49 protein-coding genes (2 of these 49 running past the window's edge) are annotated in these 56,745 nt (G+C 71.3%); 25 read left to right on the top strand and 24 right to left on the bottom strand.

Annotation, left to right across the window (positions count from 1 at the left end; genetic code table 11):
* The 5 genes from PPSIR1_RS09420 to PPSIR1_RS09440 all read left to right on the top strand — a co-directional run.
* Positions 1–2,215, top strand: the 3' portion of a protein-coding gene (locus tag PPSIR1_RS09420) for a cation:proton antiporter (RefSeq protein ID WP_157595368.1). It extends 2,129 nt beyond the left edge of the window; only the last 2,215 of its 4,344 coding nucleotides appear in the window; its start codon lies beyond the left edge, outside the window; the stop codon is at positions 2,213–2,215.
* A gap of 15 nt (positions 2,216–2,230) precedes the next feature.
* Positions 2,231–3,103 (top strand): mechanosensitive ion channel domain-containing protein, encoded by an 873-nt coding sequence (locus PPSIR1_RS09425; protein WP_006970801.1) that lies wholly within the window; start codon positions 2,231–2,233, stop codon positions 3,101–3,103.
* Positions 3,100–4,860: a hypothetical protein gene (locus tag PPSIR1_RS09430; protein ID WP_006970802.1), complete on the top strand. Its 1,761-nt coding sequence runs from the start codon at positions 3,100–3,102 to the stop codon at positions 4,858–4,860. The genes PPSIR1_RS09425 and PPSIR1_RS09430 overlap by 4 nt, the downstream gene beginning before the upstream one ends.
* A 66-nt stretch (positions 4,861–4,926) precedes the next feature.
* Positions 4,927–5,778, top strand: a complete 852-nt coding sequence (locus PPSIR1_RS09435; protein ID WP_006970803.1) for a hypothetical protein — start codon at positions 4,927–4,929, stop codon at positions 5,776–5,778.
* A 74-nt stretch (positions 5,779–5,852) separates the two neighbouring features.
* Positions 5,853–6,419 carry a hypothetical protein gene (locus PPSIR1_RS09440; RefSeq protein WP_006970804.1) on the top strand — a complete coding sequence of 189 codons (567 nt, stop codon included), beginning with the start codon at positions 5,853–5,855 and terminating at the stop codon, positions 6,417–6,419.
* Between the two features lie 168 nt (positions 6,420–6,587).
* Here the strand turns inward: PPSIR1_RS09440 and PPSIR1_RS09445 are convergent, their stop codons facing one another.
* The 4 genes from PPSIR1_RS09445 to PPSIR1_RS09460 form a co-directional block, all read right to left on the bottom strand.
* Entirely contained in the window at positions 6,588–7,727 is a 1,140-nt protein-coding gene (locus PPSIR1_RS09445) for an NADP-dependent oxidoreductase (protein ID WP_006970805.1), read from the bottom strand.
* A 48-nt stretch (positions 7,728–7,775) separates the two neighbouring features.
* The gene (locus PPSIR1_RS09450; protein ID WP_006970806.1) at positions 7,776–8,024 is read right to left on the bottom strand and encodes a hypothetical protein; all 249 of its coding nucleotides are present in this window, start codon (positions 8,022–8,024) and stop codon (positions 7,776–7,778) included.
* Positions 8,021–8,827: a GAF domain-containing protein gene (locus tag PPSIR1_RS42285; protein WP_006970807.1), complete on the bottom strand. Its 807-nt coding sequence runs from the start codon at positions 8,825–8,827 to the stop codon at positions 8,021–8,023. Before PPSIR1_RS42285 ends, PPSIR1_RS09450 begins: the two co-directional genes overlap by 4 nt.
* A gap of 286 nt (positions 8,828–9,113) precedes the next feature.
* On the bottom strand, positions 9,114–10,781 hold the full coding sequence (locus tag PPSIR1_RS09460) for a hypothetical protein (RefSeq protein ID WP_006970808.1): 1,668 nt from the start codon (positions 10,779–10,781) through the stop codon (positions 9,114–9,116).
* Between the two features lie 95 nt (positions 10,782–10,876).
* On the opposite strand from PPSIR1_RS09460, the gene PPSIR1_RS09465 reads away from it, so the two are divergent.
* A complete protein-coding gene (locus PPSIR1_RS09465) occupies positions 10,877–11,515 on the top strand; it encodes a prolyl hydroxylase family protein (protein ID WP_006970809.1) in 639 nt (212 codons plus the stop codon).
* A 62-nt stretch (positions 11,516–11,577) separates the two neighbouring features.
* Here PPSIR1_RS09465 and atpC read toward each other — a convergent pair whose 3' ends face one another.
* The 8 genes from atpC to PPSIR1_RS09505 all read right to left on the bottom strand — a co-directional run bounded on the left by atpC (position 11,578) and on the right by PPSIR1_RS09505 (position 18,611).
* Positions 11,578–12,033 carry an ATP synthase F1 subunit epsilon gene (gene atpC / locus PPSIR1_RS42290; RefSeq protein ID WP_006970810.1) on the bottom strand — a complete coding sequence of 152 codons (456 nt, stop codon included), beginning with the start codon at positions 12,031–12,033 and terminating at the stop codon, positions 11,578–11,580.
* Between the two features lie 41 nt (positions 12,034–12,074).
* Positions 12,075–13,697 carry a F0F1 ATP synthase subunit beta gene (gene atpD, locus PPSIR1_RS09475; protein ID WP_006970811.1) on the bottom strand — a complete coding sequence of 541 codons (1,623 nt, stop codon included), beginning with the start codon at positions 13,695–13,697 and terminating at the stop codon, positions 12,075–12,077.
* Between the two features lie 30 nt (positions 13,698–13,727).
* Positions 13,728–14,696, bottom strand: coding sequence for an ATP synthase F1 subunit gamma (atpG, locus tag PPSIR1_RS09480; protein WP_006970812.1), 969 nt, complete (start codon positions 14,694–14,696; stop codon positions 13,728–13,730).
* A gap of 35 nt (positions 14,697–14,731) precedes the next feature.
* Entirely contained in the window at positions 14,732–16,264 is a 1,533-nt protein-coding gene (atpA, locus tag PPSIR1_RS09485) for a F0F1 ATP synthase subunit alpha (RefSeq protein WP_006970813.1), read from the bottom strand.
* A 42-nt stretch (positions 16,265–16,306) separates the two neighbouring features.
* Positions 16,307–16,870: an ATP synthase F1 subunit delta gene (gene atpH / locus PPSIR1_RS09490; protein ID WP_006970814.1), complete on the bottom strand. Its 564-nt coding sequence runs from the start codon at positions 16,868–16,870 to the stop codon at positions 16,307–16,309.
* Positions 16,870–17,535 (bottom strand): F0F1 ATP synthase subunit B family protein, encoded by a 666-nt coding sequence (locus PPSIR1_RS42295; RefSeq protein WP_157595369.1) that lies wholly within the window; start codon positions 17,533–17,535, stop codon positions 16,870–16,872. Before PPSIR1_RS42295 ends, atpH begins: the two co-directional genes overlap by 1 nt.
* 5 nt (positions 17,536–17,540) lie before the next feature.
* Entirely contained in the window at positions 17,541–18,023 is a 483-nt protein-coding gene (locus tag PPSIR1_RS09500) for an ATP synthase F0 subunit B (protein WP_053335337.1), read from the bottom strand.
* Between the two features lie 237 nt (positions 18,024–18,260).
* The gene (locus PPSIR1_RS09505; RefSeq protein WP_006970817.1) at positions 18,261–18,611 is read right to left on the bottom strand and encodes a bactofilin family protein; all 351 of its coding nucleotides are present in this window, start codon (positions 18,609–18,611) and stop codon (positions 18,261–18,263) included.
* A 378-nt stretch (positions 18,612–18,989) separates the two neighbouring features.
* Between PPSIR1_RS09505 and PPSIR1_RS09510 the strand changes: the two genes are divergently transcribed.
* The 5 genes from PPSIR1_RS09510 to PPSIR1_RS09530 all read left to right on the top strand — a co-directional run bounded on the left by PPSIR1_RS09510 (position 18,990) and on the right by PPSIR1_RS09530 (position 25,058).
* A complete protein-coding gene (locus PPSIR1_RS09510; protein ID WP_157595370.1) occupies positions 18,990–19,946 on the top strand; it encodes an FHA domain-containing protein in 957 nt (318 codons plus the stop codon).
* A 229-nt stretch (positions 19,947–20,175) separates the two neighbouring features.
* Complete coding sequence (locus tag PPSIR1_RS09515) at positions 20,176–20,895, top strand: succinate dehydrogenase cytochrome b subunit (RefSeq protein ID WP_006970819.1); 720 nt, start codon at positions 20,176–20,178, stop codon at positions 20,893–20,895.
* A complete protein-coding gene (locus PPSIR1_RS09520) occupies positions 20,895–22,826 on the top strand; it encodes a fumarate reductase/succinate dehydrogenase flavoprotein subunit (protein ID WP_006970820.1) in 1,932 nt (643 codons plus the stop codon). The genes PPSIR1_RS09515 and PPSIR1_RS09520 overlap by 1 nt, the downstream gene beginning before the upstream one ends.
* Entirely contained in the window at positions 22,826–23,584 is a 759-nt protein-coding gene (locus tag PPSIR1_RS09525; protein ID WP_006970821.1) for a succinate dehydrogenase/fumarate reductase iron-sulfur subunit, read from the top strand. Before PPSIR1_RS09520 ends, PPSIR1_RS09525 begins: the two co-directional genes overlap by 1 nt.
* A 451-nt stretch (positions 23,585–24,035) precedes the next feature.
* Positions 24,036–25,058 (top strand): serine/threonine protein kinase, encoded by a 1,023-nt coding sequence (locus tag PPSIR1_RS09530; protein ID WP_006970822.1) that lies wholly within the window; start codon positions 24,036–24,038, stop codon positions 25,056–25,058.
* A 41-nt stretch (positions 25,059–25,099) separates the two neighbouring features.
* Here PPSIR1_RS09530 and PPSIR1_RS09535 read toward each other — a convergent pair whose 3' ends face one another.
* Positions 25,100–25,291 (bottom strand): hypothetical protein, encoded by a 192-nt coding sequence (locus tag PPSIR1_RS09535; RefSeq protein WP_045115718.1) that lies wholly within the window; start codon positions 25,289–25,291, stop codon positions 25,100–25,102.
* 162 nt (positions 25,292–25,453) lie between these two features.
* On the opposite strand from PPSIR1_RS09535, the gene PPSIR1_RS42300 reads away from it, so the two are divergent.
* The 5 genes from PPSIR1_RS42300 (at position 25,454) to PPSIR1_RS09560 (ending at position 31,927) form a co-directional block, all read left to right on the top strand.
* Complete coding sequence (locus tag PPSIR1_RS42300; RefSeq protein WP_006970824.1) at positions 25,454–26,482, top strand: 50S ribosomal protein L11 methyltransferase; 1,029 nt, start codon at positions 25,454–25,456, stop codon at positions 26,480–26,482.
* Positions 26,479–27,204 carry an RsmE family RNA methyltransferase gene (locus PPSIR1_RS09545; protein ID WP_006970825.1) on the top strand — a complete coding sequence of 242 codons (726 nt, stop codon included), beginning with the start codon at positions 26,479–26,481 and terminating at the stop codon, positions 27,202–27,204. The genes PPSIR1_RS42300 and PPSIR1_RS09545 overlap by 4 nt, the downstream gene beginning before the upstream one ends.
* Positions 27,205–27,427: 223 nt before the next feature.
* Positions 27,428–27,979 (top strand): RDD family protein, encoded by a 552-nt coding sequence (locus PPSIR1_RS09550; RefSeq protein WP_006970826.1) that lies wholly within the window; start codon positions 27,428–27,430, stop codon positions 27,977–27,979.
* A complete protein-coding gene (locus PPSIR1_RS09555) occupies positions 27,976–30,786 on the top strand; it encodes a hypothetical protein (RefSeq protein ID WP_157595371.1) in 2,811 nt (936 codons plus the stop codon). The genes PPSIR1_RS09550 and PPSIR1_RS09555 overlap by 4 nt, the downstream gene beginning before the upstream one ends.
* Before the next feature lie 121 nt (positions 30,787–30,907).
* Positions 30,908–31,927: a hypothetical protein gene (locus PPSIR1_RS09560; protein ID WP_006970828.1), complete on the top strand. Its 1,020-nt coding sequence runs from the start codon at positions 30,908–30,910 to the stop codon at positions 31,925–31,927.
* Positions 31,928–31,942: 15 nt separating this feature from the next.
* Here the strand turns inward: PPSIR1_RS09560 and PPSIR1_RS09565 are convergent, their stop codons facing one another.
* The 5 genes from PPSIR1_RS09565 to PPSIR1_RS09585 are packed head-to-tail and all read right to left on the bottom strand — an operon-like array spanning position 31,943 to position 36,489.
* Positions 31,943–32,740: a M90 family metallopeptidase gene (locus PPSIR1_RS09565; RefSeq protein ID WP_006970829.1), complete on the bottom strand. Its 798-nt coding sequence runs from the start codon at positions 32,738–32,740 to the stop codon at positions 31,943–31,945.
* A gap of 15 nt (positions 32,741–32,755) precedes the next feature.
* Entirely contained in the window at positions 32,756–33,874 is a 1,119-nt protein-coding gene (gene pheA, locus PPSIR1_RS09570; protein ID WP_006970830.1) for a prephenate dehydratase, read from the bottom strand.
* 15 nt (positions 33,875–33,889) lie between these two features.
* The gene (locus tag PPSIR1_RS09575; protein ID WP_006970831.1) at positions 33,890–34,321 is read right to left on the bottom strand and encodes a hypothetical protein; all 432 of its coding nucleotides are present in this window, start codon (positions 34,319–34,321) and stop codon (positions 33,890–33,892) included.
* Complete coding sequence (locus PPSIR1_RS09580; RefSeq protein ID WP_157595372.1) at positions 34,318–35,487, bottom strand: hypothetical protein; 1,170 nt, start codon at positions 35,485–35,487, stop codon at positions 34,318–34,320. The genes PPSIR1_RS09575 and PPSIR1_RS09580 overlap by 4 nt, the downstream gene beginning before the upstream one ends.
* 51 nt (positions 35,488–35,538) lie before the next feature.
* Positions 35,539–36,489, bottom strand: a complete 951-nt coding sequence (locus PPSIR1_RS09585) for a DMT family transporter (RefSeq protein ID WP_006970833.1) — start codon at positions 36,487–36,489, stop codon at positions 35,539–35,541.
* Positions 36,490–36,604: 115 nt separating this feature from the next.
* On the opposite strand from PPSIR1_RS09585, the gene PPSIR1_RS42305 reads away from it, so the two are divergent.
* The gene (locus tag PPSIR1_RS42305) at positions 36,605–37,624 is read left to right on the top strand and encodes a hypothetical protein (RefSeq protein WP_053335338.1); all 1,020 of its coding nucleotides are present in this window, start codon (positions 36,605–36,607) and stop codon (positions 37,622–37,624) included.
* 78 nt (positions 37,625–37,702) lie between these two features.
* Here PPSIR1_RS42305 and PPSIR1_RS09595 read toward each other — a convergent pair whose 3' ends face one another.
* Positions 37,703–38,335 carry a peroxiredoxin gene (locus PPSIR1_RS09595; RefSeq protein WP_006970835.1) on the bottom strand — a complete coding sequence of 211 codons (633 nt, stop codon included), beginning with the start codon at positions 38,333–38,335 and terminating at the stop codon, positions 37,703–37,705.
* Between the two features lie 201 nt (positions 38,336–38,536).
* On the opposite strand from PPSIR1_RS09595, the gene PPSIR1_RS09600 reads away from it, so the two are divergent.
* Positions 38,537–39,448 carry a hypothetical protein gene (locus tag PPSIR1_RS09600; protein ID WP_006970836.1) on the top strand — a complete coding sequence of 304 codons (912 nt, stop codon included), beginning with the start codon at positions 38,537–38,539 and terminating at the stop codon, positions 39,446–39,448.
* A 435-nt stretch (positions 39,449–39,883) separates the two neighbouring features.
* On the opposite strand, the gene PPSIR1_RS09605 is transcribed toward PPSIR1_RS09600, so the two are convergent.
* Together PPSIR1_RS09605 and PPSIR1_RS09610 are read right to left on the bottom strand one after the other, a co-directional pair.
* Positions 39,884–41,050: a hypothetical protein gene (locus tag PPSIR1_RS09605; protein ID WP_157595373.1), complete on the bottom strand. Its 1,167-nt coding sequence runs from the start codon at positions 41,048–41,050 to the stop codon at positions 39,884–39,886.
* Between the two features lie 105 nt (positions 41,051–41,155).
* Entirely contained in the window at positions 41,156–41,827 is a 672-nt protein-coding gene (locus tag PPSIR1_RS09610) for a hypothetical protein (protein ID WP_157595374.1), read from the bottom strand.
* Between the two features lie 175 nt (positions 41,828–42,002).
* On the opposite strand from PPSIR1_RS09610, the gene PPSIR1_RS09615 reads away from it, so the two are divergent.
* Complete coding sequence (locus PPSIR1_RS09615) at positions 42,003–42,827, top strand: hypothetical protein (RefSeq protein WP_157595375.1); 825 nt, start codon at positions 42,003–42,005, stop codon at positions 42,825–42,827.
* Between the two features lie 97 nt (positions 42,828–42,924).
* On the opposite strand, the gene PPSIR1_RS09620 is transcribed toward PPSIR1_RS09615, so the two are convergent.
* From PPSIR1_RS09620 to PPSIR1_RS09630, 3 genes are all read right to left on the bottom strand, one after another.
* Positions 42,925–43,899: an NADPH:quinone oxidoreductase family protein gene (locus PPSIR1_RS09620; protein WP_006970842.1), complete on the bottom strand. Its 975-nt coding sequence runs from the start codon at positions 43,897–43,899 to the stop codon at positions 42,925–42,927.
* 112 nt (positions 43,900–44,011) lie between these two features.
* Complete coding sequence (locus tag PPSIR1_RS09625) at positions 44,012–45,118, bottom strand: hypothetical protein (RefSeq protein ID WP_157595376.1); 1,107 nt, start codon at positions 45,116–45,118, stop codon at positions 44,012–44,014.
* A gap of 124 nt (positions 45,119–45,242) precedes the next feature.
* Positions 45,243–46,418: a hypothetical protein gene (locus PPSIR1_RS09630; RefSeq protein WP_157595377.1), complete on the bottom strand. Its 1,176-nt coding sequence runs from the start codon at positions 46,416–46,418 to the stop codon at positions 45,243–45,245.
* Between the two features lie 150 nt (positions 46,419–46,568).
* On the opposite strand from PPSIR1_RS09630, the gene PPSIR1_RS09635 reads away from it, so the two are divergent.
* The 6 genes from PPSIR1_RS09635 to PPSIR1_RS09660 form a co-directional block, all read left to right on the top strand.
* Positions 46,569–47,180 (top strand): hypothetical protein, encoded by a 612-nt coding sequence (locus PPSIR1_RS09635; RefSeq protein ID WP_006970845.1) that lies wholly within the window; start codon positions 46,569–46,571, stop codon positions 47,178–47,180.
* A gap of 412 nt (positions 47,181–47,592) precedes the next feature.
* Complete coding sequence (locus PPSIR1_RS09640; RefSeq protein ID WP_006970846.1) at positions 47,593–49,680, top strand: HEAT repeat domain-containing protein; 2,088 nt, start codon at positions 47,593–47,595, stop codon at positions 49,678–49,680.
* A 148-nt stretch (positions 49,681–49,828) separates the two neighbouring features.
* Positions 49,829–52,660, top strand: a complete 2,832-nt coding sequence (locus tag PPSIR1_RS09645; protein ID WP_006970847.1) for a hypothetical protein — start codon at positions 49,829–49,831, stop codon at positions 52,658–52,660.
* Between the two features lie 211 nt (positions 52,661–52,871).
* Complete coding sequence (locus PPSIR1_RS49210; protein ID WP_006970848.1) at positions 52,872–55,283, top strand: serine/threonine-protein kinase; 2,412 nt, start codon at positions 52,872–52,874, stop codon at positions 55,281–55,283.
* A 9-nt stretch (positions 55,284–55,292) separates the two neighbouring features.
* Positions 55,293–55,973: an RNA polymerase sigma factor gene (locus PPSIR1_RS09655; RefSeq protein WP_006970849.1), complete on the top strand. Its 681-nt coding sequence runs from the start codon at positions 55,293–55,295 to the stop codon at positions 55,971–55,973.
* Between the two features lie 64 nt (positions 55,974–56,037).
* Positions 56,038–56,745, top strand: the 5' portion of a protein-coding gene (locus tag PPSIR1_RS09660) for a trypsin-like serine peptidase (RefSeq protein ID WP_006970850.1). It continues 612 nt past the right edge of the window; the window shows 708 of its 1,320 coding nt (coding positions 1–708); it begins with the start codon at positions 56,038–56,040; its stop codon lies off the right edge, out of view.

The following is a 56,745-nucleotide window of genomic DNA, read 5'->3' on the forward strand; positions in this document are numbered from 1 at the left end:
GGCCGAGCTGTGGCCCGAGGTCAACGAGGCCTGCTGGCAGACCGTGGCCGTGACCGCCCGGCTGCTGCGCCTCGACACCAAGCTGGCCGAGAGCCGCGGCGTGGTCGCGCGCATCGACGGGGCCAAGACGACCATCGACGGCGAGCTCCAGGGCTTCGAGCGGCGCCTGGGCGACCTGACCGAGCTGCTCGAGCAGACCGAGGAGAAGGCCGAGCTCGACGACGAGGCGCTGATGAAGCTCGAGGCCCGGTGCAGCGGCCTGCTGCCCAAGCCCAGCCTCAAGAAGCTGCGCCAGGCCGAGCTCGAGCTGCGCCGCTCGACGACCAGCCGGACCATCCGCCGGGCGCTGCGCGACGTGTTCGCCCGGGAGACCGGCACGGAGCACCTCGTGGCCACGGAGCTCGTCGCCACCGCGACCGTCCCCGCGCTGATCCGCCCCCGGGAGGTCGAGGTCCGCGAGCTCGTCGACGGCGAGGTCGCCGGGCGCCTCGTCCCCGAGATCGAGCGGACCATCGCCGAGGCCACCAAGCTGGTCATCGACACCCGGACGGCCGCCAAGGACCTGGTCAGCGACGCCGAGCGCAGCTTCGAGTTCCACCGCACCCACCGGGCCCAGGGCGAGGCCGGCGGCCCGGGCTCGCTGCACGCCAGCCTCGAGCACCTCCGGGCCCGCCTCGTCGAGCTGCGCCGCGTCCAGGTCGAGGCCCTCGACGGGGCCGCGCGCGGCTTCGAGGCCGAGTTCGACGCCCTCGACGCGCGGCTGTGGGAGGCCCTCGAGGAGGCCACGGGGGTCAGCGACGCCGCCGGCTGGGTCGGGCGGCAGACCGATCTGGCCCGGCGCCAGGTCGGCCGCTCCCTCGTCGAGATCCGCGGCCGGGTCCGGGCACAGTGGGCTCGCGTCCGCGGCCGCGGCGACGACCTGCTGACCCGCCTGAGCCGCGACTACCGGCTGCGCGCCGGCCTCGAGCTGCCCTCGGCCGCCGAGATCGCGGCCCTGGTCCGGGCCACGGAGCTGCGCGACCTCCCGCTCCCGCCGGAGTACCGCGCCCTGTTCGAGCCCGAGCCCGTCCGCGACCCGCGCTTTTTCGTGGTCAACCGCGAGGCCCTGCGCCAGATCATCCGCGCCGAGCGCTCGTGGACGCAGCACCACCACGGCAACGGCGTGCTCGTGGTCGGGCGCGCGGGCGCGGGCAAGAGCTCGCTGCTCAACGTCGCCAGCTTGCGCCTGGGCTCCCGCGAGCTGCTGACCCTGGGCGGGCGCGAGCGCAGCGGCCAGCACACCAGCTTGGCCCTCGCGCGCGCCGGCGTGCTGCCCCTGCTCGCCGCCGAGCTGCGCTGCGAGGCCACGGAGCAGGCCGTCCTCGACCACCTCAAGGAGCGCCACCGGGCCATCGTGATCGACGACCTCGAGGTGCTCTTGCCCCTCGGCGGCGCGGCCCTCGACGAGCTCGACATCCTGCTGCGCCTCGTCGCCCACACCCGCCGGACCTGCTTTTGGCTCGTCGCCGTGGGCCGCCCCTTCTACCGCCGCGTCGAGGGCCTGACCCCGCTGCGCGTGGGCTTCGCGGAGCTGCTCGAGCTCGGGGTCGACCTGGGCGCGGGCCTGGGCCCCGACGCCGGTCGGCCGGCGAGCTTCCGCGCCCCGACCACCGAGCGCGACGGGCCGGTCCGCTCCCAGCGCCCCACGGCCGCCCACGCCATCGGCGAGCTGCTGTCCTCGCGCCACCGCATCAGCCACCTCGAGCTGCGCTTCCCCCAGTCGGCCCTGCGCCGGGAGCTCGCGACCCTGCCCTTCGTCGAGCTCGGCCCGACCGACCTGCCCCACTACGCGCGCCTGGCCGAGCTGGCCGACGGCAACCTGCGCGTGGCCATGGTCGAGTGGTGCCGGCGCATCGAGGTCGACGGCGAGGGCGAGGCCCTCAACATCCGCCGCAACGCCGGGCACCGCGACCTGCCCTTCGTGCGCAAGCTGCCCGCGACGGCACTGGCGATCCTCGCCGTGATCCTCGAGTTCGGCCCGGTGCGCGCCGAGGAGCTCGCCCGCGCCCTCGGCCGACCCAAGGACGAGCTCGCCCGCTGGCTGCACTTCCTGACCACCAGCACCCTGCTGGTCCGCGACGACCACAACAACCTGCGCTGCCCTCCCCTGGTCCGCGACCTGCTCAGCATCGAGCTGAGCGAGCTCGCCGTGCTGCCCTCCGGGCCCGACGCCTGACGGACGCGTGACGCCATGCTGACGACCCTCGCCCTCGCCCTCGCCAACGCCCCGAGCGTCGCCCCCGCGACGCCCCTCGGCGCGCGCATCGACGGGGAGCTCGAGGCCCTGCTGACGATCCGCCCCGTCGCCCTGCTGACCGGCTGGACCTTCGTGTTCGCCCTGGCCGTGGCCCTGGCCGTGCTCGGGCCGCTGGCCGTGCGGACCACCTGGCGCCTGGGCTTCGACGTCCGCCACCGCCTGGGCTACGCCGCGAGCGCGAGCCGGGTGCTGGCCCTCGGGATGGTCGTCCTCGGGGTGCTGCGACCCTTCTTGTCCCAGGCGCCGACCCTGGGCAGCGCCGTCGTGCTGCTCGGCGTGGGCATGGCGACCATCGCCGCGCCCACCCACCTGCGCAACCTCGGCGCGGGCCTGGCCCTGATCCCGCGCACGCGCCTGCGCGAGGGCGACCTGGTCACCGTCGGCGCGCTCGAGGGCACGGTCCGCGACATCGGGCTGCTCCGGGTCAGCCTGCGCACGGGCGCGGGCGGCATCACCCACGTGCCCGCCGTCGACTTCGATCGCCTGCCCATCGTCGTCGGCAGCCGCCGCGCCGCCGTGCCCATCGCCGTGTCCGTCCCCGTGCCCGACGACCTAGCCCCCGCGACCCTCGCCCGGGCCCGACGCGAGCTGTGGTGCTCGCCCTACCGACGCGCGGGCACGGAGCTCGAGATCCGCCACGAAGCGAGCACCGGCGAGGGCGGCAAGGGCCGGCTGAGCGTGCGCATGGATACCTGGGCCGCGACCTCGTCGACGGAGGTCGAGGCCCACCTGCTGGCCCTGCTCGGCCGGGTGCTGCCCGACCCGGTCGGCAAGCCCGGCAGCGCCAGCGAGGAGGGCTCGCCGTGAGCGACGCCAAGCGCCCCGATCACCCGAGCCGACGGGCCTTCGTGCTCGGCGGGCTCGCCGGCCTCGCGGCGGCGGGCTGCAAGATCGAGCCGATCCTCGACCTCGAGCCCGCGTCCGCGTCCGCGCTCGCTTTCCCCACCCTGCCCCCGAAGATCCCCGATCAGCTCGAGGACGCCGAGGCCACCCTGCGCGCCTTGACCGAAGAGCTGCTCGGCTCCGAGGGCTCGCGGCTGATCCAGGGCGACCTGCGCGACCGGGCCGTCGACGACGACTACGTCGTGCACCACTTCGAGCTGCTGCTGGCCAAGTTCGGCCTCGACCCCGCAGGCACCCGCGGCGGCTGGCGCCAACCCGTCGAGCTCTCGACCGTCGAGCCCACCGACGCCCCCGCCCTCGTCGAGCTGCGCGGCGAGGCCACGCCGACGCGGGTCCAGCCCCGGGACGAGGGCGAGGCCAAGGCCCAGGTCGAGGGCGAGGGCGGCGAGGCCAGCCCCACGCCCGAAGCACAGGCGCCCACGCCCACGCCGCCGAGCGAGGACGAGGGCCCCGAGTCCGAGCCGGACGAAACCGAGGCGCCGACAAAAGCGGACGCCGACCTTCCCCGAGACGCCCTCGATCTCGCCAGCGGCGGCGCCTTCCACCAGCCCGGCTTGCCAAGCGTCGAGGTCGGGCTGCTGCCCAGCCCGTTGCTCAACGCCGGCGACGCGCTCCCCCCCGCGGCCCTTTCTGGGCGCGTGGCGTGGCTGCGCGCGCCCAAGAAGTTCGACCTCCTCGACGACGACGCCCCCGAGCGCGTGGCGACCCTGGCCGCGGCCGCCCGGGAGGCCGGCGCCGTCGCCTGCGTGCTCCTGACCCAGGACGAGGGCCCGGGCATCGAGCGCTTCCGGGCCCGCTGGGCTCGCAAGCTCCGGCGCGCCGAGGACGTCCCCGCCGAGGCCCTCGCCCTCGTCGGCCTCCTCGACGCGGGCAGCTCCGAGGCCGTCGCCGCGCGCCTCGAGGCCGGGACCCTCGCGGTCCTCGACCTCGACCTCGCCACCCGCGAGCGCACCTTCACCACCCACAACCTCATGGCCCGCACCGCCGGCCGCGAGCGCCCCGACGAGGCCGTGGTGCTGACCTGCGCCTGGGACACGCCCGACCCCCACAACCGCGAGCGCGACACCCTGCGCCTGCTCACGACCCTGGCGACCATGGCCCAGCTCGCCGACTGGCAGCGCCGCAGCATTCGCTCGCACCGCTCGCTGCTGGTCCTGCTCACCGCCGACGGCGGCCGCGGTGCCGGGCAGCTCGAGCACGCGCGCTGGGCCGCGAGCAGCGGGATCCGACCGACCATCGTCATCGGCCTCGATCGCCCGAGCCACGGCGAGCCGAGCCCCTACGCCCTGGTCTCCGGCCACATCGACGAGCAGGACGCGAACCTCACCCGGGACGTGCTCGCGCGCGAGGATCGAGAGATCCTGCTCAGCAATGAACTTTCGATCCCGGCCCTCGGCGCCTATCTGCGCTACCAGCACCCGGTCATGACCGTCGGCGAGCCCCCGGACGAGGCCCTCGTCGACCTCCCGGACGCGCCCGAACAACCGCCTCCGACCCCGGACGCCGAGGCGGGCGAAGACGCACCAGGCGAGGACGAGGGCGAGGGCGCCACGGAGTCCGAAGAGCCCAGCGCGGCGGAGCCCGACCACGAGGGCCTCCACGCCGACGTCCGCATGCTTCGAAACCTGATGCTCGCGCTCGGGGCAGATGACTCCCCCTGAGCGGGAGGTAGACCCGTGATTCCCCTCTGAGTCTCGGCGGCGAGCTCGGGCTACCATGGAGCTCCCGTGGCCCTCGCTCCCCTCATCAGCGCCTGCTTGCTGCTCGGCCCCGCGACCCCTCCGCCCGCGACCAGCGACGCGGAAGCGACCGAGCCCCAACCCAGCGCGCCCGCGACCAGCGACGCAGACGCGGCCGAGCCCGGCGAGCCGGCCGAGCTGCCCACCGGCGGCATCGACTTCGCCGTCCCGCCGCCCGAGGGCGAGACCGAGGACGAGGGAAGCGACCCCGCGAGCGTCGAAGGCCCCGCCCCCGCCGCGCCCCCAGAGGACGACCTCGACTACAGCCCCCTCTACGGCTCGAGCATCGGCACGGCGCCCCCCGACGGAGCCGGCGGCATCGTGGCCGGCGCCATGCTCTTGCCCGTGGCCGTCGGCGCGACCTGGCTGCTCACCGGCGGCGACCCCATCTCCGGGATTGGCGACGATCGCGTGCCGATCCTCGTCGCCGGCACGGGCCTGGGCATCGTCGGCGTCGGCGCCCTCGGCCTCGGCCTCTACCGCATGAGCAAGAACCGCCGGTGGATGCGGATCCGCGGCGTCGAGCCCCTGCCCCAGGGCGCCGGGCTGCTCACCGCGGGCGGTATGTCGATCAACTTTGGCGCCGTCGCCGTGCTCAGCGGATCGCTGTTCCTCGCCCGCGACCAGGTCCAGGGGCCCATCCCGGCCTCGATGATCGTCGCGGGCGGGCTGTCCCTGGCCGTCGCCGCGCCCTTGACCCTGATCTACGGCAAGCGCCGGTCCCGAAACTACGCCGCCACGGGCGGATGGCGCCGTCGCCCGCTGCCCCCCGTCCCGACCCAGCCCACGGGCTTTTTCCTACCTGGGGGCTTCGGCGTGGGTGTGCAGGGTCGCTTCTAGGAGCGCTCCCGTCCGCGCGAGCGGGGAACTGTGGATCCGCCCGGGCCGCGATGCTACTTCCCCGAGGCGACCGCATGCTCACCGTCTCCGCCGAGATCACGCCCCTGCCCGTCGAGACCGAGCGTCTCGTCGGCGCCTGGTACATCCTGGCCAGCAACGCGAGCTTTTGGCGCGACCGCAACCACGCGCGCCTCGATCTGCTGCCCCACGCCAGCGGCCGCGACGGCCAGCCCCGGCTGCGCCACGAGCTGCGCTTTCGCAAGTCCGCGCTGTTTGGCCCGACCCGCCGCGTGCTCCTGGGCACCGCCGAGCTCGAGACCCCGGGCCGCTTCCACAGCCGCAGCGAGGGCGCCCTGCGCCTGCCTCGGTGGCGGTGGAGCGTCGCCGTCGTCGACGAGCGCGACGATCGCTGGCTCGTGACCTGGTCGAGCCCCAGCACCCTCAACCCCATCGGCGGCCTGACCATCCAAAGCCGCGACCCCGTGCTGACCAAGTCGGTGCTCGCCGACATCAAGGCCCGCGTCGCCGCCCACCCCGAGCTCGTCCTCACCGACAGCGACGGGATGCGCCGCTGCGATCGCCTGGTCGCCATCGAGCAGGACTGGGTCCCGCCCAAGCCCTACGACCTGCACATCCCTTGAGCTCGGCCTCGCTAGCTCGAGCGCCTCGAGGCCTTCGACGACCCGCCCAGCGGGGTCTTCTTCCCTTCAGCGCCCAGGTGAACTCGAAGGCGGCGTAGGCCGTCGATTGTCCAGACTGATCGCATTTCAAATCATGCGTGTTGAAGTGGCCGCTCTCCCCGTCTCCGCTCAGGGGCAGACCACGACCTTGCCCCGGGTGTGTCCGGCCTCGACGTGGGCGTGGGCCTCGGCGACCTGCCCGAGGGCGAAGCGTCGCTCCACGCAGCCGACCAGCGCCCCCGACTCGAGGTGCCCGGCGAGCTCGGCCATGCCCGCGCCGTCGGGGTGCACGAACACGTGGTGGACCCGGACCCGCGACATGCCCAGGGCCGCGCCGACGCGGGTGCGCGCCTGCCAGGCGTAGTCCCGGGCGATGGCCAGGGGCCGGGCCTCGCGGATCGAGCCCAGCGTCGCCCGGGGCTGGGCCCAGTCGGAGCTCGCCAGGTGGACGTAGTGGCCGCCCCGGCGCAGGACCTCGCTGTCCAGGGTCCGCTCGGCGTAGCGGTAGCCCAGGGGGTCGAAGACCAGGTCGACGCCGCGCACGTGCTCGACGAAGTCCTGGCTGCGGTAGTCGAGGACCGTCGCGGCGCCCAGGCTGCGCACGAAGTCCAGCTTGGCCGGACCGCTCGTCCCGATCACCTCCACGCCGTGGACCCGGGCGAGGAGCTGCACGGCCACGCTCCCGGTCCCGCCGGACGCCGCCTGGACCAGGGCGCGACAGCCCGCCAACGTGCCCCGCTCGCGCTCGAGGGCCTTTAGCGCGGGGGCCAGCCCCTGCAGCGCCGTCAGCCCGACGAGGGGGAGGGAGCCCGCGTCGGCGTCCGAGCAGTTCGCCGGGGTGCGGGCCACAAAGCGCGCCTCGACGGGCACGAACTCGGCGCAGCTGCCCCAGCGCGTGCCCAGCAGGGGCATCATCCCGAACACGCGATCGCCCGGGACAAAGGGGCAGCCCGGCGGCGCCGACACGACCTCGCCGGCCAGGTCCGTCCCGGGGATCTTCGGCAGCGGCACCGCGAGCTCGGCGACCTGATCTCGGCGCAGCTTGAAGTCCACGGGGTTGACCGCCGCCGCGCCCACGCGCACGAGCATGTGCCGGCTCGTGGGCTGGGGGCGCGGGTGCTCGGCCACGAACTCGAGGACCTCGAGGCCGCCGTGACGGGCGTAGCGAACGGCCGCCATGGTCGCCTGGGGATCGTCCGGCACGTGGGGCGTGAAGCGGCTGGGCACGACCCGCGCGAGCGCCCCGTAGAGGTGGTCTTTCCCGGCCACGGGCGCACTCTCGCACGTCGAGCGCGATCGCTCCGAGCGAAAGCAGAGCTACGTGGGGCGGATCCCGGCGTCTGCGGCCCGCGCCTTGCTGCGCGCCCGGGCGAGCCGACGCTCGTGGGCGTCGATCCGCGCCATCGCGGCGCACAGACGCTCGGCGAGGGCGGGGTCGTCCATGTCCGGCGTGATCTCCTCGGGGATGATGCGCGCGAGCAGGACCAGGCGCGACATGGCGAAGCCGCTGCCCTTGCCCACGTGCCGCGCACGAAAGTCCTCGATCAGCTCGTAGGGCGTGCTCACGCGCCCTCCTCGTCGGTCCCGGCGTGCAGGCTCTCGAGCGCCTCGTGCAGCCGCGCGCTCGCGTGGCGCAGCTGCCGGGCCTCCTCGACGAGCAGCTCGAACACCGGCGCGGCCTCCGTGAGCAGCTCGGCCGCCTGCAGGGCGAGCGCGGTGCTCAGCGTGCCCTCGCCCAGGGCCTGGCCGACGCGCGTGAGCGGCCCGACCTCGACCATCGCCCGCTCGAGCAAGCGGGCCCGAAAGCCCAGGTCCGCCGCGGCCTCCACCGCCTCGCCGAGGGTCCGCGGCGGGCCCCCATCGATCCCACGGCTCCCGCGCGCGCCCGCGTCCGCCAGCTCCTGGAGCCGCGCCGAGGCCCGAGCCGCCAGGGGCTCGAGGGCCGCCGCCACCTCGTCGCCAAACTCCCGGGGCTGCACGTCCAGCACACACAGCGTGCCGACGATCTGCCCGTCCACCCGAACGGGCACGCCCACGTAGGCCTGGACCGAGTGGGACTGGACCACCGTCTGGGGCACCCGGGCGTCCTCGCTCGCGTGGCGGACCACGAAGGGCGCCTCGGTCTGGACCACGAACTGGCAAAAAGAGTCGCAGCGGGAGGTCGCCAGGCTCACGCCCAGCTCGGGCGGCAGGCCATGGTCGGCGCGGAACAGCTGGATCGTGCCCATGATCAGCGAGACGAGGGCGAGGGGAGTCCCCGCCTGGTCCGCCGCCTCGCGGACGATCGCCTGCAGCGCTGGGTCCCGCTGAGCGCCCGTGACCCCGCCGCGCAGCGCCGCGAGCCGCTCCTTCGCATCCAGATTTGCCACGCCTCCAGCCAAGCACGAGTTCCTCGGCTTGGCACCCTCGCCGTTATCGAGGTAGCAATTCACACACTTCACGACTTCAACTGTGGCGATTTGGGCCAGCAAAACGCGCAGTCTCGCTCCACAACGAGTCCCGATTTGGGAAGCTCAATCGGCAACACTGACGGATCCACCCGCTCATTGTCTTCGCGTCTGGGGCTCGGCTACCACAAAGACATGCAATTGAAGCACCGAGTCGAAAGTAGACACTACTCGCGCTGCCAGCTCGCAAGGCGCCGCGAGACCGGCCTCAGGGCTCGCGCGCGACCTCGTCGAAGACCGGCGAGGCTGGCGGCGGCGCGTCTGGGCTCGGCTCCCAGATTCGCTCGATGGTCTCGAGCTCGAGGGCGTGGTCGATGTCCGAGGCGGGCAGCGTGGCCTGGGCCAGCGCCAGCGCCAGCGCGAGGCCACCCCCGACCAGCCACACCCCCAGACCCAGCTCCGCCTCGCTCTGATGCCAGCGCCACAGCGCGGCCCCTGTCAGGCCCAGCGCCGCGGCCCCGACCAGCGCCGGCGGCAGGCCCCAGGGGGCGCGGCCCGAGAGCGCCAGGGGCCACAGGAGGTCGCCCAGGGGGTTGCCGTGGGGGATGAGGTGCGGAAAGTAGTTGGCGGCCAGGAAGTTGGCGACGGCCGAGGCCCCGAACAGGCCGAGGAGCAGGCCGAGCCCGAGGGTCCGCGTAACCGGGGACAGGGCGGGCGCGGGCGCGCTCAGGGCTGCCAACAGCGCCCGCAGGCCCGGCGCGCACAGGGCCATGGCCAGGACATAGTAGCGCGGGCCCACGCGCCAGCCTCCGCCCTGCTCGAGGCCAACGAGGACCACCAGCAAGCTGGCCGCGACGGCGAGGAAGAGGCGCTGACGGCTGCGCTCGGCCGAGGGCTCGCCGCGGCTGCCGTGCACGCCGCCGAGCAAGCCCAGCACGCACAGCGGCGCCCAGGCCAGCAGGCCGCCCCAGGGCGAGATCAGGTGTTCGTAGAGGCTCGTCGCGGTGGGCAGCTGCAGCCCAAGCAGGCCGCGGTTGTGGATCGCCGCGAACTCGGCGTGGTCGGCTCGGTGGTAACCCGTGACCAGCGGGCCCCCGAACACGGCGTCGTGGTAGGCGGCCAGGGCCAGCACGGGCACGAGGGCCCCGGCCAGCGCCGCGCCGATCACCGCCGGGCGGCGCCGCTCTCGAACCAGGAGCCACGCGCCGATGGCCACGCCCGCGAACGCGGCGGTGTACTCGGCGAGGATGGCCGAGCCTGCCAGCAGCCCGCCCAGGGCCGCTCGGCCAGCGTCCCGAGCCGTGCTGCCCTCGCCCTCGCCCTCGGGTCGGGGCGGACCCACTAGCACGATCAACCCGCAGCCCAGGGCGCAGGCCGACAAGGCGTGGCCAAAGCACAGCTTCGCGTTGGCCCAGGCCGGCGTTGCGAGCAGCCACGCGAGCACGGCCAGGTCCACCCGGGCCGCCGCGCGCCTGCCCTGCCCCGGCTTCGCCAGCGCGCGCGCCCAGGCCCGCTCGTGCCGCCACAGGCTCAGGGCGAGGAGCAGCGTCGGCAGCAGGCCGCCGAGCACCCGCGTCAGCACGGTGAAGCTGCGCAGATCCACGGCCCCGCGCAGCTTCAACAGCCCGTAGGCCAGGGCCGCGACCAGGGTCGCCCCGGGCGGCTTGTTGGGCACGAGCGAGCCGTCCACCGCCCGGGCGACGTCCGGCCCCGGCGGCACGTGGGCCGTCAGCGGCCCGTCCACGCGCCAGCGCCCCTCTTCCACCAAGGCCACCGCCGAGAGCAGGCGCGGGCGCTCGTTGGCGTCGAGGAGAGCCTCGAAGTAGGGCATGCAGCCGCCGAGGATCACCAGCACGACGAGCGCGACCAGGACCCGCAGACCCCGCTCGCGCCAGGGCGAGCTCCCAGCCTCGCCGGGCTCCGTCGCGCTGCCCATCCCCGAACAGGGTATCGCACCGCGCTCAGCCCCGAGTGAGCCTGCGCAAGGGCGACCCGGGTGCGCGGCCGCGCCCGCCCCCTCACCCTGAATCCATGGACTCGGGGACCGCGATCGACCTGCGCACCCTCGCCGACGAGGACCTGTGCTTCACCGTCGACGGCCTGTTCACGGCCGACGAGTGCCGGGCGTGGATCGAGCGCGGCGAGGCCCTGGGCTTCGGCGAGGCCCCCATCAACACCGGCCGCGGCGAGGTCCGCAACGCGAACATCCGCAACAACGATCGGACCCTCGTCGACGACCCCGAGGCCGCCGCCGCGCTGTTCGAGCGCCTGCGCCCCGTGCTCCCGCCGACGACCTGGATGTACAGCCAGGACCTGCCGCTCACCGGCCTCAACGAGCGCCTCCGCTTTTACCGCTACGACCCGGGCCAGCGCTTCGCCCTCCACCGCGACGGGCACTTCACCCGCCCCGATCGCAGCGAGCGCTCGCGCCTGAGCCTGCTGGTCTACCTCAACGAAGACTTCGAGGGCGGCGAGACCCTGTTCTTCTCGAGCCCCGGCTACGGCAGCCACGCCAGCGGCGGCTGGCAGGAGACCGACCGCGCCGTGCCCAAGACCGGCCGCGTGCTCGTCTTCCCCCACCCCATGTTCCACGAGGGCGCGGCCGTGACCGCGGGGCGCAAGTACGTGCTGCGCACCGACGTCATGTACGCCATGCCGCCGCCCAAATGACAAGAGCCGCGCTGTCACCAGCGCGGCTTTGTCGGGGCTCGAGGCCCGTGCTCCGGTCAGGCTCAGGCCTGCGCGGCGCGGAGCTGGGCGTCCAACCAGGCCCGGCGGGCCTTGAGCTTCATCGAGCGGGCGTCGTCGATGGGCGCGGTCCGGAACTCCTGCAGCGCCTCCTCGACCTCGTCGCGCTCAGAGCTGATCGCGTCGGTGTCGACCTCCCAGGAGCGGACGGCCCGCTCGGTCAGGATGGTCACCGTGCCGTCCTTGGAGACCTCGAGGAAGCCTCGGCCGACGGCCATGCGCCGGTCCTGGCCGCCGAAGCGGAAGCGGACGACGCCGGGGACGACGGGGGTCAGGAAGGGCAGGTGGCGGGGACGCACGCCCATCTCGCCGAGGGCCGCCGGAAGCTCGACGCCCTCGACCTCGATGGCGGTGTTCTCGCTGCTCGCCTCGTCCTCCGTCGAGCGCAGGTTGACGCGCCCGTCGGGGGTGAGGATGTCGAGGTTGAGGTACTCGGCCATGGCAGTCTCGCTTTGTGGCGGTGAGGTCCGTCAGGTCCGGCTCAGCCGGCCTTCTTGGCCTCTTCCTCGATCAGCCGCTTGTGGTGCGCGGTGACCTCGTCGATGCCGCCCTTCATGTAGAAGCACTGCTCGGGCACGTCGTCGTGCTTGCCGTCGATGATCGCCTCGAAGGAGGCGATGGTCTGCTCGAGGGGCAGCTGACGGCCGTCGGCGCCGGTGAACACCTTGGCGACGTCGAAGGGCTGGCTGAGGAAGCGCTGGATCTTGCGCGCGCGGGAGACCAGGGTCTTGTCCTCCTCGCTGAGCTCGTCCATGCCGAGGATCTTGATGATGTCCTGGAGCTCCTTGTACTTCTGAAGGATCTGCTGGACGGCACGGGCGACGCCGTAGTGGCGCTCGCCGACGACCTCGGGGGTCAAGATGGTGCTCGACGAGTCGAGGGGGTCGACGGCCGGGTAGATGCCGATCTCGGTCAGCGCGCGGTTGAGCACCGTGGTCGCGTCGAGGTGGGCGAAGGTCGTCGCCGGGGCCGGGTCGGTGAGGTCATCGGCGGGGACGTAGATGGCCTGCACCGAGGTGATCGAGCCCTTGGTGGTCGTGGTGATGCGCTCTTGGAGGGCGCCCATCTCCGTCGACAGGGTCGGCTGGTAGCCGACCGCCGAGGGGATGCGACCGAGGAGGGCGGAGACCTCCGAGCCGGCCTGGGTGAAGCGGAAGATGTTGTCGACGAACAACATCACGTCCTGGCCCATGTCGTCGCGGAAGTACTCGGCCTGGGTCAGCGCCGAGAGGGCCACGCGGGCGCGGGCGCCGGGCGGCTCGTTCATCTGGCCGTAGACCAGGGCGACCTTCGAGGAGTCCGACTTGATCTCGTGGACCTCGCGGGTGTCCTCGTTCCAGTCGGCGTCGATGACGTCCGACTCGATCATCTCGAAGTAGAGGTCGTTGCCCTCGCGGGTGCGCTCGCCGACGCCGGCGAACACCGAGTAGCCGCCGTGGGTCTTGCCGACGTTGTTGATGAGCTCCATCAGCAACACGGTCTTGCCCACGCCGGCGCCGCCAAACAGGCCGATCTTGCCGCCGCGCCGGTAGGGGGCGAGCAGGTCGATGACCTTGATGCCGGTGACGAAGGGCTCGACCTTGACGCTCTGGTCGGTGAACTCGGGCGCCTTGCGGTGGATCGGGCGGAACTCTTCGGTCTTGATCTCGCCCTGCTCGTCGACAGGCTCGCCGACGACGTTCATGATCCGGCCGAGCACGGCCTTGCCCACGGGCATCATGATCGGGCTGCCCGTGTCCCGGACCTCCTGGCCGCGGACGAGGCCCTCGGTGGTGTCCATGGAGATGGCGCGGACGGTCCGCTCGCCGAGGTGCATGGCGACCTCGGCGACGAGGTTGTTGGCCTCGTCGCTGATGCTGGGGTTGGTCAGCGTCAGGGCGTTGTTGACCTCGGGCAGCTCGCCGTCGAACTCGACGTCGATGACCGGGCCGATGACCTGCGTGACGCGGCCGACCTTGACAGGGCCGTCGGCCTTGGGAGCCGCGCCGCCACCGGCCTTGGGCGCGCCCACGGCGGGGGCGGAGGGCTTGGCCGCGCCGCCGGGGGGCTTGAGCGGGCTGGCGATCGGCGGCGAAAACAGGGAGTTCTTGCTGTCGTCAGACATGGCGATGTCTCTTTTGGGCTCGAAGTGGGCTCAGCCCTTGAGGGCCTCGGCGCCGCCAATGATCTCCATCAACTCCTTGGTGATGGCAGCCTGGCGTTCGCGGTTGTACTGGAGGGTGAGCTCGCCGATGAGCTCGGTGGCGTTGTCGGTCGCGTTGTCCATGGCCGCCCGGCGGGCGGCCACCTCGGCGGCGACGGAGTTGTAGAGGGCCTGCTGGACCGCGGTCTCGACCGCCGTCGGGAGCAGGTGCGCGAGGAGCTCCTCGGTCTCCGGCTCGAAGGCGCGGACGGCCTCTCGCACGGCCTCGCGGGGCTCGTCGGGCACACCGTCGCCGTCGGCGTCGATGGGCTCGGGCATGGGCACGGGCAGCATCTGCTCGTCCCGGACCTCCTGCGTGATCACGTTCTTGAAGTAGTTGTAGACCACGCGGATCTCACCGACCTTGGGCCCGGTGAGGGTGTCGCCCTCGCCGTCGCCGGTGGTGTCCTCGAGCTCCCAGCGCCCCTCGAACAGGGCGATGAGCTCGTTGGCCACACCCTTGGCCACGTCCACGACCTCTTCGGGCTTGTTCGGGGCGGTGTGGTGCGACAGCGGCGTGACCTGGGTGGTCGCGCGCAGGTAGTCCCGGCCCTTGCGGCCCACGGTGATCACGTGGACCTCGCGGCCGGCCTCGCGCAGGGCCTTGATCTCGCGCTCGCTCTGGCGGTTGACGGCGCTGTTGAAGCCGCCGCACAGGCCGCGGTCGGCGGTGATGACCACGTAGGCCACGGCGTCGCTCTGGCCCTCGGCCAGCAGCGGGTGCAGCGAGGCGGCGTCCTCGAGCTCGCTCAGGATCTCGCCGACGATGCCGGCCATGCGCGTCCCGTAGTCGCGGGCCGCCTCCATGGCGAGCTGCGCGCGACGCAGGCGCGCCGCGGCGATTCGGCTCATCGCCGAGGTGATCTTCCGCGTGTTCTTGACCGACTTGATGCGGATGCGGATTTCCTTGAGGTTGGCCATGGGCGCTCCTCGCTCGAAGGGCTACGGGGGCTGGCTCAGCCAGCCTTGACCGTGGGAGCCTTCCAGGTCTCCTTGAACTTCTTGATGGCGGCGGTGATTTCCTCGTCGGCCTTGACCAGGTCGGGCTTCTTCTTGGCCTTGCGGATGTCGTCGAGCAGCGAGGCGCGCTCGGCCTTCATCCAGCTGTGCAGGTCGTCCTCGAAGGCGCGGACGTGCTTGACCGCGATGTCGTCGAGGTGGCCCTTGGTCCCGGCGAACACCGAGACGACCTGGAGGGCGACGTCGAGGGGCTTGTACTGGGGCTGCTTGAGCAGCTCGACCAGGCGCTGACCGCGGTCGAGCTGGGCCCGCGTGGTCGCGTCGAGGTCCGAGGCGAACTGGGCGAAGGCCTCGAGCTCGCGGTACTGGGCCAAGGTGATGCGCAGCGGGCCGGCGTGGCGGCGCATCATCTTGATCTGCGCCGAGCCGCCCACGCGGGACACCGACAGGCCGACGTTGATGGCCGGGCGGATGCCGCGGTTGAACAGGTCGGACTCCAGGAAGATCTGGCCGTCGGTGATCGAGATGACGTTGGTCGGGATGTAGGCCGAGACGTCGCCGCCCTGGGTCTCGATGATCGGCAGGGCCGTCAGCGAGCCGCCGCCCTCCTTGTCCGAGAGCTTGCAGGCGCGCTCGAGCAGGCGGCTGTGCAGGTAGAACACGTCGCCGGGGTAGGCCTCACGACCGGGCGGGCGGCGCAGCAGCAGCGAGAGCTGGCGGTAGGCGACGGCCTGCTTGGACAGGTCGTCGTAGATGAGCAGGGCGTGGCCGCCCTTGTCGCGGAAGTACTCGCCGATGGTCACGCCGGTGTAGGGCGCGAGGAACTGCAGCGGCGCCGACTCGGACGCGCCGGCGCAGACGACGATGGTGTAGTCCATCGCGCCCTCGCGGCGCAGACGCTCGACCACGGACGCGACGGTCGACTGCTTTTGACCGATCGCGACGTAGACGCAGACCATGTTCTGGCCCTTTTGGTTGATGATCGCGTCGACGGCGATGGCGGTCTTGCCGGTCTGGCGGTCGCCGATGATGAGCTCGCGCTGGCCGCGACCGATCGGCACCATCGAGTCGATGGACTTGAGCCCGGTGAGCATCGGCTCGTGGACCGACTTGCGGGCGATGATGCCGGGGGCCTTGACCTCGACAGGGCGGCGCTCGCTGCTCTCGATGCTGCCCTGGCCGTCGATGGCCTCGCCGAGGGCGTTGATGACTCGCCCGAGCATCGCGTCGCCCACGGGGACGCTCATGATCGTCGCGCTGCGCTTGACGATGTCGCCCTCTTTGATGAGGTGGTCGTTGCCCAGCAGGGCCACGCCCACGTTGCCCTCCTCGAGGTTGAGGACCATGCCCCGCACGCCGTGCGGGAAGTCCAGCATCTCGCCGGCCATGGCCTTGGAGAGGCCGTACACGCGGGCGATGCCGTCGCCCACGGTAAGCACGGTGCCGGTCTCCTCGACCGAGGTCGAGGTGTCGTGACCCTGGATCTGCTCGCGGATGATGCGGCTGATTTCGTCGGCTCGGATTTCCATCGTCGAAGACCTGTCGCTTTGTTCTGAAGGGGGAAAGTCGGGTTAGCTGCGCAGGCTGCTGCGGAGCTTGTCGAGGGAGGTCCGCACGCTGCGGTCCAGGGTGTAGCTGCCCACGTGGGCCACGAGGCCGCCGATGAGCTCGGGGTCGACCTTGGTCTCGAGCAAGACCGTCTTGCCCGTGGCCTGCTCGAGCGCGCCCTTGATGCGCGTGGTCGAGGAGGGGTCGAGGGCGGAGGCGGTCTTGACCGTCGCGCGGATTCGGCCAGCGGCCTCGTCCGCGAGGTCGCGGTAGTGGAGGAAAATCTGCTCGGTGCCGCTGATGCGCCCGCGCTCGAGCACGAGGTCGAAGAACTTGACCATGTTGGGGTCCGCGCCGACCTTGCGCAGGACGGCGTGGAGGATGGCGCGGCGGTTGGCGAGGGTGTGGTGGCCCGCGTCGAGGACGTTGATCAGGTCGCTCTCACCCGAGGGGTCGGCGTCGTCGTGGGTCTTGCACGCCGTGGTGAAGTCCCCGAGGGTCGCGAGGTACCTGTCGCGGGTCGCGGCGTTGGGCGCCAGGGACATCAGGGCCCGGGCGTAGCGCTTGGCGAGGCTTCCGTTGATCATCAGTTGGCTCCCAGCTGGGTGTCGGTGACCTCGGCGACCCAGGCGTCGACGAGGCGACGCTGGTCGGCGCCGCCGAAGCTCGAGCGGATGGCCGCCTCGGCCTTGGCCACGGCCTGCTCGACGATGGCGTTCTCGAGCTCGGCGCGGCGGCGGGCGGCCTCGCGCTCAGCCGCGCGCACGCCCGCGTCGCGGATCTTCTCGGCCTGCTCTTTGGCCTCGGCCAGGATGCGGTCGTACTCGGCGGCGGCGGTCTTCTTGGCCGCCGCGCGGATGTCCTCGACCTCGGTCTCGAGCGAGCCGAGCTTGGCCTCGTACTCCTTGACCAGGGCGTCCGCCTCGGCCCGGGCCGCGGTCGCGCGGTTGAGCTCGGTGCGGATCGCGTCGGTCTTCTCCTTGTGCATCTTGCGCAGGCCGCGGAACAAGATCGCGTTGAGGATGAAGAACAGGCCGACGAAGTTGGCGATGATGATGATGAAGCCGGTGCGACCGTCCTCGGCTCCGCCGATCGGGTTGCTGATCCACTTGATGCCCTCGGAGACGTGATGCTCCGCGCCGTGGCCGGCGTCGTGGGCCGCTTCTTCGCCGTGGGGAGGGCTGGCGAGGGCGACCAGGGGAGCCGCCCACACGACCAGCGCGGCGCTGAGGGGGATGAGGATGCGGTTCATGGCGTTCACGCGGTCCTCCCGAGGACCTGCTGGGTGATGTCGTTGGCCAGGGCGTCGACGCGGCCGCTGAGCTCGGCGCGGGCGGCGTCGACCTCGGCGGCGATCCTGACCTTGGCCTCGTCGAGGCTGGCGGCCGACTGCTTGCGCGCCTCGCCGACGATCTTGGCCTCCTCGGCGTCGGCCTCCCGGCGCTTCTCGGCGCGCAGGTCGAGGGCGGCGTCGCGGGCCGCGGCCAGGCGGTCGTCGTAGTCGGCCTGGCGCTCGGCCGCGGCTTCGCGCAGCTCACCGGCCTCGCGCTGGGCTCCCCCGATCCGCTGGGCGCGGCGCTCCCGAGCCGCGAGCCACGGCTGGAACAGCAGAGGATTCAGCACGGCCATCAGCAGCAGGAAGATTCCGGCCTGGAGGAAGAACGTACCGTCGAAGTCGACGACCGGGATGTTCTCTGAGGCGACGAGCAAGAAGCTGGGCATGGCGTCCCTGGGCCCCACGCAGACGCTTCGTCGGCGGAAGGCGGCGAGCAGGTAGCATTTGGCGAGACCTCCGTCAACGGGGCCACAAGGCAGGCCAGGGCCAAGATTTCGGGCGTTTCAGCCCATCGGGCCGTCACCGTGAGCTGGCCGTCGGCTGCCGCAAAAAAATCGCACGGCGATCGCCCCCTCCGCGCACGGCCGCTCGCGCCCAGTCGGGGCGGCGCAGGGCGCATCGTGACCGCTGCCTGACGGGGCTCAGGCCTCGCTGGGGGCCGCCTCGGCCTCGCTCGACATCGAGCACGAGCCCTCGAAGAAGGCCCCTCGCTCGACAGTGAGGCTCGGCGTGGACACGTTCCCGCGCAGACGCGCAGGCGCCATGATCGCCAGCGACTCGCTCGCGCTGACGTCGCCCCGGATCTCCCCGCGCACCACCACGGTGCCCGCCTGGACCCTCGCCTCGACCTTGGCCTGCTCACCCACGATGAGCGTGCCTTCGGTGTGGATCTCCCCGCGGAAGGCCCCGTCGATGCGCACCGTGCCCTCGAACGTGAGCTTCCCTTCGAAACTGGAGCTCTCCCCAAGGATCGTCGTGACTTCGTCGCTCATCGAGGCCGGAAGGTACGGGATCCCCTGGCCTCCCGATACCCTGAAAATGCTTGCGTGAGCTCGCGCAGCTGGCCTGGTCGCCGAGCCGGTCTTCCCGAGCTTGGCGCAGCTCGGCCACGGGGCGCCCCGGAGAGCTCTAGCGCCTCCCACGCATGGCTCTGCGCGCGCGCGTGGCCAGGCAGACCGCGCGTTGGGGTCGTCCGACCATCACGCGACATAGCCCACAGTTCCAACAGTCCTCATTCCTGGTCCTTGGATCGATTCAAATTGCGACGTGGAAAAGTGCTCCACTCTCCAATACGCTTGCTTCGCGTGTCGATGATCGACGACAGCGGGCCCCGTCCGCGAGCCAGCGACGAAGGGCGTGAAGAGGGCAAAATGGCTCTCGCCACCAGCTTCGCGCGAGCGCGCCCCATCCTGACTGCGCTCGTCGCGGGCGTGCCGGAGGGGGACGCGGTCATCGTGGCGACGGACCGCAACGGCTTTCCTGTGGCGCAACGCCTCATCGAGCGCCCCAAAGATTTGCCCCATGCGGTCGTCATCGGCCGCCACAACCGCTGCGCCCTCGCCATTCCCGGCGACAGCCGCGTGAGCCTCCGCCACTTGCTGCTGACGACCTGGCCCGGCCAAGGACCCATGCGCCTGCGCGGATACGACCTCGGCGGTCGCGCTGGGGTGGTGCTCGCCGACGGCAAGCGCGTGCCCGGCTTCTCGGCGCACGGCCAGGTCGCCCTCGGCTTTGGCCGCACCTCGCTGTTCGTGCTCCCCGGTGGCGCCATCGGCCGCGACATCCTCGCGGGCGACGAGTCCGAGTCCTTCCGCAAGCTCACGGGCCTCGACGCCTCGGGCAGCGGCCACCGCCTGGCCATCTCCGCCATGGCCGAGCCCGGGGTCGCCGAGCTCGGCGGCTACAGACCCGTCAACGTCGACGTCCGCCCCGAGCCCCGCGGCGTGCTGCGGCTGCGCTCGACCAAGATCACCCGCAACCGCGCGACCAACCGCGGGCGCAACCGCGGCCGCGAAGACTCGACCCAGGTCCGCGAGCTCGAGATCGACAGCGAGCAGCTCCAGCGCGGGCTGCTCATCGGGCGCTACAGCGACCGCTGCTCCCTCGCCGGCCAGGGCCGCAACCTGTCTCGGGTCCACGCGCTGGTCACCGAGGAGGGCCCGAACTCCCTGCTCGTCTACGACCTCGCCAGCACCAACGGCGTGCGGCCCTCGGGGCAGAGCGAAGGTCCGAGCCACCCCGTCGTCCGGATGACGCCCGACGATCCCTGCTTGCTCGGCCACTTCGAGCTCAGCTGGGTCCCCGCCGAGCGCCCGACGATTCATTGAGCTGACCGGGCGCGACGCCGCCTCGCCTGGCACGAGCTCCGCGCTCGCGCCCGCGAAGATTATTCGCGCCCCGCCCATTCGCGCGACATTCGCGGGAGATTGACGGCGATCTCCCTCGAAACGCGACCACCTCGACGATCGTGGTCTTCTCGGGCAACCCGCGCCCGGCCGGCCCTCACGGCCGTCGCCGAAATGTGCTAGGTCGCCCAAGCGAGGAGATTTCCACACCATGAGCAGCGGCAACGCCCCCCCTCTCGACCGTCTCGTCAAGGCGCTGACCTCGACCATCTCGCTCAAAATCGTGATGGCCGTGACAGGCATCGCCGGCGCGGGCTTCGTCATCTTTCACATGCTCGGGAACCTGCAGATGTTCCTGGGCCGCGAGGCCTACAACACCTACGCGGAGTTCATGCAGAACCTCGGCGAGCTCAAATGGGTCGCCCGCCTGGGTCTGCTGGGCATCTTGTTCGGCCACGTGAGCACCGCCGTGCTCTTGGTCCAGCGCAACACGGCCGCCCGACCCGAGGGCTACTACACCCAAAAGCGCAAGCGCACCTCCGTCGCGGCCGTCTACATGGCCCAGCTCGGCATCGTGCTGCTGCTGTTCATCATCTATCACATCCTCCACTTCACCGGCGGGATGATCCACACCGACCTGGGCTACGAGCTGGTCGAGATGGGCCCCAACGGGGCGCGGCGTGACCTCTACACCCACGTCATCAACAGCTTCAGCAACCCCCTCATCGCGCTGACCTACGTCGCGGCGAACCTGGCCCTGGCCCTCCACCTCGCCCACGGCGCGACCTCGATGTTCAAGACCATCGGCTTCGGCGTGGGGCGCTGGAAGGTGCCGGTCGAGGCCATCGGCCCGGCCTTCGGCGTCATCGTCGGCCTCGGCAACATCTCCATGCCCATCGCCGTGCTGACCGGCGTGATCGGAGCGAACTGATGAAACTCGACGCCAAGATCCCCTCGGGACCGATCGAGAAGAAGTGGGACAAGGCCCGCTTCGAGCTCAAGCTGGTCAACCCCGCCAACAAGCGTCGGCACAAGCTGATCATCGTGGGCACCGGCCTGGGCGGCGCCTCGGCGGCCGCGACCTTGTCGGAGCTCGGCTACGACGTGGAGTGCTTTTGCTTCCAGGACAGCCCCCGCCGGGCCCACTCGATCGCCGCGCAAGGTGGCATCAACGCCGCCAAGAACTACCAAAATGACGGCGACAGCGTCTGGCGCCTGTTCTACGACACCGTCAAGGGCGGCGACTACCGCTCGCGCGAGGCCAACGTCTACCGCCTCTCGCAGGTGTCGGTGAACATCATCGACCAGTGCGTGGCCCAGGGCGTGCCCTTCGCCCGGGAGTACGGCGGCGTCCTGGCCAACCGCTCCTTCGGCGGCGCCCAGGTCTCGCGCACCTTCTACGCCCGCGGCCAGACCGGCCAGCAGCTGCTGCTCGGGGCCTACTCGGCCCTCAACCGGCAGATCGCCCGGGGCAAGGTCAAGATGCACACGCGCATGGAGATGCTCGACCTGGTCCTGGTCGACGGCCACGCCCGCGGCATCATCACGCGCAACCTGGTCACCGGCGAGATCGAGCGCTGGGCCGCGGACGCGGTCGTGCTCGCCACCGGCGGCTACGGCAACGTCTTTTACCTGTCGACCAACGCCATGGGCAGCAACGTCACCGCTGCCTACCGCGCCTACAAGCGCGGGGCCGGCTTCGCCAACCCCTGCTTCACGCAGATCCACCCGACCTGCATCCCGGTCAGCGGCAACTACCAGTCCAAGCTGACCTTGATGTCCGAGTCGCTGCGCAACGACGGGCGCGTGTGGGTCCCCCGCAACAAGGAGGACCTCAAGAAGAAGCCCAAGGACATCGACCCGGCCGATCGCTACTACTACCTCGAGGAGCGCTACCCGAGCTTCGGCAACCTCGTGCCCCGCGACGTGGCCTCGCGCGCGGCCAAGAAGGTCTGCGACGAGGGCTACGGCGTCGGCGCGACGGGCCAGTCGGTCTACCTCGACTTCGGCACGGCCATCGAGCGCGACGGCAAGCGGGCCGTCGAGGACCGCTACGGCAACCTGTTCGAGATGTACGAGCGGATCACCGGCGAGAACCCCTACGGGACGCCGATGCGCATCTACCCCGCCGTCCACTACACCATGGGCGGGCTGTGGGTCGACTACAACCTGATGAGCAACGTGCCCGGGCTGCACGTCCTGGGTGAGGCCAACTTCTCCGACCACGGCGCCAACCGCCTGGGCGCCTCGGCGCTCATGCAGGGCCTCGCCGACGGCTACTTCGTCATCCCCTACACCCTCGGCAACTACATCGCCACGGAGTGGAAGGGTGAGGTCAGCGCCGACCACCCGGCCTTCGTCAAGGCCGAGGGCGAGGTCCGCGAGCGGACCCGCAAGCTGCTCGACATCGGCAAGAACTCGGGCGCCGAGAAGAAGAGCGTCGACGACTTCCACCGCCGCCTGGGCAAGATCATGTGGGAGCACTGCGGCATGGCCCGCAACGCCAAGGGCCTCGAGACCGCCCTCCAGGAGATCCCCGCCCTGCGCGAGGAGTTCTGGAGCACGGCCTACGTGCCCGGGGGCTCCGACGAGTTCAACCCCTGGCTCGAGAAGGCCGGCCGCGTCGCCGACTTCCTCGAGTTCGGCGAGATCATGTGCCGCGACGCCCTGTACCGCGACGAGTCCTGCGGCGGTCACTTCCGCGAGGAGCACCAGAGCGAGGAGGGCGAGGCCGTGCGCAACGACGAGGACTTCTCCCACGGCGCGATCTGGGAGTACCAGGGCGACAACGTCGAGCCCAAGCTCCACAAAGAGGAGCTGACCTTCGAGAACGTCAAGCTGACGACGCGGAGCTACAAGTAATGAGCGACGAGAACATGGACATCAAGCTCAAGGTCTGGCGCCAGAAGGGGCCGACCCAGGCGGGCTACTTCGAGGATCACAAGGTCAGCGCCAACCCGCACATGTCCTTCCTCGAGATGCTGGACGTGCTCAACGAGCAGCTGCTCAACGACGGCAAGGAGCCCGTGGCCTTCGACCACGACTGCCGCGAGGGCATCTGCGGCGCGTGCTCGATGGTCATCGACGGGGCCCCCCACGGGCCGCGCAAGGGCACCACGACCTGCCAGCTGCACATGCGCGAGTACAACGACGGCGACGAGATCGTCATCGAGCCGTGGCGCGCCAAGGCCTTCCCGGTGATCAAGGACCTCGTCGTCGATCGCCGCGCCTTCGACCGCATCCAGCAAGCTGGCGGCTACGTGTCGGTGTCGACGGGCTCGTCCCCGGACGCCAACGCCATCCCCATCGGCAAGCGCGACGCCGACGAGGCCTTCGACTACGCGGCCTGCATCGGCTGCGGCGCCTGCGTCGCGGCCTGCCCCAACGCCTCGGCCATGCTCTTCGTCAGCGCCAAGGTGGCGCACCTGAGCCTGCTGCCCCAGGGCCAGGTCGAGCGAGTCGAGCGCGTGCGCAAGATGGTCGACGCCATGGACTTCGAGGGCTTCGGCGGGTGCACCAACCACGGCGAGTGCGAGGCCTCGTGCCCGAAGACGATCAGCGTCGACGCCATCGGCCTGCTCAACCGCGAGTACATGCGCGCCGGACTGTCTCGCGACTGAGCCAAATAAAAGTCCGCACTTCGAAGCCCCAACTCCACACGGAGTTGGGGCTTTTTCATGCTCGTGTTTTCATTAGGAAGGATCGAATTAGGATCGACTGTCACCCTTTTGGCACACACTCCGGCCCGCTGGAACGTGAGCTGAGTGACCATCGAGACACCGCCCCCTTTTGGGCCACATGACAATTTTGGTTGGCCGTTCGCAGACTTGGCAGCTTCGCGGCCGACGTTGGCCACCGTTTGAGGAGGAGCGCCCCGCAAGTCCTGGGGCAGGTCGACCCAATCATACCCAGAATGCCACGATTTTATTGGACCCAGTTTGAGAAGAGCCCCCAATCCTGTGGACACAGACCGCCGCCATTCATCGATCTGATACGCATTCCATTTTTGATAGATCAATGAGAAAAGACTCCACATTTCGTGACACTCTGGTTTAGGCTGCTCGCGTAGAGATGGACGCCCAGCGCACGCTAGAGCCCGAATTCGCGCACCTGCCACACCGGCCGGCCGCCTCGTTCGCGCGCGCGAGCGAGGGCCTCTCGAGCCTCGCCGGCCGTCGCTACTCGAGAATGCGCCGGGTCAGCGGCGGCGGCGGGATGGAGCTCTACCAGGTCGAGGACGAGCTGCTCGGGCGCGGCCTGACCCTGGGCCTGCTGCACCACGCCTGCCACGACGAGGCCGCCGTCGCCTCCCTCGAGGGCGAGGCCCGGATGCTCGCGCGCATCGACCACCCCCGGGTCGTCCACCTCCTCGACTACGCCATGCTCGGCCACGAGCGCTGCCTGGTGCTCTCGCGGGTCGGGGAGTACGACCTGAAGCAGTACCTGGGCCGGCGCCGGACCAGCGAGGCCGAGCGCCTCGCCGTGCTGCTCCAGGCCGCCGAAGGGCTCGCCGGCGCCCACGCGGCCGGGGTGCTGCACGGCAACGTCAACGCCGCGGCCGTGCGCGTCGACGACGAGGGCCGGGTCCAGCTGGTCCACTTCGAGCTCGCGCGCCTGCTCGACCCGGAGCCCGGCGCCTGGGAGCGCAACCAGCCCTGCTTCGCCGGTGACCCCGCGACCATGGCCCCCGAGGCCCACCAGCACGGCCGCCGCGACGCGCTCACCGACCAGTACAGCTTCTGCGTCGTCGCGTGGGAGGCTTTGACCGGGGCCCGCCCCCCCGCCGACGCCGACGCGGCCGCCCGAACCCGCGGCGCCCCCGCGATCCTCGCGGTGCTCGCCCGCGGCCTGCGGCGCGAGCCGAGCGAGCGCTGGCCCGACATGAACACCCTGATCCGCGCGATGCGTCAGGCCCGGACCAAGGGCGCGATCGGTCGGCCCCGGACCCTGCGCCGCGGCTCCGGTCGCCGCGCGATCCTCGGGCTGCTGACCCTCCTCGCCGTTGCGGCGCTCTCGCTCCACGCGGGCCTGGCCCGCGCAGCCGCGCCGGACAACCTCGCCCTCGCGGCCCCGAGCGTCGCACCAGGGCACTAGCAGGACATCGCCCCACGACGCGCGGCGAAGTTCAGCAGTTGCTACATCTTGTAGAAGACGGTGATCGTCAGACAGTGGAACTCGCGGTCCGAGCTCTGCGTGACGATCGTCTCGACGACCTCGACCTTGCCGCCGTTGGCCCGCAGCCAATCGGTGATCCGGTCGCCCAGGGCCTCACGCTCCCGCGCCTTGGTTGCCGAGAACACCTTCACACCGTTGTACACCGCGACCATGCTCAACCCGTCTGGGAGATTGGTCTCCCGTGTACCATTAGGTCTTTCAACATCAAAGGAAAAATCCGCTCTCGGCGGAATGTTGCACCCGCGCGATGCCCGGGTTACGGGACCCGAGGCCCTCCCTGGCGACCCTCGCGGCCATGATCGATAGTCGGGCCGATGACGAGCGCCGAGCAGCCCGAGACCCAGACGGACACCTGGACGACCGTGCGCGTGACCCTCGTCGAGTCGGCGGAGGACGAGGCGGGCATGCGCCTCGACGCGGACCGCCTCGAGGGCCTCGCGGCGCTCATCGCCGACCGCGAGGGCGTCGGCGGGGTCGAGTCGCGGGACCCCTTCACCTTCGTGGAGGGCCCGGACTTCGTCGCCGTCGAGCGGCCCGAGCTCGTCGTCTACACCACGCCAGAGGCCCGTGAGGCGGTGTTGGGGGACATCACGCGGATCGCGTCGATGCTCGCCATGGCGATCGCGGTCGCGGCCGAGGACCACGTCGGCGACGCGTGGCGGGACGCGTGGAAACGCCACTATCGAACGCTCCGCTTTGCCCCCGAGGGCGCCCCGGAGCGCCCGACCTTCATGACTCGACCGAGCTGGATCGCCCGCGAGCCCGACGATCCCGAGGCCGAGCTCGTGCTCGATCCCGGACGCGCCTTCGGCACGGGCCTACACGAGAGCACCCGAGCCTGCCTCCAGCTCCTCGTGAACCTCGCCGCCGTCCCCAGCTGGCAGCCCCGGCGCGTCCTCGACCTCGGCTGCGGGTCGGGCATCCTCGGGCTCTCGGCCCTGCGCCTGCGCCCGGACCTGGGCGGGCTGCAGCTGACGGACCACGACCCCGAGGCCGTCGACACGAGCCGGGAGAACGCGGCGCTCAATGGCCTCGGGGAGGACGCGCGCGTGGTCGCGCAGGTCCTCGATCTGCTCACCGAGGACGCAGACGACGCGCCCGGGAGCGATCCGCGCGCGGACTTCGTGTTCGCCAACATCCGCCCGCGCGTGCTGATCCCCGCGGCCGCGCGGATCACTCGGATGGTCGAGCCCGGCGGGCTGCTGGTGCTCTCGGGCATCCTCGACGAGGAGGCGGAGCGGGTCCGCGCGGCCTACCCGGAGCTCGAAGAGCGCGGGCGGCTGCACGACAACGACTGGACGGCGCTGCTGCTCGCGCGCGCTGGGGGACCCGGCGGGGCATGAGCCTGCGCGTGTTCCTGCCCCCCTCGCGGACCGAGGAAGCGCAGGCAGAGATCACCCTCGACGGGGACGAGTCCCACTACCTCGCCAAGGTCCGGCGCGCCCGCGTGGGCGACAGCGTCGAGGTCCTCGGCGGAGCCGCGGGGCAAGCCTGGTCCGCCCGCGTCGTGGCCCTCGAGCGCCGCGCGGCCCGGGTCCTGTTGCTCGCCCCCCTGCCCCCTCCACAGCCGCCTCCGCCCCTCCGCCTCGTGCTCCTGGGCATGCCCGACGCCCCGGCGGTCCTCGACAGCCTCAGCGCCGCGAGCGAGGCCGGAGCCACACGGCTCGCGCTGGTCCGCTGCGCCCGGAGCCAAGGTCGCGGCCCCTCCCCGGCCCGGGTGGCGCGGGTCCTGCGTGCCGCCCAGCGCCAGTGCGGCCGCCGGCTGGCCCTGGTCGTCGAGGGCCTCGAGCAGCCGTGGACCCTCGAGCGCGCCCTCGAGCACCACGCCGAGTGGCCAGGGCACGTCGCCTGGGCTCGAGGGCGCGGCCGCCCGAGCGCCGCAGATCTCGACGCGCCGGCCCCAGGTCGGCGGCTGCTCGTCGGGCCCGAGGGCGGGCTGACCGACGGCGAGGTCACCCTGGCCATGGACGCAGGCTTTCAAATGTTGAGTCTCGGCCCCTGGGTCCTGCGCACGCCGACGGCCGTGGTCGCGGGCCTCGCCCGGCTGTTGCCACGCAGCACTTGATGGCGCTTTAGCGCAATCCTCGCCCGTTTCGACAACCTCCGTGCCGGGCATCGCGCCCCGACAAATGCGGTGTTAGTGTCCGGCTCGTGCGTCTTTCGCCGCGCCAACTCGCCATCGCACCGAGAGGAGCGCGATGATCGAAGCTTCGGCCCCAGCTTCGGATTCGGCCCCCACCGAGGGCCCGACTCCAAAGGCGCGCCGCGTTCCCCTGCGCCGCCGACCCATGCCCTGCCCGCACTGCGACCTCGAGCTCCCGCGCGCGCTTGCGAGCGAGAGCGATCCGAGCTGCCCCGGCTGCGGCGCCTCGCTGACGGTCGTGCGCGTCGCCGGTTTTTGGCGGCGCGCCCTCGCGGCGCTGCTCGACGCGGCCGTCCTCGCCCTGACCGCGGGACCGATCGCGTGGGGCCTCCACGCACTCATGAACCCCGAGCCCCTCGCCCCGGGCGCGCGCGGGCTCGGCCGCCTGCTGACGATCGGCGCCACGGATCTCGACGTGCTGCTCCTGCGCATCGGTCCGTTCACGACCCTCGTCGCCATCTACTACCTGTTCTCCGTGCTGTGGGCCGCCCAGACCCCAGGACAACGCCTGCTCGCCATGCACATCGTCGATCGTCACGGCCGGCCCCCCGGCCCCCTCGCGGCCATCGTGCGCACTCTGACGCAGATCGCCGGCACCCTCGCAGCCGTCCTCGGACCGCTGTGGATCGCCTTTGACACCGAAAAACGAGCCATCCACGACATCGTGGCCGGCACCTACGTCGTGAGGTCCGCGTGAGCCATTTGCTCGATCAACTCCGCAGCTCCGGCGCCGTGGACGAGCAGGCCCTCGAGTCTGCCCTGCGCCGCCAACAGATCTACGGGGGCTCCCTCGACACCGTCCTGCTCGAGCTCGAGCTCATCAGCCCGGCCGCGCTGTCCGAGCAGATCAGCCTCGCCAACGACTGCGAGGCCGTCCCCGTCAGCTTGCTCAACGCGGGCCCCGAGCGCCCCTGGGGCGACCTCCCCCGGGCCCTCGTCGACCTGGGCTGGACCATGCCGCTGCGCCGCCACCTCGGCCGCATCCAGGTCGCCATCCACCCCGAGATCCCCATCGAGCAGCGCCGCCAGCTCGAGCTCGAGGTCGAGCACGTCCAGGTCATGGCGACCTGCGAGGCCGGCCTGGCCAAGCTCGCCGCCGAGCGCAGCGGCTCGGTCATGCCGCAGCGCTACGCCATCTTGGCCCTGCGCTGGATCCAGGCCCTCGAGCGCGCCCAGCAGCACGCCCGCGAGCCCGACGCGGCCACGCCCGCGGCCCCGTGGATGATCGCCTCGTCCGAGACCGCCCCCTACACCGTGCCGCCCCCGGACAACGAGCCCATGAAGGCCCGCTCCGGGCCCCAGCCCAAGGCCAGCGGCGGCGCCCGGACCCGCAACCAGACCTTCCTCTACGGCATCCCCGTCGACGACGACGACGAGGACGACTTCCGCCCCGAGCCGAGCAGCCCCGCGCCGACCACCGGCAGCACCGTGCCCCTCGCCGAGCGCCTGGCGGGACCCCGCAGCGCCCTCGAGGACGCGACCGGCCGCGACCAGGCGACCGACGCCCTGGTCCGCGCGGCCATGGTCATCAGCCCCCGCGTCGCCCTGTTCGGGATCAAGCGCGAAGGCCTGCGCGGCCTCGCCTCGCCCGGCGAGATCGCCGGCGTCGAGGGCCAGCTCGTCGAGGTCAGCCCGACCATCGACGCGGCCATCGACGCCCGCGACACCCTCGAGCGCGCCACCGACCTCGACCTGCGCATGGCCGTCGGCATCGAGGGCGCCGTCCCCTGCGTGTTCTCGCCGGTCAAGGTCCACGACCGCCCGGTGCTGATGCTCTACGTCGACCGCAACGGCGAGCGCTTCTCCGCCGCCGAGATCGAGTCCATCAACGAGCTGTGCAACGTCGCCGGCAACACCCTCGAGGAGGTCCTGCGGCGCATGCGATCGGGCCGCAGCCCTGCGGCCGCGCCCGCCCCCGAGCCCACGCCGGCGCCCACGCCGGCGCCCACGCCAGCACCCCCGGTCGGGACCCTCGCGCCGCCCCCCCCGACCACCCCCCTGCGCGAGCCCTCGGACGCCCTCGAGCTCGAGAACTCCGAGGCCGAGATCGAGGAGTTCGAAGAGTTTGAGGAGGTCGAAGAGTTCGAGCCTGAACCCGAGCCTGACCTCGAGCCCGAGCCCGAGCCTGACTCCGACGGAGTTCCGGACCTCGCGCTGCGCAAGCCGCCGCCCATGCCGGGGCTGCCCAAGCCGCCGGTCCCCAGCCCGCCGCCCCTGCCCAGCCTCGGACCTCCGCCGAGCGCCAGCGGCAGCGGTGCCAGCCCGATCTTCCGCCCGCCCACGGGCCCGAACCCCGGCGTGTTCCGGCCGCCCACGCCGACCGCGACCCCCGACTCGGCCCCGAGCGCCAAGCCCGACTCCGCGCCGAAGGTCCCGCCGCTGCCCAACCCCATCGGCCCTCCGGGCGTGCCGCCGCCCATGCCCACGGCCGGCGCCAGCGGGCCGCCTTCGAGCGGCCCCACGCCCAGCTCCAAGCCCCCCGTCCGGCTCAAGCGCGGCGACTCGCAGCCGAGCAGCGGCCCGCGCCGCGGCTCCGGGCCTACGCCCCTAGCTGGCTCGGCCGCCGACTCTGGCTCGATCCGCGGTCGCCTGGTGATCGACGAGGAGGACGCCGTCCAGCCGCGCCAGCACGCCGGCAGCCGCCAGGAGATCGACTCCGCCATCCAAGCCGCCATGCGCGGGGACTCCCAGGCCGTCGACGAGCTGCGCAAGATGGGTCAGCCCGCGATGCGCCGCATCGCCAAGCGCTTCCCCGGCGAGCTCGACGTCCAGCGCCGAGACCTCGACACGCTCCCGCCCCTGCCGGCCCACGGCGCGCTGATCCGCGTCGCCCTCGACGTCGGCTACGAGCTCGGCCCCTACCTCGTCGAGATCATCGATCACCCCAACGCCGTCGTCCGCTTCTACGTCGCCTTCATCTTCATGGAGCTGCGCCACGAGCAGGCGGTGGGCGCCCTGGGGGACCTCGCCTTCGACCCCGAGGCGGACGTCCGCGCCATCTCCATGCGCGTGCTCGAGACCTACTCGGGCGAGCCCGGCTTCGAGGGCGCGGTGGCGACGATCCGCCGCGAGCTCGAGAGCCCCAACCGCACCCGCCAGCTGCACTCGACCCGCGCCGTCGGGACCGTCCGCGACATCGCGGCGGTGCCCAAGCTCATCGACATGCTGGCGAGCAACGCCCGCTACATCCAAGAGGCCGCGCTCGAGTCCCTGTGCTCGGTCACCGGGCAGCAGCTGGGCCTCAAGCCGCACCGCTGGCGGAGCTGGTACTCCGACAACGCCCACCAGCACCGCGTCGAGTGGATCATCTCGAGCCTCGCCCACAAGGACCTCTCGGTGCGCCGCTGGGCCTCCGACGAGCTGCGCCGGATCACCGGCCAGCGCATCAACTTCCTGGCCGCGGGCTCCAAGCAAGAGCGCGAGATCGGGATCCGCAAGTGGACCGAGTGGTGGGAACGCCAAGGTCGCAGCGAGTTCGTGGGCAACCCCGAGTTCGTGGAGTAGTCATCGACACCACGCGCGGCGACTTCGTTCCACCGAAGCGAGGCTCGCTCTCGGCCGCCCAGCGGGGATCCGCGGACTGCGCTTGCCAAGGGGCGCGCGGGTGTGCGGACATGTTTGGGTCATGCGTAGCTTGCACCTTCCACGCGTCGGCTCGGCGTCGACCCTCGCCGCCCTGCTCGCGCTGAGCCTCGCCTGCGGACCCAGAAGCATCGACGCCCTCGACGACGAGGTCGGAGACGCAGCCACGGACGCCGAGTCCGGGGAGTCCTCCGACGCGTCGACGGAGACCGGCGAGAGCACCTCGACGGAGTCCACCAGCACCGAGTCGACGGAGTCGACAGAGTCCACCGAGAGCACGGAGTCGACAGAGTCCACCGAGTCGACAGAGTCCACCGAGTCGACCGAGTCCACCGAGAGCACCGAGTCGACCGAGTCCGAGTCCGAGGAGTCCACCGAGTCGACGGAGTCGACGGAGTCCACCGAGACCGGTCCGTGCACCGACGCCGGCGAGGACACCATGCCGGACCCGGGCGACGGGGACACCGGCGGCGGGCCCCTGTCCAACGGGGACGCGTGCGTGGACAGCTCGGAGTGCTTCTCGGGCAACTGCTACGTGCTCCCCTTCCTCGGGGGCTCGTGCGGCGAGTGCAACGAGGACGGCGACTGCCCCGACGGCGGCTGCACCCCGCCCAACCCCTTCGACAGCTTCGGGGCGACCTGCAACATGGGCGAGCTCGGGGCCGGCTGTACCCACAACGTCAGCTGCGCCGAGGGCCTCAGCTGCTCCCAGGTCTTCGACCTCGCCGGCATCCTCCAGGTGTCCGGCTGCGGCACCTGCACCGAAGACTGCGAGTGCGAGCCGGGGACCGAGTGCGCCATCGTCTTCGACCCGCCCTCGTGGTCCGGACAGCGCGACTGCATCCCCTCGGGCAGCCTGGCCGACGGCTCCTACTGCGACCCGCCGGGCGCCTCCGACTCCGCCTGCGCCTCGGGGCTGTGCAGCCCCGTCGACGTCATGGGCCTCGCGGAGGTCGGCTCCTGCGGCGAGTGCCTGAGCGACAACGACTGCCCGGGCGGGACCTGCGTGCCCGGGCAGTTCGACCTGGTCAACGCCACGCTGACCGGCTCGACCTGCCAGTAGCGGCCAGTAGCGCCTTCAGTCCGATCGTCGCCGACGCTCCGCGGGGTCCTGGCGGTAAAAGCCCGCCATCACCCGGTACAGCTCCGCGTGGTCCCGACGCATGCGCCGGGGCTCCTCGAAAAAGTGCTCCGTCGCGACGGCGAAGAACTCCGCCCCGTTGGTCAGCGCGTAGCGGTCGAGGAAGGTCCGGCGCCCGCGCTGGGCCGCGCGCTCGAGGGCGTCGTACTCGGCCTGGAGCGCGGCGATCCACTCCTCCCGCGACAGGCCCTCGGGCAAGGGCGGGAGGCCGTCGGCGGCGCCAGACAGCATGTCGAGCTTGTGGGCGAACTCGTGGAAGACCAGGTTGACGCCGTCGCTGGCGTTGCGGGCCCCGGCGAGCACGCTGTCCCAGGCGAGGATCACCGGGCCGTCCTTCCAGGCCTCGCCCAGGCGCGGCGCGGGGGCCTCGATGGGCGCGGTCACGACCTCGAACATGCCGGGCTCGCGCCGGGGCGGGCGGACGGTGCTGGGGTAGATGACGATGCTCTCGACGCCGCGGAAAAAATCGTGCTCGAGGCCGAGGATGAGCACGCAGGCGTCGGCGGCCACGGTCGCCTGGATCTCCGGGGTCAGCTCGAGGCCCCCGGCCCCTTCCCAGTGCTTCTCGGCGATGAACACCTGCACCAGCTCGCGCAGGTGGGCCCGCTCCTCGTCCTCGAGCCAGCGCCAATGGCCGACGTTGGCCGTGATCGCGCGCTCCCACGCGGGGTCGAAGGGCGCCTCGAGGATCGCCCGGCGGCGACGGTTTCGGAACCAGCGAAAGCCCGGGAGCATGTCAGCGCGGCCCTTTCATAGAATCCGGCGCGAGCGGGGGTAGCTGCCCAGCACGGTCAGCGCCCGGCAGTGGGGGCGCGCGCGCTCGAGGGCGCGCTGCAAGTTGGCGTCCTCGCGGTGGGCGAGGGCGTCGACGAAGAAGCTGTAGGTCCAGTTCTCGAGGCCGCTGGGGCGCTTGTCGATGTGGCTGAGGTTGACGCCCTCGGAGGCGAAGCAGCTGAGCACGTCGACCAGGGTGCCCGAGCCGTCTTGGATGGTGAAGCTCAGCGAGGTCTTGTCCTCGCCCGAGGGTTGCGCGGCCTCGCGGGCGAGGACCATGAAGCGCGTGAGGTTGTTGGGCCGGTCCTCGATGCCCTCGAACAGGGCCGGGACGCCGTACAAGGTGCCGGCGAGGGTCGAGGCCACGGCGGCGTCACCGAGCTCGCCGGCCTCGGCCCGCTCGCGCACGTGGATCACCGCCGCGGAGGTGCTGGCCGCGGGGACGAGCTCGGCCTGGGGGTACTGCTCGGCCAAAAAGCGCCGGCACTGGGCGAAGGCCTCGGGCTTGCTGTGGATGCGCCGGACCTGGCTCGGCTCGCAGCACCCGTGCAGGGTGTGGCGGATCCGCATGACGACCTCGGCGTAGATGCTCAGGTGCGGCCCGTGCTCGGCGAAGGCGTCGAGGGTCTCGCGGATGCTCCCGCCCGTGGAGTTCTCGATGGGCACCAGGCCGTAGTCGACGCGGCCCCGGCGGACCTCGACGAACACCGCCTCGATGGCGCGCAGCTCCTCGTAGGCGACGGAGCTGCCGAACTGGGCGACGGCCGCTTGGTGGGAGAAGGAGCCCCGCGGGCCCAGGTAGCCGATGCGCAGCGCTCGCTCGAGGGCGAAGGAGCCCGACATGATCTCGCGGAACACCGCCTCGACGGTCCGCGGGGGCATGGTCCCGCCGACCCGCGCGGCCTCGTCGATGGCGCGCTGGAGCACCTCGGCCTCGCGGTGCGGCGCGTAGATCGGCCCGCCGCTGCCGCGCTTGTGCTCGCCGACCTCGGTCACGACCTTGGCGCGGCGCTCGAGCAGCGCGACGAGCTCCCGGTCGATGGTGTCGATCTCGGCGCGCAGCTCAGCGAGGGGCCGGGGTCGCTCGTCGGTCATGGCCCGAGTATGGGCTCAGCCAGGCGCCTTGGTCGAGCGCGCCATGTAGTTGCGCAGAAACTGGCGGAATTCCTCGATGCCCTGGGCTACGGGAACCTCCGAGGTAAAGACGTAGCTCATGCGCAGCGACTCCGGGCTCGCCGCGCTCGAGGGCGTCGAGCTCCCGGCCTGGTCTCCGTGGGTCCCGTTCAGGGTGAACACCGGGCCGGGGGGCGGCGGGCGCTTGGGGGACAGCACGAAGCGCAGGATCAGCCGCTCGACGGTGATGTCGTTGTCGAGCTCGAGCTCGCGGATGTGGACGTAGCGGCGCGCGGCTCCGGAGCCCACGGACAGGTCCTTGGCCTTGGCCAGGGCGATGCTCAGGTCGCGGGTGAAGCGGCCGGTGAAGTGACGCGCCGCGGCGCGGTCCAGGGGAAGGTCGGGGTTGCAAGGGTCGGCGCTCATCATGCCTCCGAGTCGTCTTCGTCACAGGGGATCGCCCGGGCGGGGTGGGACAAGTGGAGCCCTCCCGGCGGGGTCTGGCAGTCGCCGGCGGTCAGGAAGCCGTCGATGCGGGCCTTGTTGTTGTTCAGCATGCTGCGCGTCGCGACCTTGGACCAGCCGACGTAGAAGCTCTGCGAGGGGATGTAGCTCCCGCGGAACTCGATGCGCACGCGCCCAGAGCAGTCGATGATGTAGTCCATCTGCATCCACGCCCAGGGCGCCCACTCGCCGGTCATCACCCAGCTGCCAAAGTTGGTCAGCCCGCCGAGCTTGAAGCGGATCCACAGCCGGATGGTCACGTCGTCGCCGCCCCACTCGGTCTCGATCCCGGGGGCCTCGACGCCGGCGCAGTGGGTGATGGTCGCCTTCGTATTGGGGGCCAAGAGCACGCGCACGGGCGTGTAGCCGCCGCGCGTGAAGTAGTTGTAGGTCAGCCGGCGCTCCCCGGACCCGCAGCCGCACAGCTTCACGTTGCGGATGTAGAGCGCCGCGCGGAAGTCGTAGTCGTCGAGGTAGCGGCGGAAGGCGTCGGCCCCACCGAAGCTGTCCGGCGGCGGCTGGTTGCCCGAGTCGAACACCGTGTCGAGGGCCCCCGCGTTGGGGTGCCGCGTATAGGCGTTGTCTCCGATGCTCGCGCGCATCCAGCCGAAGTTGATGTAGTAGGGGATCCAGCCGATGGCCGCGGCGTCCGGCCCACACCAGCACGAGCCGCCGCCGCTGATCTCGAAGGTGTCGCCGGGGACCTCGGTCTCCTCGAACTCGCCGGCCCCGTCTTCCTCACCCTCACCGCCCGCTTCGAGCTCGGCGAGCAGGCCGTCGACGTCGACAGCCGCGAGGGCCTCGACGATGCCGGACAAGCGCTTGGTGTGGATGCCTCGGATCTGCAGGAGGTCGCCGATCGAGCGGACCTTGCCCAGCGCGATCATCCGCGTCAGGTAGACCTCGCCAACGTCGACGAAGTCGGGCTTCTCCGTCGCGCGACCGAGCAAGAGCATGGTCGTGTGCGCGTCGTAGCCCGCGCCCAGGATGCGGTTGTAGTTCGATTGCGCCGTGCGCAGGTCGCCCGAGCGCAGGTTCAAGACCTTCGCTAGCTCCCCCCTCGAGAGCGCCAGCAGCTCCGCTTTGGTCATCGTGTCCAGTCCTCCATCGCCCTCTACGGTAGGCTCGGAGAGACTTCCGCGTCAATCGCGCGCGCTTTCACCCCCGACCCGCGGGAGCCCCAGGCCCACACCGCCGAGGAGGATGAGGCCGCCCACCGCCTCGCGTACGCCCACGCCCTCGCCCAGGAGCAGCCAGGCGATGATCGCCGCGCCCACCGGCTCGAGCAGGGTCGCCAGCGACACCGTGTGGACCGGCACCCGACGCACGGCCCAGTTGAGCAGGCCGTGGCCGACGAGGCCTGGGACCAGGCCCAACCACAGGATGGCAGACCAGTCCTGCCAGGCGACACCCGTGGGCTGGAAGTCGGCTCCGCGTAGCAGCGCGAAGCTCCACAAGCTGAGCCCGGCGACCACGTTGACGAGCACGAAGTAGCCCTCGACGGGCAAGGCCTCGCCGAGCCCTTCGTGAATCTTGCGGCCCAGGGCCAGGTAGACCGCCGCGGTCATGGCCCCGATCAGGGCGAGGCCGTCGCCGAGCCACGCCCACGCTCCGCTCTCCCCCAGGCCAGCGCCTGGCTCGGCGACCATGACCACCGTGCCCACCAGGGCGACGAGCGAGCCCAGGTACAGCCGCGTCGGCACGCGCTCGCCCATGGCCCGAGCGATGAGCCCGGCCCACAGCGGCTGCGTCGAGACCAGCGCGACGGAGCGGACCACGGAGGTCAGGGACAGCGAGGCGATCCACGTGGCGAAGTGCGCGGCGAGGCACAGGCCGGCGAGCACCGTCAGCCGGCGCTCTCGCGGCGCGGCGGCCAGGGCCTTGGCGGCCGCGCGCGTGCTCGGCCAGGCGAACAGCATCAGGCCCAGACCGGTGATGGTCACGCGCACGCAGGCGACCGCCTCGGAGCCCAGCGGCTCGGCCAGGCGGATCGCCGGGGCCGCCGTGGAGATCGCCAAGACGGCGGCGATCATCCCGGCGATCAGCCGGCCGTCGACGTCCGCTCGAGGCTCGGGGTGCGGTGACGCGGGCATGAATCGACGGATCGCCAACTCTCGCCGATGGTGAACGCTGCGACCGACGGCTCGAGGCGCCGCCCGAGCCTACACGAGCCTTGGCGACGCGGCCGACTTGGTGTTTGCTCCCGCCGTGGACCGCCGCTGCCTGCCCCCTCGCCTGCTCTCGTTGTGCCTGTGCGCGCCCCTCCTCACCGCGGTCGCGTGCGCCGACGACGGCTCGGGCATGGCGGAGGGCAGCGAGGCCGCCACCGATGGCGCCGACGAGGCGACCAGCGGCAACGACGAGATCGGGGACGACTCGACCAGCGGCGACGGCTCGACCTCCGGGGAGAGCTCGACCGAGGACGAGAGCACCGAGGGCTCGAGCGACGACGCCACCACCGAGTCCTCCACCGACGACGGCTCGACTGACGACGGATCGACCGACGACACCACCGAGTCCTCCACCGACGACACCACCGAGTCTTCCACCGACGACACCACCGAGTCCTCCACCGACGACGGCACGACCGACGACACCACCGAGTCCTCCACCGACGACGGCTCCACCGAGTCGACCACCGACGAAGGCACGACCGAGGAGAGCACCGAAGAGGAGAGCACCGAGTCGACCACCGGCGACCCGCTGACCTTCGACAACTGCGGCTTCCCCGAGGACGGCCCCTGGGTCGAGGTCGAGTACTGGCAGCTCGGCTCGGTCAGCTCGCCCTCCTACACCTACTCCGACACGCCCGGCTGGGGCGAGGACGAGTGGGCCTACTCCGGCCACTTCTGGCCCGAGATCTGGGAGTTCGGCGGCAACAGCATGGCCAACGACCCCATCGGCGTCGTCGCCAGCATCTCCGGGACCTGGCAGATGATGATCGGCCTCCAGGGCCTGAGCAGCTACGAGTACGCCACGGTCTGCTACGAGGGCCGGAGCATCTCGACGAGCTCGCCCGCGACCGTCGACGTCTACAACCCGCTCGCCAACTGCGGGGTCTCGTCCCAGATCTCGCACTCGTGGGAGGTCCACGCCGTCGGCGTGGATCTGGGCGACTGCCTGATCCCCAACAACGAGACCCAGGCCGTGCGCCTCGAGCCCGTGGGCGGCAGCGGCAAGCTCGGCCTCAAGCGCTTCCGGCTCACGCTGCACGGCGCGGTCTATTAACTCCGTTGCTCCCACACAAAAAGCGCGGAGCTCGAGCTCCGCGCTCTTGTTTGGCCGACCCCGGCGATTGGGCCGAAGCTAGTCCTTGGGCTGGTCGGTGTAGCGCAGGTAGGGCTTGACGGTCTCGTAGCCCGGGAAGCGCTCCGCCGCCTGCTCGTTGCTCACGCTCGGGGCGATGATGACTCGGTCACCGCTGGTCCAGTTCACCGGCGTGGCCAGGCTGTGCTTGGCGGTGAGCTGGAGGCTGTCGAGCACGCGCAGGATCTCGTTGAAGTTGCGGCCGGTGCTCGCGGGGTAGGTCAGGGTCAGCTTGACCTTCTTGTCCGGGGCGATGATGAACACCGAGCGCACCGTGAGGGTGTTGTCGGCGTTGGGGTGGATCATGTCGTAGAGGTCCGCGACCTTGCGGCTGGGATCGGCGATCAGCGGGTAGTTCAGCGCCGTGCCCTGGGTCTCCTCGATGTCCCCGGCCCACCCGCGGTGGTCCTCGATGGGGTCGACGGACAGGCCCGCGACCTTGACGTTGCGCTTGTCGAACTCGGGCTTGAGGCGGGCGACCTCACCGAGCTCTGTGGTGCACACCGGCGTGTAGTCCTTGGGGTGAGAGAACAGGATGCCCCACGAGTCGCCCAGGTACTCGTGCCACTTGATCTCGCCAGCGGTGGTCTCGGCGGTGAAGTCCGGTGCGGTGTCTCCAAGTCGGATTGCCATGGCGGCACCATGGCACGACCTGGGTCCAATCCGCGTTCAATCTGGGCCCTGGAAGCTCGCGCCCACTCACACGCTGCCTGGCTTGGCCGTCGTGGACGAGCGACTGCCCACGTCGGACGTAGCTTTGGTCATGGGGACAACTCGTAGACACCAGGATCAAAGGCGGATGATCGATCCGTGCCGCCTTGTTACGATCGCGGCATGGACCCCCGGCTCGCCCCTCGCTTGCTCGCAGTCGCCTGCCTCACGGTTGCCGCGCTGACCGCCTGCCCCTCCAGCCAGGAGGAGGAGCCCGAGCCCGCCAAGCCCCTGGCCTCCGCCGACGCGGCCCAGGCCGCAGCCGAAGAGATCTGCGGGGCCATCTTCGATTGCGAGTGCGAGCTGTCCATCACCTACGCCGACGAAGCGGCGTGCATCGAGGACCAGCGCGCGACGATCCAGGACAGCATCGACCAGCTCCTCGCCGAGGGCGGGACGTGGAACGAGGACTGCGCGGGCGAGCTGCTTTGGACGTGGAAACAGTGGGACTGCGCCGGCCCCAGCGAGGCCCTCTACACCGCCAGCTTCGACTACCGCGAGTGCCCCCTGGTCCGCGGCGAGCTCGGCGAGGGCGAGTACTGCAACCTCGGCCTCGGCTACGAACCCTGCGCCGAAGGCCTGCGCTGCTCCGAGGGCCAATGCACCCAGGCGCCCACGCTGCCCGTCCCCCTCGGTCAGCCCTGTCAGATCGACTGGGAGGAGCTCCCGTGCGTGTCCGGGGCCTACTGCGGCTACGACCCGGACATCGGCGAGAACGTCTGCGAGGCGATCCCCAGCGCCGGCGACAGCTGCGACTACAACTACACCAACCTGTGCGGGCCGCCCTCGAACAACCTGCTGTGCAGCCCCGACAACGTATGCATCTCGGCCCCTGGCGAGGGCGAGTCCTGCGAGGACGCGCTGATCTGCGACGTCGGCCTGTACTGCGACGGCGGCCAGGACTTCACCTGCCAGCCCCGCCGCGAGCTCGGGCAGGGCTGTGGCGCCGACGCGGTCTGCCCCGTGGACGCCTCGTGCATCGGGAACATCTGCGTCGCCGACGAGCCGCTGCTGTGCGGCGCCGACTTCATCTGAGCCCTGCTTCATGAGCACAGACGATCCCGACGCCCGCACCCGCACCGTCCTCCTCGAGCACGCCCTCCCTCGAGGCCTCCTCCCCCCCGGCATCACCGAGGCCGAGGTCCACGACGACGACTAGTTCCGCGTCCGCCTGTCCAAGCGAGTTGAGCGCAACCTTGGGGGCTATCGCGTCCGCTTTGGTACGTCCATCTCTGGCGTGCTGCGGGGCAACGCGATTACCCGGCTGCGGGGCGTGGACGTGAAGCAGTTGGTGTGGATCCCCGCGTCGAGCATCGATCGGGAGGGGGACGGGCTTGTGTTTGGGGTCGGGCCGGTGCGCCAGCGCCTGCCGACCTCGGCCTTTCCCTGAGCGGCTCGCTCATCAATGACCAAGCACTGATCCGAGGCCTACCGCGACTACCCTTCGGATATGGGCAACGGCCCGAGCTCTCAGTCGCGTAAGAAGTCAATCTCGCGGTGCCTCATCCCACAATCCCCGCACCGAGGAAAGACCTCCCAAAAGTGTGGGGGAAGCCGGTCAGCGAGCGGGCCAGGCATCAGACGGACCATGTCTCGTCCCCAGTCCGTACTAAGCCCGTCGTAGCGAAGAAGGATGGCGCTCACCGACGAGGCCCACGAGGCGGGCCGACGCAGCTCTTGGTCCAGCTTTGCCATGTCCTTGGAGTCCCACACCCTGACGTGAGGCTTGTCGAGTATCACGACTCCCGGCAACCCATAGCTCTCGAACTTCAAAGCTGCACTCTTTAGCGGGCTCCGTCGAAGCCGCATGAACTCATTCAACTTCGGCAGTCCCGGTGCGGGCATCATCGTTTGACCTCCACTCGTGCGCTCCTCGTGCGAAAGGACCTCTAGCTGAAGATGAGCCCCGACCTCGTACTGGCCAACCGCGGGCCGATTGTCCAGAAACCGCATCCACTGTAGTCCAATCTCGTACCCGAGAGCGCGGGCTGCACTCACGTCGGCCTCTTCACCACCGAGCGCGAGCTCTTGGAGAAGCTCTAGGGGAGGCTGAACATCGGCGCGTGACGGCGGATAGCCACTCCGCTCTGCCCGCATCTGTGCGTCCCAAATGCCCTGCTGGAACGCCATGGTGATCTTAAAAAGCCGTTGACGCTTATCACCCTCCTTCAGCATCTTGACCTCTACAGCGAGTTCGACGCCATCGCCGAAGGTTGCTACGAACTCCGGCTTCTTTCCGGCCTGCGCTTCGTTGATATACCGAACTTGAGCACCGAGAGACACGAACAGCGCGCCTGCCCAGGCTTCGGCGAACCGGGTCGCGTAGCGGGCAGGATGCGCCAGGTCGCTGGTGAGTTCCTCAGGCGAGCCGATGATCCGGAGACAACGGCCAAGAGTCAAAACGTGGCGGATACCTCCCCGCTGGAAGTAATGCCAAGCAAAAGGATGAGGCCTCCCTCCTTCCCCAGACAGACTATGGATCTTGCATGGGGGAAAGATGGGCCGCAACGCTGCGACGGCTTCGGAGATCGCTGCAGGACCAGCATGCTCGGGCGCGACCTCAGCAAACCAATCGCTGGTCATCCAGTCGCCATCTGGCGGGAACGGATCGAAGCGATACTCTCCATGACTACCCATCGTCCGAAACGGTAGCAGGAACACGGGAGGGCGCCACTGATAGGTGCTCTGTCTGCCTCGCGCATTGGCCCGTGGGAAGGTTGGCGACACCGCGAATTGGGCTGCTCAACCGAGGGCGACCACCGTGGCGACGATCGCCGCCACCAACCACGCCCCGATCGCGCCCACGACCGTGAGCCCCCGGTAGCTGGAGCCCCCTCCCGCCTCACCATCCGCAGCCGGCGGCGCCTCGGCGTCCCCCTTGGCGTGGTCCGAGAACAGCTCGAAGTAGGTGTAGAGCGACCAAGCCAGCGCCAGGCCGTTGAGCCCCCACCACAGCAGCTCCGGCTGCCCGCTCGCCATCATCGGCGCGCCAAAGACGACCATCGCCCCGACCGCGCCGCCGCCAAACACCGCGGCGCCGAGCAGGCGCACGCCCAGCCCGCCGCCTCCGTGGACGAGCCCTGCCGCCGCCGCGCTGAGGCCCATGCCGACCAGCTCGGCGAAGCACTCGTCGACGAAGAAGCTCCACGCGCCCCAGCCCATGGCGAGGGTCGCACCGAGCAAGAGCGCGGGCGTGAGCAGGGTGACCGCCACCGCCTTGCCCAGCTTCGACGGGAACGAGAACACCGAGGCGGTGAAGCCGATGAACATGATCACCGGCACGACCCCCAGGCCGACGACCTTCACGGCCTCGCCGAGCTTTTGGACCGGATCACCGTGCGTGCCGAGCAGCAACCCCGCCGTGCCCAGGGCTGGCAGGGCCATGATCGACACCAAGCGGATCCAACGAAGCACGGCGAGCATGCTCGATCAGCATGCCACGGACGAGGGCGCAGCGAGCCTTCGAATTCACTGAGTCGCGGACGTGGGGCAGGGAGGGCGTGGCGTCGTCCGCGACGGCCAGAATAGACAGGGACTGTGAAAACTTCACAGTCCCTGAGCGACAATCCCCCGTGCTAGGGTCCGCGCGATGCGTCTTCGTAGTTCCGTGATTTCGGCCGCCCTCGCCCTCTGTGCGTGCGGAGGCGGCAAGCAGGGGGACTCCGCGAGCGAGTCCCGGGCTGGGAAGGCCAAGCTGCAGGAGCTCGAGGACGCCTACGGCCCGCTCATCGAAGCCGAGGAGCAGTGCAAGGGCGCCATCACCAAGGTCATCGACGGTAACCCGGACGCCCTCGGCGAGCGCAGCGAGGCCCCGGCCGCCGTCGCCCCCACCAGCCGCACCGCGCTCACGGACGCGCGTCCGATCGCCTACTTCCCCCGCCACGAGGGAGACAGCGAGCCGCCCTTCGCCCCCCTGGAGGACGTCTCCCTGCCGGCCGGGACGTACACGGCGGGCGCGGTCTGCCTCGCCGACGTCGAGCCGTGGAGCGAGGTCAAAACCCGTCTCAGGACCGATCCCGTGTACGCCTGGGGCAAGCCCGAGGACGTCGCCGCAGCCCTCGAGGCCGTGAAGCGCTTCGAGACCCTCGAGCCGCCCGCGCGCGTGGTCGTCCGTTGGCGGCGCTGCAAGACCGAAGGCACCACCGAGTACGGCTACACGGCGCCCGACGGGCAGGACTACGCGGCCCCCACCGCGGTCTCGAGCTGGACCTGCCAGGTGGGCTACACCTGGACCGACGTCACCAGCGGCAAGGTCCTCGCCGCCGCTACGGGCGAGGGCAAGGGCGACCCCGAGAGCCGCCCTTCCCAGGGCTCGGTCCGGGAGATCCAGGCGGTCGACGCCAAGGCTTACGGCAAGGCGATCGCGGGAGCCGAAGCACAAATCGCAGCGACCGTCGCGTCCTGGCCCGAGTGAGCGTCGACCCGGATCAGGGACTGTGAAGTTTTCACAGTCCCTGTCCACTTTAGCCGTCGTGGACGACGCCACGCCCTCCCTGCCCCACGTCCACGGCTCAGCGCTGGGGCTCGATGATGACCTTGCCCTTGACCGCCCGCGCCTCCATCGCCCGCAGCGCCTCGCCGACCTGCTCGAGGCCGTAGCGCGCGGTGATCTGCGGGCGCAGCTTGCCTGCGGCGTGGAGCTCGAACAGGGCGCGCATGTTCTCGGCGTTGGCCTTGGGGTTCATCAGGGCCCAGGCCCCCCAGGACACCCCGACGATGGCGCACTGCTTGAGCAGCGCGAGGTTCCACGCCACCCGCGGGATGGTCCCCGAGGCGAAGCCGATCACGAGGTGGCGCCCCCCCGGTCCGAGGGCGCGCAGGGCCTGCTCCGAGCGTTCACCGCCGACCGGGTCGTAGACGACATCGACGGCGCCTCCGCCCAGGGCCTTGGCCCGCTTTTTGAGGTCCTCCTGGGCGTAGTCGATGCCGGCCTCGGCCCCCAGCTCGGCGCAAAAGGCCAGCTTCTCCGGGCTCGAGGCCGCGGCGATGACCCGGGCGCCCAGGGCCACGCCGAGCTCGACCGCGGCCGAGCCCACGCCGCCCGCGGCTCCGAGCACCAGCAGCCGCTCGCCCTTTGCGAGCCCACCCCGATCGACGAGGCCGTGGTAGGTCGTCCCGTAGGTGAAGGCGAAGGCCCCGGCGAGGTCCGTGGGCATGGTCTCGGGCACCCGCACGCAGCGCTCGGCGCCCAGGACCACGTGGGTGGCGAAGCCGTTCCAGCCCGTCAGCGCCATGACCCGCTCGCCGACCTCGAAGCCCGCGCCCTCCCCGACGGCGACCACCTCGCCCGCGACCTCGCCCCCCGGGGCGAAGGGCAGGTTGGGCCGCAGCTGGTAGAGGCCGCGGGTGAGCAGGAGGTCGGGGAAGTTCACCCCCGCCGACTCGACGGCGACGACGACCTGCCCGCGCGAGGGCTCGGGGTCGGGGAGCTCGACGACTTCGAGGGCGTCGGGTCCTTCGAGGGCGGTGACGTGAGCGGCGCGCATGGGCGCATGCTAGCAAGCCCCTCGACGCCTGCTCAGATCAGGCATCACCAAAGCGACGCTTCGGCCTACCAAGGACGAATCCACGCCCCCGCTCGCGGGGGCAAAGCAGCGCTCAGTCGAACAGGATTTCCCGACCCTCGTCCGTTTGGAGGGAGGGGACGTAGGAGTGTCCCACTCCAGGGATCTCGATGTGACGCGCGGTGTGCCAAAAGCAAAACCATGCCCCGTAGCCCAGGTCGTTGCACACGTCGTTGATGTTTTGACGATGGTTCTCCCAGCGCTCGTGTCGATCCACGCCCTGCGCCGTGTACCGGCAGTTCGTGGTCACGCCGCCCATGTCGAATTCGCCCACGGTCCAGTAGATGTCACGGGTGATCGCGTTGTGACTGATCGTAGTGGCCGACTTGCCGACCATGTAGGGATAGTTGTCCGCCAGATCGTCGAGACCGAGGGGGTAGTCGTCGAAGTTGCTGCAGTTCGCCGTGGGGCCTGGCCGGCTCGGGTCGTGCCAGAGGTAGGTCGATGGGTTGGCGACCCAGTAGCGAACGTCGACCCCAGGGGTCGAGACCTCGGTGACCAGGGAGTAGCGGGCGACGAACTGCCCGCCCGCGGACTGACCTGCGACGACGATGTCCTCGAGGTTGGGCCGGTGATCCATGAGCTCCTCGATGATGTGATCGACCATGTCGAAGGTCGAGCGGCTGTGAGTGCTCGCCTCGCCGCCCCAGCGCCAGTCGTTCTCCCACAGCATGTAGTTGGAGGCCTCCCAGTCGTCGTAGATGAGCTGATCGGTCGGGTCGTCGCTCTCCGGATAGAAGAACTGCGGCGCGATGATGTCCGTCTTGGTCAGGTCGACGCCCTCGGAGAGGGCCTCGGCGATGGTCGGGTCGTAGTACTGCGTCTTGGCGTTGCTACCCGAGCCATGGATGAGGATGATCGCCCGGGTGACGTTGCTGTTGTTCGAATAGATGCTCCGATTTCTGCAGTAGCGCATCGCACCCGAACCGTCGTGGATGGTGCCCGTACACAGCTGGGTCTCGTTCGCAATGCCCGGGAAGCTGCCCGGCGCCCGGAACATGGTCTCGTCGCTCGCGTCGCCGCCGACCTCTCCAAAGGCATCGTCGATGCCTTCGTCTTCGAGGGCGCAGGCGCCGAGGGAGAAGGTCGTCAGGACGAGGGTCGCACGCAGGGTGCGGCGGGCGATTTGGGGGAGCTTCATCGTCATGACTGGGCGGTGGCCCTCGACGGTGAACTGATCACCCTCGCCCTGGAGCTTCCGCACACGCGACAGCCCTGCTCGTCTCCCGCAATCGCAGCCTCGCGCGGGCGCGCAGGAGCAGCCCTCAGCCGACCGGCTCGAAGGACTGACACGCCAGATCGATGTCCTCGCTCAGCGCGGCCTCGACGGCCGTGGGCACCGTGGCCGCGCCCGCGCACAGGTTGTGGGCGTAGCCGTTGGCCCCGGTCTGGATCTCGGCGAACTCGTACAGGCGCTCGGCGTGGAAGGCCGTCGCGCAGCTCTGCGGCTGGCCGCAGAAGTTCACGCCGCCGTTGGCGTTGGGATCGCCGGCGATGACGATGGTCGCGACGCCGGCCTGGTCGCCGTCCTTGAGCGCGACGAGGGTGTCCTGCAGGGTCGCCACGGGCTGCGGCGCCGTCGCGCAGCCAAAGCCCTCGCAAAAGGGCTCCGGGGCGCCGCCGAGCTGGTCGTACCAGCCGTAGTCGTCGACGTCGGTGAGCAGCACCAGCACGAGCAGGGCGTCGTCGCGCAAGAAGCCGCTGCTGTCGCTGGACAGCAGGTTCACGGCGCTGGTCAGCACGTGCTCGCAGCCCACGGACGCGCCCCCGCTCGCGGCGACGGCGTTGGCCGCCCCCAGGAAGTGGGTTGCGATGTCGCCGGCGCCGTAGTCGAGGCTGTCGAACCAGGGGTTGAGGTCGCTCCAGCCTGGCGGGGTGATCCAGCCGTTGTCGTTGTCGCCCGTGACCCCGATGCGGTAGTCGATGTCGCCGCAGTTGAGCGACTCGAGGGCCTCGACGATGCCGAGGAAGGCGGCGCCCGCCTTGAGCGCGTTGATCTCCTCGATCATCGAGGCCGAGCCGTCGAGGGCGAACAGCATGTCGACCTTCTTGCAGCCCGTCTCGGCGCAGGGGCCATCGTCGGCGCCCTCCTCCTGGAGGGTGTCGAGCTTGGGCCCGCCGCCGCTCGAGTCCGTGGACACGTCGTCCTCGCCCTCGCTCGACTCGCCGTCGGTGCTGCCCGTGGTCGAGCCGTCACCGGAAGACTCGCTGTCTTCGGCCTCGTCGTCGTCGCCGTCGTCGTCGCCGTTGCCGAGGTCCGTGGCGTTGGGTCCGGCGTTGACGCAGGTGTTGCTGAGGCAGACCAGGCCCACGTCACAGCCGCCGCCCCCGGTGCAGTCGCAGCCCTCGCCGCCGATGGGGCAATCCTCGGCGCAGCCTTCCATGGTCCACCCCACGCCAAAAGCCAGTACACCGCCGAGGATCAAGGAAAAGTGACGCATGAGCCGATGATATCGGACTCCCCCGCCCCTTTGGGCGACATCGCGAAAGTCCCTCACGCGAACACCGTTGGGGGGTGGCGATCGCTCTGCTAGCTTTTGCCCAGGCCCCGCGCGCCAACGAGCAGCCCCCGACTCCCCCGCCGCCCACCGATGAACCTCAAAGTCCGCGTCAGCACCCTGATCCTCGCCGGCTCTGCCCTCGTGCTCAGCGTCGGAGGCTTCGTGGCCTGGCGCAAGCTCGTCGCCGAGCCCGAGGCCGAGCGCGCCGCCCTCGACGAGGGCCTCGACGAGCTCGAAGAGCGCGCCAAGCGAGACCGCGGCAAGACCCCGCGCTTCGTCAAGTCGGTGTACTCGGGCTCCAGCGACGAGGCCCGCCGCAGCGAGCAGGGCGAGGGGCTCGCCGTCCCCCAGGTCGCCAACCAGGGCGAGGGCGACCCCTGGGAGCTCGGCCCCGACGAAGCCGTCGCCAGCTTCCAGCGCGCCCTCGAGGACCTCGAGGCCGCCCTCGACCTCGACCGCCCGCTCACCCGCGCCGAGCAGGACGCGCTCTACAACCGCGCGACCGGCTCCTTCGAGGCCATGTCGAACTACATCGACGGCAGCTCCCCCGATGACCGCGCGCTCATGGAGGACGCCTACCTGCACATGAAGACGCTGATGGCCGAGCTGAGGCTCGAGCGTCCCGCCTTCGAGCAGGCCTACGACCACCACCACCCCACGCGCGCGCCGCTGCCCGAGGGCGCCCGCCCGCGTCGGCGCTGAGTTCTGCTCTACCCCCACGAGCAGCTGGGAACCGGGGGCGCTGCGTCGCTCCGCTCCTCCGCTTTGGCTTGGTGGGCAATGGAGTTCGTGCCTTCGAGAAGGCTCGTGGTCGCCCCCGCAAGCGGGGGCGTGGGTTCGTTGACAGTCTCTGAGTCGTGGACGTGGGGCAGGGAGGCTTGGGATCTCCCCCGCGATTCGATTGGGGACAGTTTGAGTCGAATGCTGGTGCGCGTCGCTGCGGATCTGGTGAAAAGCTGTCATCGACGCATGCGGGAATGGCCAGGCACGCTGCGCCATGCACCGCACGCATCGGGCTGCAGGTTTTGAATGCCCATACTGCATTCAAAATCGTGCATTTCCTCCGCTCTATGCTGAATGAAGCCTCCGCGGGCGTGCACTCCATGCTCGCACCATGTCGAGCCGAGACCATCGTTCCCAGGACCCCACCGCGCGCCCCAACCTCGACGCCCAGCTCCCGAGTTCGGCGAGCAAGCTGCCGCGCTGGGCGGCCATCTCGGCCCTCGGGCTGGCGATCATCGCCGGCGGGGTCGCCAAGTACGAACGCTCGAGCGCGCGAGAAGGCGACGCGTCCCAGGCGAGCGACAGCCTGGGTGAGCGCGCCTCGAAGGCTCGCGGGCGCGACTTCGCGGCACGGGGCGCGGAGGCCCAAGCGGGCCGCTGCTCCTTCCTCCCCGGCGAGCGCATGGCCTACGCCGTGGTCACCAGCTCGGACCTCGACCTCGACTTCAGCCCGCTGTCCCAGGGCGTGGACCTGGGCGAGCAGGGCGCGGGCGGTCAGGCCGGGCTCAGCACCACCGAGGCCCAGACGCGCAGCCTCGAGCGGCGCTGGACCATCGAGCTCGAGGCCCTCACCCTCGGAGACGACGGCGCCTCGGTGCTCGCGGCGCGCATCGACGACGAGGGCGTGGTCGGCGAGGGCAGCTCCTTCAACGCCAACGTCGACCTCTCGCCCACCTTCCTGATCCGCGTGGACGGTCGCTGCGCGATCCAGGAGTTCGGCTGGCGCAGCGAGGGCGAGCTCGACGCCGCCCGGGAGCAGCAGCTGCTCGCCCTGGGCCTGAGCTTCTGGGCGCCCGAGCGCGCCGACTCGGACGCCGCCTGGACCGGCGGCGGCGTGGACGGGACGGGCCGCTACGAGGCCCGCTACCGCCTCACCGAGGGCGGCCAGCGCGTCCGCGGCGAGTGGGTGAAGCAGCAGGTCCGGGCGAGCGCGGTCCGGGGCAAGCTCGCGGTCTCGGCCGAGGTCCGCGAGTCCGCCATCGACGTCGAGCTCGCCGACGACGCCTGGTTCGAGCGCGCCGACCAGGGCCGCACGCTGAGCCTCGCGGTCGCGGGCGTCGAGGTCGGCACCCACGCCAGCCGCACCCAGGCCCGCCGCGTGGCCGTCGACGCGGGGCCCCAAGCCTCGCTCACGGCCGAGCTGCCTGCGGTCGACGACCCCGGCTGGAGCTGGGGCACGCTCTTGCACCGGCGCAGCGCCGCGGCCCCGGCCGCTGACGCCGAGCTCGTCGGCGTGCCCGCGGCCGAGGCCCTCACCCGCTACCGCGAGCTCATCGCCCAGGGCCGCTCCGTGGCCGAGTACGGCGTCTACCTCCAGGGCTGGCTGCGGGCCAACCCCGAGGGCGCCGGGGTGCTGCTGGCCCAGCTGCGCGCGGGCGCCTTCGACGACGAGGACAACGCGCGCTCGGGGCTGTTCTTCGCCCTCGGCACGGCCCAGACCGCGGGCGCCCGCGGGGCCCTCGTCGATCTGCTCGGCTCCCCCGACGACGCGACGGCGCACCGCATCTCGGCCGCCCACGCCATGGCCATGGTCGCCAACCCCGAGCCGCGCATGCTCGAGCTGATGGCCACGGCGGCCACCGACCCGAGCCTCCACCCCGTCGAGCGCGGCTCCATGACCCTCGCCCTCGGAGCCTTCGCGCGCGGGGCCGAGGCCACCGACCCGGCCCTCGCGGCCGAGGCCCGGGCGACCATCGACGGCTGGCTCGCCCAGCCCGAGGACGACGAGCAGCTGCGCCGCTCGATCCTCGCGGCGGGCAACGCCGGCCACGACGGCCTGGTCGAGTCCGTCGCCCCCTACTTCGACCACGAGGATCCCACGGTCCGCGGCTCGGCGGCCCACGCCATGCGCCAGATGTCGCCGGAGCTCGCCTTCCCCCACCTCGGCGACTCGCTCCGCGACGAGGACTCCCGGGTCCGGGCGCGGGCCCTGGCCAGCGCGACGGCGATCAGCCGCAGTCATGAACAGGCGCCCCCGAGCGCGATGGTCGAGTCGGCCGCGCGCGCCCTCGACGGGGCCGGCCAGGCCGAACAGCGCGCCCTGCTGAGCTTCCTGCGCGTCGCCGCCGAGCAGGGCGACGCCGGGGCCAAGGCGGCCCTCCAGGACCGCCTCGACCTCGAGCTGTCCGCGGCCCGCCGCGACCGCCAGCGCCTCGCCGCCCTCGGCCGCAGCGTGCCCGGTCACTGGCAGGCCGACTGAGCCCCGCTCCCGCGAGCCCCTGCCTCTCCCCATTCCACCCCGGCGCGGCCCCTGCCCGCGTCGGCGGAGCGGGCCGACGCGCCCGCGCCACGAGTCGCCACCACGACGCCCACCGACGAACGCCCCGAGACCAAGGACGGAACCAACCATGAACAAGCAAAGCATCTACCGCACCATCACCTTGCTGAGTCTGCCCGCAGCCCTGCTCGCGGGCTGCGACACCCAAGAACAGTCGGGCCAGGTCTACGACCGCGCCACCTTGACCCAGATCGAGCTCGACGCCGAGGCCCTCCACGTCCTCGACCCGGCCCGCGTGACCGTAGCCGCCGACGTCGACAGCGAGGCCTTCTCGACGGACCTGGTCGTCGGCCTGCGCAGCACCACCGAGGACGCCGGCTGCGTGCTCGGGGCGATGAAGCTCGACCACGCCGAGGACGGCGAGGCCAGCTTCATCGGCGAGTCCGAGTTCATCATCAACGCCAGCTGCGCCAAGCTGGTCGAGGGCGGCGAGGTCGAGGCCTTCGTGGCCTTCGACCCGTGGAACCGCCTGGGCGACTCCCAAGCCAACGACGCCGCCTACGAGGCGGCCGGCGGTGACCTCTACCGCATCGTCTCGAGCGCGGCCATGGACGAGAGCGCCTGCGACAGCTGCGAGACCTACCTGCCCATCGCGGCCTCCCCGGGCCTCGACGCCCAGCTGCGCGAGCTCAACGTGTCCTCGACCCTCGCCGTGCTCCGCGTCGACGAGGCCGCGCCGACCCGCGACCCCGAGTCGGGCCTGCAGCTGGCCGGCGGCGCCCGGACCCCGGACTTCAGCGTGTCCGAGAGCCTGCGCGTGACCGGCCTCGACAAGGGCCAGGGCCTCGACGACGGGCGCGTGTCCGTGCGCCACAGCATCCGCCCCCTGGGCAGCTCCGACGCGGGCCTGCCCCTGCTCGAGCTCAGCCCCGAGGGCCTGCGCGAGTCCACGCCGGTCAGCGTCTCCGGTCCCCACACCATCGACTCGGCCGCGGGCCTCTACGTCGAGGGCGCGGCCCGGGACGCCATCGTCGGCGGCGCGTGGTCCCACCTCGAGGACTTCGAGCTGGTGACCTGCGTCGAGACCGAGTTCGACCAGGCCGTCTACCCCGGTGAGCTGGCCGCCCGCGACAACGACTGCGGGGCCGTGCCCGTGGTCGTGATCCGCGAGGCCGCCGAGGGCCCCGAGGCCGAGGCCCTGGCGGGCGCCGCCGCGGTCCGCTCGGCCGAGAGCTGGGGCGACGACTGGGGCTGGAGCAACTCGACCTTCGGCTACTCGGGGGTCGACTTCGACGCCTGGCTCGACATCAACGCGTCCGAGAGCGCGACCCAGACCTACGGCGGCATCTCCGTGGTCAACGCCGGCTCGTGGTTCGAGGCCGGGGTCAACTCGACGGCGACGGTGTTCGACATCGGCATCAACATCATCGACCTCTACGCGACCTTCATCGCCTACGACGACGGCGGGGGCACGGCGGCCATGGGCGCCTCGCTGTTCTTCACCGACTTCATCGATCCGTTCAACATCACCATCGCCGAGGGCGAGGCGGTCTCGCTCCAGAACATGTTCGACTGGGCCGGCCTCGACATCGACCCCAGCTTGTCCCTCGAGTACGTGCTCGCGGGCGTCGACTTCGACGACGGCTGCGGCAACGTGACCGCCGCCATGAAGGCCGCCGGCACCATCGGCATCAACACCGACGAGACCACGATCACCGTGGACTCGACGCCGACCGGGGCCAAGGTCACCGGCGTGATCACGCCCTACCTCAACCTCGCGGCCATCGCCGAGACCTCCGTGTCCTACGGCGAGTACCTCAGCGGCGGCGTGACCGTGACCTTGAACCTGCTCAACATCGACGTGCCGTTCACGGCCACGGCCGAGTACCGGCGGGGCAACAACGGGACCAACCAGCTGATCTTCACCCAGCTGGCCCAGGCGGTGATCACCGTGCTCAGCGGCGACATCACCTACTACATCAAGTACAAGATCCCGTGGCCGCTGTGCTGGGCCAACTGCACCAAGAAGCACACCGGCACCCTGCTCGACTGGAACGGCTACACGGCCCCGGCCCTGACCCTGTTCTCGGCCACGCAGACCGTCAGCTGGGCCGCAGGACCCAGCAGCTGCGGCAACGACGTGTGCGAGTGGGACGAGGGCAGCTCGTGCTCCGAAGACTGCGGGCCGAGCTGGATGTACGCCGACCGCGTCGACGCCGACGAGAACTGGATCGACGTCTACTTCCCCTACAGCTTCTCCAACCCCGTGGTCATCGTCGGGCCCGCGTCCTACAACGGCAGCGACCCCGCCGTGGTCCGCGTGCGCAACGTGACCAGCTCGGGCTTCCAGCTGCGCGTCGAGGAGTACGCCTACGACGACGGCGACCACGCCTACGAGCAGGTCGCCTACATGGTGCTCGAGGAGGGCACGCACACCGCCCCCGACGGCACGACCTGGGAGGTCGGGACCAAGACCGGCGTCGAGGTCACCGAGGAGACCAAGAGCTTCTCGAACAGCTTCTCGAGCGCGCCGCTGCTGCTGGCCTCGAGCCAGACCTACAACGGCAGCGACCCCATGACCGTGCGCGTCGACAACCTCGGCGCGTCGAGCTTCGGGGTGTGGTGCGAGGAGGAGGAGGCCAAGGTCGAGGCCGGCGAGGGCCACAACGCCGAGACCATCGGCTACGTCGCCATCGACGGCACCCCGGCGAGCTGGCCCGGCGACGGCTACAAGGTCAACTACAGCAAGAGCAACGCCGTCGACGAGAACTGGGACAGCTTCTTCAGCGGCGCGATCGAGCTCAAGGTCCAGGAGGAGCTGTCCCACGACGCCGAGGTCGACCACGCCGACGAGACCCTGCACGTGCTGCGCATGTCCCGGGACAGCGGCGGCGGCGAGCTGATCTTCGCCCAGGACGTGACCAACTCGGGCACGGACTCGTGCACCATCCGCTGGCGCTGAGCCAGGCGCGGGCGCTGAGCCCCGCGCGCTGACCGAGGTCCCGACCTCGAGAGGGGGAGTCCAGCCGGGCTCCCCCTTTGCGTGTGCTCCGACCCCGGCCGTCGCCTCGGTGTCAGCCGCCCATCGCCCGCCTCCGCGGGCGCCCGCCCCCGAGTTCATCGACGCAGACAAAGCGGTAGACGGCCGGCGCGGGCTTGGGTTTGCTGTAGCCGTGGACGTCACGGAGATCGAGGCCGCGCGGGTCCGGGCCGTGGTCCGGGAGCGGCTCCTGGGCAAGGCGGCCGAGGGGCCGCGCGTGGCCCACTTCCGCGTGCTCGAGCCCCTCGGCGAGGGCGCGAGCGCGGTGGTCTACGCCGCCCACGACGAGCGCCTCGATCGCCGCGTCGCCCTCAAGATCTACCGCGAGGCGATGTCCGAGGGTCAGCGCCTGCGCATGCAGCGAGAGGCCCAGGCCCTCGCGCGGGTCAACCATCCCAACGTCGTCGCCATCTACGAGGTGACCGAGCACGCGGGCGCCCTGAGCCTGGCCATGGAGTTCGTGCCGGGCGCGACCCTCGAGGCCTGGCAACGCGAGGCGCGGCCTCCCTGGCGCGCGCGGGTGGCCGCCTACGTCCAGGCCGCGCGGGGCCTCGCGGCCCTGCACGCGGCGGGGCTGGTCCACCGCGACTTCAAGCCGAGCAACGCCATGCGCGACGAACACGGCCGGGTCCGGGTCCTCGATCTGGGCCTGGGGGCCCGGGACGCGGTCCCCAACGCGCCCACGCCCCAGCCGGACGCGGGGCCCCTGGACATGGCGCTGACCCAGACCGACGCCCTGGTCGGGACGCCGGCCTACATGGCCCCGGAGCAGCTCGACGGCGACGCGGCCGGCCCCGCCGCGGACCAGTTCGCGCTGTGCGTCTCGCTGTGGGAGGCCCTGTTTGGCGCCCGCCCCTTCCCGGGCGCGACCTTGATCGAGCTGCGCGACGCGATCGCGGACGGCCCGGTCCTGCCTACCGAGCCCGAGACCGTGTCTGCGCCGGAGCTGCCGCGTCGCGTCCGTCGACGGCTCCTGGCCTGCCTCGGCCGCGGGCTGTCCGAGCACCCCGAGGACCGCTGGCCCGAGCTCGCCGCCCTGGCGGCGGAGCTCGAGACCGTCGCCAACCCGAGCCCACGCCGACCGTCGACCTGGGCCCTGGCCGCCGTCGCCGGAGCCTCGGGGCTGTGCCTGCTCGGCGCGTGGGCGCTGACGAACGCGGGCCCCAGCGCGCCCTCGCCGAGCCCAGGTCCCCAGCTGACACCACCGAGCCCGGCCGCGCCCCAACTCGGCGAGCCCCAACTCGACGAGCCCTCCGGCGCGTCTGGCTTCGTCGGCTCGAGCCGCGGCGGCGGGCCCTTTTGGCCGATCCTCGCGGGCCGTGGTTGGCGCGAGGGCTACACCCAAGCCCTCGCCGCCGACTTCGGCGGGAGCCCCCACGACGACCTGCTGCACGTCGACGCGAGCTCGGGGCACGCCGAGCTGTGGCTGTCCGACGGTCGCGGCGGCTGGAGCCCCGAGTTCCGCGCCGACGGGTGGGCGACCCGGCGCCAGCTCCTGCGCCTCCCGGCCTCCCCGAGCTGGGCCCCCGAGGGCGTGACCCTCCTCGTCCACGCCGCCAGCGGCCGCGACGAGCTGCGCGCCCACGTCGACGGGGCGTGGCGCCCTGCCCTGCCCCTGGACCTGCCCCCCGAGCTCGAGCTGCTCGCCGTCCGGCGCACCGACGAGGGGCTCGAGCTCCTCGCCCGCGAGGCGTCCTCGAGCGCGCTGCGAGCCCTGACCCTGCTGCCGCCGACCGCCTCCGAGCCCGGGCGCGTGGAGGAGCGCTGGCGCGGCGACTGGGGCCCAGGGGTGCGCCTCGTCGCCCTCGACCTCGACGACGACGGGCGCGACGAGCTCGCCCGCGCGAGGCCCTCGCAGCGGGAAAGGACGGCCCTCGAGCCCGACTGGGAGCTCGATCTGCTCCGCCCCGTCCCGACCGAGGCGGGCTTCGAGCTCGCGGCTTCGACGGCGCTCCCGGGGCCCGTCGAGCTGCGCGTCGGCGCCTTGGACCCCCGCGGCGCGCGGGACGACCTGTTGGTCCTCGACCCCGCCCGCGGCCACGCCCAGGTGTTCACCACCACCCCGGGTCTGGAGCGGCGCGGCCAGGCTGAGGTCGACCCCTGGTCCGTGGTCACGCCCCTGAACTTCACCGGCGTGACCGGACCCTCGGCCCTCGACGAGGTCTACTTTTACGGCGCCGAGCAGCCCCCCGCGCGGCCCGTCCTCGACCCCGGCGCGACCGTGTCGGGCGTCCTCCAGTCCACCGACCTCGACAACCCCGCGCGCCCGGGCTGCGCCGCCGACGACTACCTGCTGACCGCGACCGCCCCCGAGCGCCTGCGCGTGTCCGTGGAGCTCGAGGGCCGCCCCGAGGCCGAGCCCGTGTTTGGCCTGACCCTCGTCGACACCGGCACGGGCCGGCCCGCGACCTGGGCCGGACCGGACGACGCCGCCGAGCCCTCCGTGGACCTCGAGCTGCCGGCGGGGGTCGAGGTCGTCGTCCGCGTCACCGCCCTCGACCCGAGCGCCCGCGGCCCCTACACGCTGCGCGCGACGAGGCGCTGAGCTGCACCCATGGCTGACGACTACGAACTCCTCGAGCGCTGGCGACGGGGCGACAACGCGGCCGCGGAGCGCCTGTTCGAGCGGCACTTCGACGCCATCTTCCGGTTCTTCTCGGCCAAGGCCGGCGGCGGCGCGGGGGTCGAGGATCTGGTCCAGGAGACCTTCCTCGCCGCCCTCCAGGCCCGCGATCGGGTGCGCGAGGCGAGCTTCCGGGCCTACCTGTTTGGCGTCGCCCGGCACGTGCTGTTCGCCCACTACCGCCAGGTCCGGCGGCGCCGGGCCGTCGACCCCATCGACACCGCCGACGAGGACATCGGCGCCCTCAGCCTCGCAACCTTGGCGCCCACGGCCAGCGGCGTGCTGATCCGCCGCGCCGAGGAGCGCCTGCTGCTCGAGGCCCTGCGCCGCCTGCCCCTCGATCACCAGATCGTCATCGAGCTGGTCCACTGGGAGAACCTGCGCGGGCCCGAGGTCGCGGCGATCCTCGGGGTCAGCCTGGCCGCCATGCGCAGCCGCCTGCACCGAGCCAAGCGCGAGCTCCAGCGTCAGCTCGAGGGCCTGGCCAGCTCGCCGGAGCTGCTCGAGAGCACCGTCTCCGACCTCGACGCCTGGGCCCAAAAACTCCGCAGCGCGCCCGCGCCAAAAGAGCCCAGCCCCCACCCCGGGCAGGGTTCGCCCGAGGACCCTTGACCCGGAGACTCCTCACGACTTTTTTGAGAATGCTTTCGCCGACTGCTTCCACGTCGTCGGTGTGATGCATGACGCACGCTTTCCCCTCTCCCCCTCCCTGCTCGCCCTCTCGATGTGCGCGGCCCTGACCGCCTGCGGCGGCGAGGTCGACTCGTCCATCGAGATCGATCCTGCCGACCTCGCCCCGCCCGACGAGGCCACCTTCGCGGGCCAACACCCCGCAGCCCGCGACGCCATGCCGGAGCCCCTGGCGCGCTCCCGTGACTCGGACGGCAGCGACGACCCCGAGCTCCAGGCCTTCCTGGCCGCCGCCCCCGGGGTCCTGGCCTGGGAGCCGGTCCGGGGTGACGAAGCCCCCGACGCGGCCTTGAGCCGGATCGCCGCGAGCCACGACGACGCCGAGGCCGAGTTCCGCTACGTCGGCATGGTCACCGCCCGCGGCCACTACCTCGTCGAGATCGAAGGCGCGGCCATGGACGACGTGCTCGCCCACGTCGAGATGATCGCCGAGGCCGGCACCACCCACCCCTCCGGCGACGCCCAGGTCCCGGCCGACTACGCCGCCGAGGACGAGTTCCGCGGGTGGAGCAACGGCGCCGACAGTCGTCAGCGCAAGACCGGCACCAACATCCCGGCCATGCTCGGCCAGGTCAACTTCGGCTGCACCGGCGCGCTGATCGGCCGACGCCTGGTCCGCACCGCGGCTCACTGCATCGTCGGCCACACCACCAACGGCAACGGCTCGATCCCCTCCTCGATCAACTTCTCCTAC

The sequence above is a fragment of the Plesiocystis pacifica SIR-1 genome (assembly GCF_000170895.1).
Taxonomy (GTDB): domain Bacteria; phylum Myxococcota_A; class Polyangia; order Nannocystales; family Nannocystaceae; genus Plesiocystis; species Plesiocystis pacifica.

What these genes read in the sequence shown, in the direction of transcription:
- atpA (WP_006970813.1), bottom strand. Translation starts at nt 16,264, where the DNA reads ATGGAAATCCGAGCCGACGAAATCAGCCGCATCATCCGCGAGCAGATC.
- PPSIR1_RS09465 (WP_006970809.1), top strand. Translation starts at nt 10,877, where the DNA reads ATGGACTCGGGGACCGCGATCGACCTGCGCACCCTCGCCGACGAGGAC.
- PPSIR1_RS09530 (WP_006970822.1), top strand. Translation starts at nt 24,036, where the DNA reads ATGGACGCCCAGCGCACGCTAGAGCCCGAATTCGCGCACCTGCCACAC.
- atpH (WP_006970814.1), bottom strand. Translation starts at nt 16,870, where the DNA reads ATGATCAACGGAAGCCTCGCCAAGCGCTACGCCCGGGCCCTGATGTCC.
- PPSIR1_RS09585 (WP_006970833.1), bottom strand. Translation starts at nt 36,489, where the DNA reads ATGCCCGCGTCACCGCACCCCGAGCCTCGAGCGGACGTCGACGGCCGG.
- PPSIR1_RS09440 (WP_006970804.1), top strand. Translation starts at nt 5,853, where the DNA reads ATGCTCACCGTCTCCGCCGAGATCACGCCCCTGCCCGTCGAGACCGAG.
- PPSIR1_RS09520 (WP_006970820.1), top strand. Translation starts at nt 20,895, where the DNA reads ATGAAACTCGACGCCAAGATCCCCTCGGGACCGATCGAGAAGAAGTGG.
- pheA (WP_006970830.1), bottom strand. Translation starts at nt 33,874, where the DNA reads ATGACCGACGAGCGACCCCGGCCCCTCGCTGAGCTGCGCGCCGAGATC.
- PPSIR1_RS09535 (WP_045115718.1), bottom strand. Translation starts at nt 25,291, where the DNA reads ATGGTCGCGGTGTACAACGGTGTGAAGGTGTTCTCGGCAACCAAGGCG.
- PPSIR1_RS09565 (WP_006970829.1), bottom strand. Translation starts at nt 32,740, where the DNA reads ATGCTCCCGGGCTTTCGCTGGTTCCGAAACCGTCGCCGCCGGGCGATC.
- PPSIR1_RS09460 (WP_006970808.1), bottom strand. Translation starts at nt 10,781, where the DNA reads ATGGGCAGCGCGACGGAGCCCGGCGAGGCTGGGAGCTCGCCCTGGCGC.
- PPSIR1_RS09630 (WP_157595377.1), bottom strand. Translation starts at nt 46,418, where the DNA reads ATGCGTCACTTTTCCTTGATCCTCGGCGGTGTACTGGCTTTTGGCGTG.
- PPSIR1_RS42295 (WP_157595369.1), bottom strand. Translation starts at nt 17,535, where the DNA reads ATGAACCGCATCCTCATCCCCCTCAGCGCCGCGCTGGTCGTGTGGGCG.
- PPSIR1_RS09505 (WP_006970817.1), bottom strand. Translation starts at nt 18,611, where the DNA reads ATGAGCGACGAAGTCACGACGATCCTTGGGGAGAGCTCCAGTTTCGAA.
- PPSIR1_RS09560 (WP_006970828.1), top strand. Translation starts at nt 30,908, where the DNA reads ATGCGTAGCTTGCACCTTCCACGCGTCGGCTCGGCGTCGACCCTCGCC.
- PPSIR1_RS09635 (WP_006970845.1), top strand. Translation starts at nt 46,569, where the DNA reads ATGAACCTCAAAGTCCGCGTCAGCACCCTGATCCTCGCCGGCTCTGCC.
- PPSIR1_RS42300 (WP_006970824.1), top strand. Translation starts at nt 25,454, where the DNA reads ATGACGAGCGCCGAGCAGCCCGAGACCCAGACGGACACCTGGACGACC.
- PPSIR1_RS09550 (WP_006970826.1), top strand. Translation starts at nt 27,428, where the DNA reads ATGCCCTGCCCGCACTGCGACCTCGAGCTCCCGCGCGCGCTTGCGAGC.
- PPSIR1_RS09615 (WP_157595375.1), top strand. Translation starts at nt 42,003, where the DNA reads ATGCGTCTTCGTAGTTCCGTGATTTCGGCCGCCCTCGCCCTCTGTGCG.
- PPSIR1_RS09595 (WP_006970835.1), bottom strand. Translation starts at nt 38,335, where the DNA reads ATGGCAATCCGACTTGGAGACACCGCACCGGACTTCACCGCCGAGACC.
- PPSIR1_RS09545 (WP_006970825.1), top strand. Translation starts at nt 26,479, where the DNA reads ATGAGCCTGCGCGTGTTCCTGCCCCCCTCGCGGACCGAGGAAGCGCAG.
- PPSIR1_RS09620 (WP_006970842.1), bottom strand. Translation starts at nt 43,899, where the DNA reads ATGCGCGCCGCTCACGTCACCGCCCTCGAAGGACCCGACGCCCTCGAA.
- PPSIR1_RS09605 (WP_157595373.1), bottom strand. Translation starts at nt 41,050, where the DNA reads ATGGGTAGTCATGGAGAGTATCGCTTCGATCCGTTCCCGCCAGATGGC.
- PPSIR1_RS09640 (WP_006970846.1), top strand. Translation starts at nt 47,593, where the DNA reads ATGTCGAGCCGAGACCATCGTTCCCAGGACCCCACCGCGCGCCCCAAC.
- PPSIR1_RS09510 (WP_157595370.1), top strand. Translation starts at nt 18,990, where the DNA reads ATGGCTCTCGCCACCAGCTTCGCGCGAGCGCGCCCCATCCTGACTGCG.
- PPSIR1_RS09625 (WP_157595376.1), bottom strand. Translation starts at nt 45,118, where the DNA reads ATGAAGCTCCCCCAAATCGCCCGCCGCACCCTGCGTGCGACCCTCGTC.
- PPSIR1_RS09515 (WP_006970819.1), top strand. Translation starts at nt 20,176, where the DNA reads ATGAGCAGCGGCAACGCCCCCCCTCTCGACCGTCTCGTCAAGGCGCTG.
- PPSIR1_RS09575 (WP_006970831.1), bottom strand. Translation starts at nt 34,321, where the DNA reads ATGATGAGCGCCGACCCTTGCAACCCCGACCTTCCCCTGGACCGCGCC.
- PPSIR1_RS09655 (WP_006970849.1), top strand. Translation starts at nt 55,293, where the DNA reads ATGGCTGACGACTACGAACTCCTCGAGCGCTGGCGACGGGGCGACAAC.
- atpD (WP_006970811.1), bottom strand. Translation starts at nt 13,697, where the DNA reads ATGTCTGACGACAGCAAGAACTCCCTGTTTTCGCCGCCGATCGCCAGC.
- PPSIR1_RS09580 (WP_157595372.1), bottom strand. Translation starts at nt 35,487, where the DNA reads ATGACCAAAGCGGAGCTGCTGGCGCTCTCGAGGGGGGAGCTAGCGAAG.
- PPSIR1_RS09645 (WP_006970847.1), top strand. Translation starts at nt 49,829, where the DNA reads ATGAACAAGCAAAGCATCTACCGCACCATCACCTTGCTGAGTCTGCCC.
- PPSIR1_RS09525 (WP_006970821.1), top strand. Translation starts at nt 22,826, where the DNA reads ATGAGCGACGAGAACATGGACATCAAGCTCAAGGTCTGGCGCCAGAAG.
- atpC (WP_006970810.1), bottom strand. Translation starts at nt 12,033, where the DNA reads ATGGCCGAGTACCTCAACCTCGACATCCTCACCCCCGACGGGCGCGTC.
- PPSIR1_RS09600 (WP_006970836.1), top strand. Translation starts at nt 38,537, where the DNA reads ATGGACCCCCGGCTCGCCCCTCGCTTGCTCGCAGTCGCCTGCCTCACG.
- atpG (WP_006970812.1), bottom strand. Translation starts at nt 14,696, where the DNA reads ATGGCCAACCTCAAGGAAATCCGCATCCGCATCAAGTCGGTCAAGAAC.
- PPSIR1_RS09425 (WP_006970801.1), top strand. Translation starts at nt 2,231, where the DNA reads ATGCTGACGACCCTCGCCCTCGCCCTCGCCAACGCCCCGAGCGTCGCC.